Source organism: Agarivorans sp. 2_MG-2023 (assembly GCF_030548085.1).
Classification (GTDB): Bacteria; Pseudomonadota; Gammaproteobacteria; order Enterobacterales; family Celerinatantimonadaceae; genus Agarivorans.
In genome coordinates this window covers 1-56806 of the sequence record NZ_JAUORQ010000014.1, presented here as the reverse complement: position 1 = coordinate 56806, position 56806 = coordinate 1, and the positions used below count along the sequence as shown (strand labels likewise).

Genomic DNA, 56806 nt, shown 5'->3' with positions numbered 1-56806 from the left:
CGGCGCTTCGCCTTTATTTTCCTGCATATTTATTCTCTATCTAAGCCTAAATCTTCACAATGTAAGCCGAGTTAAATAGTCTAATCTTGGGCATTTTTTACAATAAACTTTATTATTATGCTGAAAAACCTAATTTAACATTATCAAAATTTAGTTATTCAGCAGTGTAGTAGCATATTTAGAAAAAATAAGATGAAAATGCTTAATTTTGATCCAATTATGGGTGTATTGCTCGCCTGTGTCGATTTTTATGCTGGTTAAGTGAGGCTGGTTACATTTATTGCAGTTAAATAGTTTGTTAAAACTAACTGTGCTTGGGCCTGTTCAGCTAGGTCGACTTGTTAAACACAGTGGACTTAAGGTAAAACATCAGCCAATGAGGTGATAACTGCATTATGGATTAATGCGCACTTCTGCAAACACACACAAACTATAACAAAAAGCTAACATGGAGTTTTCAATGACTAAATGGACAAAATCAGCTTCAGGGGTAGCGGTATCGCTAGCACTATTTGGCGCAGTATCTGTGGCGCACGCTGCAGACACAATTAAAGTTGCTATTGCAGGACCGGTAACCGGACCAGTAGCCCAGTATGGCGACATGCAATTTGCCGGTGGCGGTATTGCGGTTGAGATGCTTAATCAAGCCGGTGGAATTGACGGTAAATTGATTGAAGCAGTGGTTTACGATGATGCTTGTGAGCCGAAACAAGCGGTGGCTGTAGCCAACAAAATCATCAACGATGGGGTGAAATACGTCATCGGTCACTTATGTTCAGGTGCTACTCAGCCTGCGTCAGACGTATATGAAGATGAAGGTGTATTAATGATTACACCGGCATCAACCAATCCAGATATTACTACCCGTGATTACCAGTTAATTTTCCGTACTATTGGTCTTGATAGTGACCAAGGCCCAACGGCTGCGCGTTATGTTATTAACTCAGTTAAGCCGAAGCGTGTTGCTGTTATTCACGATAAGCAGCAGTACGGTGAAGGTATTGCGACCTCTGTAAAAACTGAATTAGAAGCCGCTGGTACTGAAGTAGTGGCTTTTGAAGGTGTGACTGCGGGTGATAAAGACTTCTCAGCACTGATTGCTAAACTGAAAAAAGAGAATGTAGATTTTGTTTACTACGGTGGTTACCACCCAGAGCTAGGCTTAATCCTTCGTCAGTCAGCAGAAAAAGGCCTTAAAGCCACCTTTATGGGTCCAGAGGGCGTAGGTAATAAAGACATTTCAGCAATTGCTGGTGAAGCCTCTGAAGGCTTATTAGTAACGCTTCCTAAGAAATACGATTTAGATCCTGCCAACAAGCCAGTGGTTGATGCGCTAGTTAAAAATGGCGATGACCCAACCGGCCCATTTGTTTGGACTGCGTTTGCTGCAATGCAATCTATTGTTGCTGGTGTAACTGCTGCAGGTGATGATCCTGAAGCTGTCGCTGAATACCTGCGTAGCAACCAAGTTGATACGGTAATGGGCCCGCTACAGTGGGATACCAAAGGCGATCTTAAAGGCTTCGACTTTGGTGTATTCACTTGGCACGCTGACGGTTCTTCATCGGCCGCTAAGTAATTCCGCAATAACACACCGGCTAACACCTTGTTAGTCGGTGTTTTCCGTTTTAAAAGACACTAATTAGTGGCCAAGAGCCGCTAGATTGGGGCAGCTATGTCTGAGCAATTTTTCTATTTCTTTCAGCAGTTAGTCAATGGATTAACCATTGGTAGTACTTATGCGCTGATCGCCATTGGTTACACCATGGTATACGGCATTATCGGCATGATTAACTTCGCTCATGGCGAAGTGTATATGATTGGTAGTTACGTCGCGTTTATTGTGCTCGCTGCACTATCCCTAATGGGATTAGACTCTTTACCTATTTTATTGTTTGGTGCGTTTTCCATAAGCATCATTATTACCAGTACCTATGGCTGGACCATCGAAAAGATCGCCTATCGGCCGGTTCGCGGTGGTAACCGACTTATCGCGCTGATCTCGGCGATTGGTATGTCGATTTTCTTGCAAAATTTAGTGCGCCTTTCACAAGGTAGCCGAGATATTGCGATGCCAAGCTTAATCACTGGCGGTTGGACTTTTGGCCCCGAAGATGGTTTTAATCTCACCATCTCTTACATGCAAGTAGTGATATTTGTGGTGACCTTTGTTGCCATGATTGTATTAACGACTTTTATCACTAAATCTAGAATGGGACGCGCCTGTAGAGCATGTTCTGAAGATATAGGCATGGCTAATTTGTTAGGTATTGATACCAATAAAGTTATCTCATTAACCTTTGTTATTGGTGCTGCGCTAGCCGCTGTAGCCGGTGTTTTACTCGGTATTTATTACGGCGTTATTAACCCTTACATTGGCTTTATGGCCGGACTAAAAGCCTTTACCGCAGCAGTATTAGGTGGCATTGGTTCTATTCCTGGTGCAGTAGTGGGTGGTTTGCTACTGGGTATTACTGAGGCGATAACCGCTGGTTACTTTAGTACTGAGTACAAAGATGTGGTGTCATTTGGTTTGTTATGTTTTGTATTGCTATTTATGCCAACCGGCTTACTGGGTAAACCGGAGGTAGAAAAAGTATGAAAAAACTTAATCTATCAGGTGCGCTAATATCAACCATTACCTTTATGTTATTGGCTGGTTGGTTGCTCGGTATTCGCATGGAACCAAGCAGCAGCGGCTTGAAATTAGCCTTGGCTGATGAGCAGCATTTAAAGTGGTTATTTATCGGAATGGCTGCGGTGTTTTTAAGCCAGCTTTTACACCCGATTATTTTTGGAAACAGAAAAGCAAAAGCATCAAGTAAAAAGTTTAGTTTTAAATTACCAAGCCCAGAGCAAAACCCTAAGGCCTACCGGTTGGTAGTGTCGTTTGCGCTTGCTGCCGCCATTGTGTGGCCATTTATGGTGAGCCGCGGCTCAGTTGATTTAGCCACGCTAACCCTTATTTACGTTATGTTGGGTTTAGGCCTAAACGTAGTGGTGGGTTTGGCCGGTTTACTCGATTTGGGTTATGTAGGCTTTTACGCGGTAGGTGCCTATACCTATGCATTATTAAGTGCCGATGGGTTTGGCTTTTGGATGTGTTTGCCTATCGCTGGCGCTATGGCAGCCTTGTTTGGTTTTTTACTTGGGTTTCCGGTATTGCGCTTGCGCGGTGACTATCTAGCGATTGTAACTTTAGGTTTTGGTGAGATTATTCGCCTATTGCTAAATAATTTAACCCACCTTACTGGCGGCCCTAACGGGATTAGTAGTATTCCAAAACCGACGTTGTTTGGCTTAGAGTTTAACCGCCGGCTAAAAGGGGAGGGTTTTGATACCTTTCATAACTTTTTTGGCATTAGCTACAACTCGCAATACAAGGTTATCTTCTTATATCTAATGGCGCTGTTGCTGGTGGTTCTCACCGTGATTGTGATTAATCGTTTGTTAAGAATGCCAATTGGGCGCGCTTGGGAAGCCTTGCGAGAAGATGAAATTGCTTGTCGCTCATTAGGGTTAAATCCAACCGTGGTTAAGCTAACAGCCTTTACCATTGGTGCCGGTTTTGCTGGCTTTGCCGGAAGCTTTTTTGCCGCCCGCCAAGGCTTTATTAGCCCCGAATCATTCACCTTTATTGAATCGGCGATTATTTTGGCGATTGTGGTATTGGGCGGAATGGGCTCGCAGGTTGGAGTGATACTCGCAGCAATTATCATGACTGTATTGCCAGAAATGGCGCGCGAGTTTAACGAATATCGCATGTTAATGTTTGGTCTAATGATGGTGTTTATGATGGTTTGGCGACCACAAGGTTTACTGCCTATGTCTCGTCCTCATATTGAGTTAAAAGAGGAGGCCAAAGCATGAATCCATTATTAGAAGTGAACGGCCTTACTATGCGCTTTGGTGGCTTGTTAGCGGTAAATAACGTTGCCTTAAGCCTCAACGAAAAAGAAGTGGTATCGGTGATTGGCCCCAATGGTGCTGGTAAAACAACAGTGTTTAACTGCTTAACGGGTTTCTATAAACCTACAGCAGGGCAAATTCTTTACCGTGGCGAAGCGCTGCAAGGTTTAGCAGGTCACCAAATTGCGCGTAAAGGCATCGTGCGTACTTTTCAGCATGTGCGTTTGTTCAAAGACATGAGCGTGATTGAGAACCTGTTAGTGGCTCAGCACCGCCATCTCAATACTAACTTTTTGGCGGGTTTGTTAAAAACACCTGCTTTTAAGAAAAGTGAGTCTGACGCTTTGGCGTTTGCTGAGTATTGGTTAGACAAAGTGGATCTTAAAGAGTTTGCTAACCGTAAAGCGGGGAACTTGGCTTATGGCCAACAGCGCCGTTTAGAAATTGCTCGCTGTATGGTGACTCGTCCAGAAATTTTAATGTTAGACGAACCCGCCGCCGGTCTTAATCCTAAAGAAACTGACGATTTAGACAAATTAATCATTGATTTGCGTGATAACGAGTCGGTATCAGTATTGTTGATTGAGCATGACATGAAGCTGGTAATGGGTATTTCTGACCGCATTTATGTGGTGAATCAAGGTTGTCCGTTAGCCAATGGTAAACCGGAAGACATTCGAAATAACCCTGAAGTGATTAAAGCCTACTTGGGCGAGTTTTAGGGCGAGGGAAGAGATAGCAATGTTAGAGTTAAAAAATGTTTCGACCCACTATGGCCCAATCCAAGCCTTACATGATGTAAGTGTTACGGTTAACCAAGGTGAAATTGTTAGTTTAATTGGTGCCAACGGTGCGGGTAAAACAACTTTGTTGATGACCTTGTGTGGTGACCCTCGTGCCAGCAGTGGCCAAGTGTTGTTTGACGGAAAAGACATTACCCATAGCCAAACTCACGATATCATGCGCGGTGATATTGCGGTTGTACCAGAAGGGCGACGAATATTCTCCCGGCTAACGGTAGAAGAGAATCTGCGGATGGGCGCTTTTTTTGCGACCAAGCAAGAAACCGAAGAGCGGATCCAAGAAATGTACAGCTTGTTTCCACGTTTGCTAGAGCGAGTAAGCCAGCGAGCTGGCACTATGTCGGGCGGCGAGCAGCAAATGCTAGCCATTGGTCGAGCGCTAATGAGCAATCCACGTTTGTTATTACTAGATGAACCATCGCTAGGTTTGGCGCCGATTATCATTCAACAGATCTTTGATATTGTTGAACAATTACGCCAGCGCGGTATGACGGTATTTTTGGTTGAGCAAAATGCTAACCAAGCTTTGCGCTTAGCTGACCGCGGTTACGTATTGGAAAATGGCCGAATTGTTCTGGAAGATACCGGCGATAATTTATTGGTAAACGAAGAAGTACGTAAGGCCTATTTGGGCGCATAGTCTTATTACCCTTAATCCAAAAGCAAGCTTAGGCTTGCTTTTTTTATGCGTGAGCTAAGGCGCTCCCTACAAAGTGTGTGACTTTTTCTTTAGGGCTAAACCAGTTAAAGTGGGTCAAAAATAGCGATAGTGAAAACCATGGAACAGTTTGAACAAATTGATGTGAGCGGCGCTCAGCAAAAAATTGCCGAAAGTGGCGCTGTATTACTCGATATGCGTGATCAGCAGTCATTTTCTCAAGCCCACCCAGTGAATGCGTTTCACTTAAGTGATGGCAGCCTTAACCAGCTAATGTCTGATACCGAATTTGATACCCCGCTGATTGTGATGTGTTACCACGGCATCTCTAGCCAAGGTGCGGCGCAATACCTAATTCATCAAGGTTTTGAAGAAGTGTATAGCTTGCAAGGTGGTTTTGAAGCTTGGCGAACAGTAGCGCCGATTGAGTCGGGTGACGCTGAGTGAAACAATTAATCGTGATGGGTAACCCACGGGTGGCGCAAGCCTACGTGGATTACATGGCCGTGTTAAAAATTGAATGCCAGTTAGCGGCAGCGGATCAAGGTGTAGCGGTATTTCTTAAAGATGAACAGCACCTTGAAAAAGCTGAATATGAGCTTAAACAGTTTTTAGAAAACCCCAATGATGAAAAGTATTTGGCAGCGTCGTGGACGGTAGCCGACAGCCGTAAAGCCTCTTTTTCTTACGGTGGCAAAGGTATCGTAAAAAGTGCCTTCTTTGCCCATGCGGGGCCTGTGACCTTAATTGTATTGCTGATTGCAGGGCTGGTGTATTTGCTGATGAATATCGGCTTTGACCGTTACATGATGCAGCACCTTACCATTACGCCGCAGCTCAGTATGTTGGCTTCTGAGCAGTTCTGGCGAGTAATTACACCAATTTTTCTACACTTCTCGGTGATTCACATTGTGTTTAATGGTTTGTGGTGGTGGCAACTAGGCGGCGAAATTGAGCGCCAGTTGGGCAGCTCCAAACTGCTGCTGATTACTCTTGTGGCGGCGGTGATCCCCAACGTGGCACAACTTCTAGCCACCGGCCCTTATTTTGGCGGCTTATCGGGAGTGGTTTACGCCTTGTTAGGCTATTGCTGGTTTACCGGTTGGTTACGGCCACAAGCTGGTTTACAGCTAAGCCCTGCCATTGTTGGGTTTATGTTGGTGTGGTTAGTGATTGGCTTTATGGATGTAATCGGCCCGTCGACCGCTAACTTAGCCCATTTATTTGGTTTGTTTGTTGGCTGCGCTCAAGCTGTGCTCGATAGGTTTGTTGGTAAACAAAAGCAGGCTTAATCTAAAAAGCCCATTTAAAATGGGCTTTTTTATTGTGCAGAGTAAGTGTCGCTTACTGGTAAAGGTATTTAGTAAACAGCAATTTACTCACCAATTTTTTACCCGTTTCTTGTACCAGCAAATCATTTACCGCTTCTTGGCACATCATGCGTATTTCTTCGCGGCCTTTTAAAGACTTAATATCTTCTTCACGTTGGTGGCCTAGAATCTCGATAATGGCATCGCGAATAAGCGGCGCGTGATGCTCAATGCTGCTTAGCGCGCTTTGGTTTTCTACCATTACTTCGGCAGTAATGCGCACATAGCCGAGCTTTTTACCGGTGCTAATGTAATTGGTAATAATGTCTGGCTCAAAACCAAAGTAGGCATAATTAGTCCCGCCTGCTTCCTGACTAGAGGCAAAAGATGAAAAAAATAAACTTACGCAAAACAGCAGCGTGGGTGCGAATTTCATGTGGCTTTATAGTTCCTTGGTAGTCCTAGCTTTATTGTTTCTGTTAGTTGCCATTAGGTCAAGCAACCATCGTCAAATATTCCAAGTGTTTGGTGTTAGAATAGCCAGTGACTTAAGTGAGCGAAATAGTACTTTGAGTGTAGCATGAGCACAAATAAGCTTGGTCGAGTTTACTTTAATTAGCCAATTGCCGGATAATGAGAACCTAACTTTGAAGTATGTGAACGCGTGAATTTGAATCAAGCCCAACCGTGTGGAGCCAATGGACATTGGCAGCTGCCTGAAGCCTTACCTGTTTATTCCGCCACCCTACAGGATTGGTTAGTTTATCCCGGATCGCTTACAGCTCGTTTACGCCAGCATTGCCAACAGTTTTCTATTCAGGTGTTGTTTGAAGGGTATGCAGAGATTGCTGAACATGAAGCCAAGGCTGTTGCTTGCCAAGGGCCTTATTGGGTGCGAGAAGTATTGTTGTGCTGTGATGGACAAGCGTGGGTTTTTGCTCGGAGTGTGATTCCTAAAAGCTCATTAGAAGGGGACGCTGCTGCGATAAGTCGGCTAGCAAATAAACCCTTAGGCGAGTTGTTGTTTACCGATAAAGGGCAGCGACAAACCCTGGAACTGTGCCAAATTGAGCAGAACTCATCGATTTACCAACATGCACAAACTCAGCAAGCGTTGTGGGGGCGTCGTTCACGCTTCCTTCTTGCTAGCGCGCCGTTATTAGTCGCCGAAATCTTTTTGCCCAACAGTTTGGCTTATCAAGGAGAAGATGGTGTTGCAGCTAGCTAGTATTCGCCCTTATTGGCAACTTATGCGCGCAGATAAACCTATTGGTACCTTGTTGTTGTTGTGGCCAGCGCTGTGGGCACTTTGGTTGGCGGCTGAAGGTTTACCTAGTTTGTCGGTGTTTGTGGTGTTTGTTTTGGGCGTGTTTTTTATGCGCTCAGCAGGTTGTGTGATTAATGACTATGCCGACCGAAAAGTAGATGCGCATGTTAAACGAACTGCACAGCGCCCCTTGGCAACGGGTGAGGTTAGTGAGCGAAACGCCTTAAGTTTGTTTGCTGGCTTGGTAGCGGCATCATTTTTATTGGTGTTGACGCAAAACACGCTGACCATATTGTTGTCTTTTGCGGCCTTAGTTCTTGCCGCTATTTACCCCTTTATGAAACGTTATACCCACTTGCCTCAGTTGTTTCTTGGCTTGGCTTTTAGTTGGTGTATTCCCATGGCTTATGCGGCTCAAACTGGCAGCGTGCCTAGCGAGGCCTGGCTGTTGCTCATGGCTAATGTGTGCTGGACAATAGCTTACGATACCAAGTATGCAATGGTGGATCGTGATGATGACTTGCTGGTGGGTATTAAATCTACTGCCATTTTGTTTGGTCGCTTCGACAAGCTAATCATTGCCTTGTTGCAGTTAAGCAGTTTATTGTGTTTTGCAGCATTGGCTTACCTAAAAGATTTAAGTTGGGCTTTTGATTTTGCGTTGTTAGCTGCTGCTGTGCTATTTGTTCATCAGCAAAAGCTGATTCGATATCGTGATCGTGATGCTTGTTTTCAAGCTTTTTTGAATAATAACTATGTAGGTTTGGCTATCTTTTTAGGTATCGCCAGCCACTATGCGTGGCTGGCGTGGTTTGCGGGTTAAGCGTCTAGTTCAAGTAACTCACTGATCGAGTCATACACTCCGTCTGCTAACAATGGTGATAGCTGAGCGAATAGCTCGCCGGCCGCTTGTGTCTGTGTGTATCCCTTTTCTCGCATTAGCGCCAACAGATTAGTAGTAATGCGTTTGTCGTAATACTCTGGTGCGTCAATGTTATGCAGTTTGGCTAAGCGCTGGGCTCCTGCTAATGCTTGCTGTTCTAGCTCTGCACGTTCTAAATGCGGATATTTTGCTAATAAGGCAGCTACAATTGCATAGCGATGCAAGCTCTCTTGAGCTATTTGAGAAAGCAGCAATAAACGACCTCGGCGGTGATTATCAATAATAAAACAGTCGCCATTTACGCTAATCAGTTTTAATGCTACAAACTCTTGTAAGTACTGCTCGGCGAGATCGCTCATATCACTCACTTGATAGCGCAAGAACAGTTCGCCTTTTAATAGCGGGTATAGTTGTTCAAGTAAGCTAACCAACTGGTTACGACAAAGGCTGCGATGCTGCAGTAAAGCAGTAGCAACAAATGCCGGAATAATCATTAAGTGAATAATGTTATTGCGGTAAAAGTTAAGCAGCACTTGTTGTTTCTCATCAAGGCCGATTATTTCGCCTAAATAATCACTTCTTATTTCAAACTTATCTAAGCTGATGGTTTGGTCTAGTAAGGCCTCTGCGTCCAGCTCTGGTAAGGTAACGTGGTCACTATAAGGCACGTTTTTAATCAATGAGGTACATAAGGTTATTTGCTTAACCAACTGCTTGCGCGGCAATGCACGATTTTCTGCAGCGAGCAAAATAATGGCACTTAAGCACAAGCCATTCACTGCGGCGGCACTGTTGATGTTTTCCATCAATTGGTTAGAAATATCATTAACCGCAGGCACCAACCAAGTCGGCTTTAATCCATCTTCTGGATGCTCTCGCCACTCGGGTGCGAGTTTGTTTAAGCTTTGGTTTACGTTGATAGGCTCGCCAAAGTTTACGTAGCCATGGCCAAAATTACGCAGTTTACGCAGCATGCCAAACAGAGAAAATAGTGATTCTTTGTCTTTGGATTTGCCCTTTAACTCTTTGTAGTAAGTGCCTACTTCCATTACGTGTTCGTAACCAAAGTAAATGGGCACAATAGTGACGGGTCGCTCTAATCCTCGCAGCATCGCCTGTACTGTCATGGCTAACATGCCGGTCTTGGGTGGAAGCAGGCGACCGGTGCGGCTACGCCCACCTTCAGTAAAGTATTCAACTGAATAACCGCGACTAAACAATTGGCCGAGGTACTCGCGAAAAACGGTTGAGTAGAGTTTGTTGCCCTTAAAACTGCGGCGAATAAAAAATGCACCGGCGCGGCGAAAAAACGGTCCCGCTGGCCAAAAGTTAAGGTTTACGCCTGCTGCAATGTGCGGTGGAACCATGCCCTGATGATAGAGCACATAAGACAACAGTAAGTAATCCATATGGCTGCGGTGGCAGGGGGCGAATACAATTTCGTGGCCCTCTTGAGCTAGCTGACGCACCTTTTCTGCGTGGTTAACTTCTATGCCTGAGTAGATTTTATTCCACACCCAACTTAACACCGACTCACCGATGCGAAGGTTGCGATACGAAAAGTCAGCAGCAATTTCCTCTAGGTATTTTAAGGCTGCTTGGCGCGCTTCAGAATGGCTAATTTTTTTGGCTTTGGCTTCTTCAGCTATCGCTTCACGAATAATGGTTGAGGCGAGCAGTTGCTCAAACATATGACGACGATTTGGCAGCTTAGGCCCGGTAGCGATCATTTGCATACGGCTAAAGTGGATTCGCGCTACGCGCGCTAACTTATGGCCAATACGCTTATCAGAGCCTTGGCGCTGCGCCATATCTTTCAGTGATACCGGACGACTGAAGCGTATTAGGTTTTCGCGTCCTTTAAAAATCACTTGCCAAGTTTTCTTCAGAATGCCAGCTGGGCGTTCAGGCTTGCCGCCCATTAAGTCGTTAACACTCTCTCTGCCAGGGTAGCGATCCCAAAACAATTTAACAGGCACTAATTGTGCGTTATGGCTTTCATCGCTGCGGTGAATACTGAGAGCCGCGGTAAATTGGTCGATGGTAGCTTCTAGGGTTTCACCTTTACCATCCACTAAAAAGGCTACCCCTTGGTGGGCTTCACCGGCAAACATCACTGGCTCGAAGGGATCGGGCAGGCCAAGCTGTTTACAGGCAAGTTGTAAAGTAAGCACGTCAGCTAATGAGTTACTAGGAATGACGTAAATGATCGGTTGGCTTAGATCTAGATCGAACTCAGCAATCGGGTTTTGAGGGACAAACTTGCCGCGAGTAAAAAAGCCAATGATAGAGCGCAATATGGCCAATATTGGAGAGGGTAAATGTAACATCTCAAAGAGCTTATAGTGGTGAATGAATACAGGGCATAGAGTAGCAGACTTATCAAAATTTGGCTTTGATTTGATGCAAAATCTGCGTAAACAGTGGCTTGGAATATACTGCTGCTCCAAGCGAGAAAACTTACTCAAAGTAAGCTAGTTTTGCTGTGAATCTTTGCCTAATTAGAATTGGCTGCTATCGTTAAAATTGGTCACTCATGGTTTAGATTAGGCTTACCCGGCTAAGGAACCCATCATGAAATTGTTTACACGTGCGGCTATTTTTGGCATTTCACTACTTACCACTCCCTTTGTTCATGCCGCTTTTATTACTACTCAAGAAGCTGCTCTTGATAGCATTTATTCTCAAGCGACTTTTGGCCAAAACATCATTGATATCCGCATTGGTACCGCCACCGAATTGGTCTTTCCCGAGCTATTGGATATCACTACCCGCGCGGAGGTGAGCCAACTTTTTAGTCAGCATGTTGGCCCCTCTAATGTGGTCAATTTTTATTTTATCGACACAATTAGCGCCTGCGGCTCGCAAATCAATCGAGGGATAGTGGGTTGTGGGGAGTATTTTGGAAACGATTTTGTGGTTGAATCTAGTTACGCCGCCGGCAGTTTAGGCGGAGAGTTGCTTGCTCACGAGTTAGGCCACAATTTAGGCCTACCGCATTTGTCTGGCGCTTACCTAATGAATCCAAGTCTCAACAATCGCACATTGATTACCGAGCCAGAAGTTGAGCGCATCTTCCGTAGTCCTCTCGTTCAAAATGATAACGATTATTTCTGGATAGACATTAACCCTGTGCTGATTGTTGCAGAGGCGACAAGAGTAAGTGAGCCAGCTTCGGTATTTTTATTTGCGGGGATGCTGGGAATGCTAGTTTGGCGTAAGCGAGAAAGGCGAACCCTAAGTTCGATTGGTTTTAGTCGATAATACTGCTCTTTGTTGCAGTACCATTTTGCGCTCAAAGTTGCTTTAGCATCCAAACATCGCAGCCATTATGGGCTGTACCTTGTAAAGGTGCAGATAAGTGTTCAAAACCGAGGCCTTCGTAGAGTTTAATTGCTGCCGACATATTACTAAGCGTATCTAGGTAACAGCGAGAAAATCCCTGCTCTAAGGCAAATGCTAAACAGGCTAACGAGAGCTTTTTACCGAGACCTAGGCCTCTACCTTCTTCCAGTAAAAATAGCTTTTTTAGCTCACTGGTATCTTCACTATCGGCAAAAGGCGCAGCGCCACAGCCGCCAACGACCTTGCCATCTAACAAAGCGACCACATATCTACTACGATTTTGCAGTGTATAGTGCTGACTCATATTATCGACTTCAGCATCTGAGGGGCCAAAGCCTTCACCTACCGCGCCATATTCTTGGCCAACCTGTTTTATTATTCGCTGTAGATCTTGGTCATATTGGGCTGATATTTCGACTATCTCAATGGCCATTATTGCCTCCTATCACTTTGAATCAACAGTAACAAAATCAGAATTAATATAAAACCTTGCGTCAAAATGTATGCTGTATATACTAACAGTGTGCTGTATAAACTTACAGGTAGACTATGAAGCCCTTAACGCCCCGCCAAACAGAAGTGTTTGAACTTATTCGCCGCCATATTAACGATACTGGTATGCCTCCAACGCGTGCCGAAATTGCTAAAGAGCTAGGATTCCGCTCGGCTAATGCAGCAGAAGAACACCTTAGAGCTTTAGCTAAAAAAGGTGCGATTGAAATGATTCCTGGTGCGTCGCGAGGGATCCGTATTAGCGAAGCATACTTGCCGGCTAGTGCAAATGAAGCCACTGTAGAGCCTGAACCAGGCTTGCCGTTAATCGGTCAAGTTGCTGCAGGTGAGCCTATTTTGGCGCAGGAGCACGTTGAATCTCATTATGCCGTAGATGCTAACTTATTTAATCCGCATGCCGATTATTTACTGCGAGTACAGGGCATGAGCATGAAAGATATCGGCATTATGGATGGTGATCTATTAGCCGTGCATAAAACTACCCAGGTACACAATGGACAGGTGGTTGTGGCTCGTTTAGATGAAGATGTTACGGTTAAACGTTTTGAGCGTGACGGTAAGATGGTGTACTTACACCCTGAAAATGAAGAGTTATCAACCATTGAAGTTGATCTTGAATATCAGAACATCGAAATAGAAGGTTTAGCGGTAGGTATTATTCGCACTGCTGATTGGATGTAAGCCTTATTCAACAATAAGTTCCCTATTTTGAAGCCCAAATCACTCTGATTTGGGCTTTTGTCGTTAACATCACATCTTTTGTCTTTATCCATAAAAATCTCAACAATGTATTTACATTTCTTTAACTTAGGGGTTAATTTATAAACAGTAGGTTGTATTTAGCTGTAATAGCCTATGCTTTTGGGGTGGGGATTTTCCCTTTATTCGCAGCTACTTTCCTAGCATGGAAAGTTGTTGTCGTTGGCTACTGCAAAGGAGAGCGCTGTGGGCCGATGGATTCAGCTATTAGTGCTGACATTTTTTTCGCCGCATTTGTTTGCGCAAGAGATGTCTTTCAATTTACGTCCTGGTGTTACTGCCATCAGTGAGCAAGTTTATGGCTTGCACATGACAATTTTTTATATTTGTTGTGCCATTGGTGTCTTGGTATTTGGCGCTATGTTTTGGTCGATTTACCATCACCGTAAATCCAAAGGAGCGGTTCCTGCTCAATTCCACGAAAGCACTAAAGTGGAAATTATTTGGACCATCATTCCCTTTATTATTTTAATAGGTATGGCGATTCCAGCCACTAAAACCTTACTGGCAATGGAAGATCCTTCCGATGCCGACATTACTATTCAAGTGACGGGTTCCCAGTGGAAGTGGCACTACAAGTACTTTGACCAAGATTTAGAGTTTTACAGTGTAATGGCGTCTGATTGGGATGAAGTCAACGGCAAACTGGAAAAACGTAAAAACTATTTGCTTGAAGTTGACCACCCCTTGGTATTGCCGATCGGGAAAAAAGTCCGCTTCCTCATGACTTCAGAAGACGTTATTCACTCTTGGTGGGTGCCTGACTTTGCAGTTAAAAAAGATGCAAATCCCGGTTTTATTAACGAAGCATGGACCATCATTGATAAACCCGGCATTTACCGCGGCCAATGTGCTGAGCTATGTGGAAAAGACCATGGCTTTATGCCCATTGTTGTTATCGCCAAACCTCAAGCCGAATATGATGCTTGGTTGGCAGAGAAAGAAGCTGCTTATTTAGCCAAGCAAGCCCAAGAGCTTGAACTGGTGGCCATGACTATGCAGCAAGATGAGCTGATGTCATTAGGCGAAAAAGTGTATGAGAAAAGCTGTGCTGCTTGTCACCAAGTTAACGGCCTAGGTTTACCTGGCGTGTTCCCCGCTTTAAAAGACAGTCCAATCGCGTTAGGTGATGTGACTAAACATATTGAAGTAGTGGTAAATGGCGAGCCTGGCACAGCCATGCAAGCCTTTGGTAAACAGCTTGGTTTGAAAGAGCTAGCTGCGGTGATTACTTATGAGCGAAATGCTTGGGGTAATGATACGGGTGACTTAGTGCAGGCCAAGGATGTTGTGGCCGTTCAAAACGCAGCGCAGTAGGGAGACAGACAATGAGCACGATTAGTGACGTTCACTCAGACCATGAAGAACACCACCATGCCCCTCGCGGATTAATGCGTTGGGTACTAACCACTAACCATAAAGACATTGGTTCAATGTACTTATGGTTCAGCTTTGCCATGTTTATTGTTGGTGGAGCCATGGCGATGATTATTCGCGCCGAGCTGTTCCAACCAGGCTTGCAACTGGTTGAGCCTAATTTCTTTAATCAAATGACTACGGTGCATGGCCTTATCATGGTATTTGGTGCGGTGATGCCAGCCTTTACGGGCTTAGCTAACTGGTTAGTTCCAATGATGATTGGCGCGCCAGATATGGCATTGCCACGCATGAATAACTGGAGCTTTTGGATTTTACCCTTTGCTTTCAGCATTTTGTTGGCATCGCTGTTTATGGAAGGCGGCGGCCCCAACTTTGGTTGGACTTTTTACGCTCCGTTATCAACTAAATACAGCCCAGACAGTACCGCCCTATTTGTGTTTGCGATACACATTATGGGGATAAGTTCGATCATGGGAGCGATTAACGTGATTGTTACCATTATGAACTTACGTGCTCCAGGTATGACCTACATGAAGCTGCCGTTGTTTGTATGGACTTGGTTTATTACGGCCTTTTTGCTGATTGCGGTGATGCCCGTATTGGCGGGGGCGGTGACGATGGTGTTAACCGATAAATACTTTGGTACCTCCTTCTTTGACGCCGCGGGAGGGGGAGACCCAGTGTTGTTCCAGCATATTTTCTGGTTCTTCGGCCATCCTGAAGTTTACATTATGATTCTGCCCTCCTTTGGCATTATCTCAGCAATTGTTCCGGCGTTTTCTCGCAAACCGTTGTTTGGTTATTCTTCGATGGTTTACGCCACTGCGTCTATCGCAGGACTAAGCTTTGTGGTGTGGGCGCACCATATGTTTACCACTGGGATGCCGGTAGAAGCAGAACTGTTTTTCATGTTCTGTACCATGTTGATCTCGGTTCCCACAGGGGTGAAGGTATTTAACTGGGTCGCCACTATGTGGAAAGGCTCTTTAACCTTTGAAACCCCCATGTTATTCGCGATTGCCTTTATCGTACTGTTCACTATTGGTGGTTTTTCAGGTTTGATGCTGGCGATTACTCCGGTGGATTTTCAGTACCACGATACCTACTTTGTGGTGGCGCACTTCCACTATGTATTAGTGACAGGAGCCATCTTCTCGATTATGGCGGCGGCTTATTATTGGCTACCCAAATGGTCGGGCAGAATGTATGACGAAGGCTTAGGAAGATTGCACTTCTGGTGCTCGCTGGTATCGGTAAATGTGCTGTTTTTCCCTATGCACTTTTTAGGATTGGGAGGAATGCCTCGCAGGATCCCTGATTACGCTCTGCAGTTTGCCGATGTGAACGCAATAGTGAGTATTGGTGGTTTTGCCTTTGGTTTATCGCAGTTCATCTTCTTGTACTTGGTGATTAAGTGTATTCGCAGTGGAGAACCTGCCCCAGCTAAACCGTGGGAAGGTGCAGAAGGCTTAGAGTGGGATAACCTGCCTTCGCCAGCGCCTTATCACAGCTTCACTACTCCACCGGAGATTAAATAAGATGCTTGGCCATCGCCGCTTAGTTGTGCGACTGCTGTTGGTAGTGGTGGCTATGTTTGGCTTTGGTTATGCCTTAGTGCCTTTGTACGACGTATTCTGCAAAGTCACCGGCATTAACGGAAAAACCGCCAAAACAGCCAGCGAAGTAAGTATGGCTACCGACGAGCAGCGTATTGTTACGGTGGAGTTTATAAGTTATGTACCGCAGGGACTTAACTGGAAATTTGGCCCCAAGGTTAACCGGGTGAAAGTTCATCCAGGTGAAACCTTACAAGTCAATTTTAGCGCCAGTAACTTCACCGCTCGCCGAGGAACAGTGCAAGCAGTACCTTCGGTAAGCCCTGGTCTCGCGGCCAATCATCTTAAAAAAGTGAGTTGTTTCTGTTTTGAACAACAAACCCTCGCACCGGGTGAACAACAAGACATGCCGTTATTTTTTTATGTCGCCCCTGAATTACCTGAAGATATAAACACATTAACCTTGGCTTACACCTTATTTGCGGTAGAGGGTGCTGAGCTAAATGAATCTGAAACTGCACAAACACGTGCTGATGGAGAGGTGAGCAATGACGCAGCCTTATGATAAGTATTACGTACCTGCCCAAAGTATTTGGCCAATTGTTGGCGCGGTAGGTTTATTCCTCATCGCTATGGGCGCGGGTTTTAGCGTTCAACAAATGGGTAGCGAGCAAAGTTACGGCCTATGGGTATTAACCTGTGGTTTTGTGGTGATTATTACCATGCTATTTGGTTGGTTTGGTAATGTTATTCAAGAAAGTATGGATGGTTTATACAGCGCCCAAATGGACCGTTCATTTCGTCAAGGCATGAGCTGGTTTATTTTCTCTGAAATTATGTTCTTTGGTGCATTTTTTGGTGCACTATTTTACGCCCGAATGATCGCGGTGCCATGGTTAGGTGGCGCAGGCAATAATGAAATGACCGGGGCTGTGTTATGGCCTGAATTTGAAGCCATTTGGCCACTTATTCAAACCCCCGGCGGTACTACAACCGAGGCAATGGGCTGGTACGGCTTGCCACTACTTAACACCGTTATATTGGTGATCTCTTCATTCACCTTACATTTTGCTCACGTGAGTTTGGAAAAAGATAAGCGCGGCCCGCTCAAATTATGGCTAGCTATTACCTTGGTACTGGGCTTTGCATTCTTATTTTTCCAAGTGGAAGAGTATGTGCACGCTTACCAAGAAATGGGGCTACGGCTTGATTCAGGTATTTACGGAAATACCTTCTTCTTATTGACGGGTTTTCATGGTTTACACGTAACGCTGGGCGCAATCATGCTAACAGTGATGTTTTTACGAGTATTAAAAGGTCATTTTACCGGGAAGAGCCATTTCGCCTTTATGGCTTCTAGTTGGTATTGGCACTTTGTAGACGTGGTGTGGTTATGTCTATTCTTGTTTGTATATGTGCTTTAACTAATAAGGGCGGGGGTTGGGTTGAATGTATCCCAACGACATGGCGAGTAACACAACGATGAGAACGAATGCGCTTATCATTAAGCGCCTAGCTAAATAATGGGTCATTGGTTTCTCGCCGCCTTTAAGCATAACGCGAAGTGCTAACACCATATTTACCACAACAAACAGAACGAGTGCGGTAATTAGTATTTTAATGAACATAAGCAAGCTCTCTCAACAGGCTGATAAAAAAACAGTTTCCTACCGCTTGATACTGTTTGTGTTGCTTATGGTTGCGTTGATAGCGCTGATGGTCAAGCTTTCATTGTGGCAATGGCAACGTAGTGAACAAAAACAGCAATTATTGGATCAGTATCAACAGCAGTCGCTAGTAGAAACAAGTCTAGATAAGGTTCAAATGAATGGAGCAGTGCCTTTTCAGATAGTGAAAGTTGCAACAATTAACGCAGTGGGCACCAATCTTTGGTTAGACAACCAAGTAGAGCATGGAAAAGTGGGTTACGACGCCTATACCTTGGCCATCACTCCGCAAGGCAATGTATTAGTGCGCTTGGCTTGGCAACCTGCTTCTTATCATCGCGCTGAACTGCCACAAGCGTTAAATACCGATGCTTTGCCAAATCGATATCGCTTACGCGAGGTGAGTTTACCGGTGGTGTTGGACAAGCAACATTGGTTAGAAGCGCTTCCGCAAGGTTTACGGGTTCAGCAAGTCAATATCGATGCCTTAGCTGAGTACTGGAGTATTGATTTATTACCTTTTGTATTGGATAGCCAATTAGAGCATTCACCAGAGCAATTGGTGTCTATATCTCCTGAAAAACATAAGGGCTACGCTTTACAGTGGTTGTTAATGGCGTTAGTGGCTAGTGGGCTGACGGGCTATTTTTGTTGGCAAAATAGAAACAAGGAAGGTTTATGAGAAGTCACCAAAAAACCATGTTGTTACTTGCTTCGGTATTTTTAGTGCCATTAATTCTGGCCTGGGTAGTACTTAAAATGGGCTGGTTTGAACGAGGGGCTTTAAGCCATGGCCAATGGTTAGAGCCGCCAATGCAATTAGAAAATTATCAAGTCGGTAAGTGGTCGATTGCTCAAGTCATAAAAGATGATTGTTTGGATGTGTGCAGCGACAACTTAGTGCGTTTGAATACCGCTTGGTTAGCACTGGGCATTGCCAAGCAAAAAACACAGCGTTTAGCGTTAATCAGCGAGGCTAAAGAGGCCAACATTGATGCAGGTTATGCTCGTTTGGCAATAACCCAAAGTAATCAAGGTTTAGCGGGATACGACCAACAATGGTTAGTGGTTGATCCCACGGGCTGGGTCATTTTAAGTTATCAGCCGGCTCAAGGAGATGAGCAAGTGAAAGGCTTAATCACAGACGTAAAACGTTTAATTAAAAACTCGCGGTTTCAATAAAGGCTAAGGGAAGCATATGCAAAAAGGATTAATTGCTGCCATGTTACTTGCCGTTGTCGTGATCGGTTTAGGCGCGTTCACGCGATTAACTGATGCTGGTTTAGGGTGCCCAGATTGGCCAGGTTGTTATGGCCAGCTCGCAGTGCCTCAAACTGAAGAACATATTCAGCATGCCGCGACTGCTTTTCCTGAACGCCCGCTTGAAGCGCATAAAGCCTGGAATGAAATGATTCACCGTTACTTTGCCGGCAGTTTAGGTTTGCTGGTGGTGGCGCTAGCCAGCGTAGCGGTTTGGCGCAAACAACATCGATTTATTGCTATTGCTTCAGTGGTGCTGATCATATTTCAAGCCGCCCTTGGTATGCTCACGGTGACTCTAGGGTTAATGCCTATTGTGGTGATGGGGCATTTATTGGGCGGTTTTTCAATGCTAGCATTGTTGTTTACTTGGTTTATGTTGCGGCAACGGCCCATTACCAAACCGCAACGCAGTGGTCGCTGGTTGTGGGTTGGTTTGTTAGTGCTAAGTATTCAAATTGCCTTAGGCGGTTGGACCTCTGCTAATTATTCGGCCATATCCTGCCAAGGTTTGCCCTTATGCCATGAAGCGTGGAGCGATGATTATCAAATAGATGCTTTTCATCCCTTACCAGAACGAACAGGCAGCAATTACGAGTTTGGTGTATTGAGCCATGAGCAGCGTAAAACGGTGCATGTAACTCATCGCATTTGGGCCGGAGTGACAGCCCTATACTTATTCATTTTAGCCTTGAGTTATATACAGCGACGCCATAGCGACATTGAGCGCGGGCGAGCTTCTCGGCTTATTTTTGTATTGTTTACCCAAGTAGGGCTAGGCGTGGCGAATGTACTTTGGCAGGTGCCTTTGGCTGTTGCGGTGGCCCACAACTTAATAGCGGCCATGCTGCTGCTATGTTTAATTAGCTTGATTTTGGCCCACTACCAAAGTGCCACCAAGTTAAAACCACTTGTGCAAAAGGAGACGCATTATGGCGAAGTTGAACACGCTTAACCCGCCTAGTTCATTGAACAAGGGAATAAATTGGCGAGCGCTATACAAATTAACCAAACCTAAGGTGGTTGCCTTAATAGTACTTACCGCAGTGGTGGGGGCTTGTTTGGCAACGTCTGGCCTTCCACCTTGGCAAGCCTTGCTCATAGGTAATTTGGGTATCGGATTAATGGCGGGTGGGGCAGCTGCATTTAACCATTATATTGACAGCGAAGCGGATGCAGCCATGGCGCGCACCCATAATCGCCCGTTACCCACAGGGGCAATTGCCAGTTGGCAGGCATTATTGTGGGCGTCGCTGTTGTCGCTGGCTGGATTTGCCATGTTGTACTGGTGGGTGAACCCACTGACTGCTTGGCTTACTGCTGCGAGCCTAGTGGGGTACGCGGTGGTTTATACGCTATGGCTAAAACGCGCTACGCCACAGAACATTGTCATTGGTGGCTTAGCGGGTGCAATGCCGCCATTGCTAGGATGGACAGCCGTAAACAATGCGGTATCGGCTGAACCTTTGCTGCTGGTTATGTTGATATTCACTTGGACACCACCGCACTTTTGGGCGCTGGCGATTGCTCGTAGAGATGATTACGCAAAAGTGAATATTCCTATGTTGCCAGTGACACATGGCATTAGCTTCACCAAAAAGCTGGTGGTGCTGTACTCGTTGTTACTGTTTGCGGTTTGTTGGTTACCGTTTTTAGTTGGCATGAGTGGATTGGTTTACTTGGCCGCTAGTTGTGTACTTAACTTGCGCTTTATTCAATTGGCATGGCGTTTATACAATGGTGATAACCACAAAGATGCCATGAAGTTGTTTGCTTATTCGATAATGTATTTGATGCTGTTGTTTGTGGCTTTGTTGGCTGACCATTGGTTGTTTGCTTTGCTATAGGTGAGTTACTTTTTTTCAGCTTGTTGTTTCTGTTTATGATCGGTGGCTGGCAGACTATTAGCTGATAGCCTTGTTGTAAGCTAGTCATTGCTATTGCCGGGAGTGTATTGAACTCTTACACTCTCGGTATCAACCTCTAACTCTCTCCCACATGTCTCATTCGCGTTTCTCCGCTATTGCTGCCATTGCCATCCCGATGATTCTGTCGAATATCACTATTCCTTTATTGGGTTTGGTGGATACCGCTGTCATTGGCCATTTAGACCACTCTTATTACCTCGCAGGTGTGGCCTTAGGGTCAATGATGATTACCTTGGTATTTTGGTTGTGTGGTTTTTTGCGTATGTCTACCACCGGCTTAAGTGCGCAAGCATCGGGCGCAAACGACCGGTCAGAGTTACAACGTATAGGGTTTAACTCAGCCTTACTCGCCTTAATATTAGGTTTTATTTTACTTGCCTTGCAGGCACCTATTTTACGTTTAGGTCTGAGCTTGGCGGGTGGCAGCGAGCTTGTTCAATTTTATGCCGCTGAGTACTTTTCTACGCGAATTTGGGGGGCTCCCGCAGCTTTGTTAAATTTCGTATTGTTAGGCTGGTTACTGGGCATGCAAAATGCTCGAGCACCTATGTTATTACTTATTTTAACCAACAGCTGCAACATCGGCCTAGATGTTTTGTTTGTAGTGGGCTTTGATTGGAAGGTACAAGGTGCAGCCTTAGCCACGGTGATTGCTGATTATCTGGGATTATTGTTAGGTTTGTATTTGTGCCGACAGCAGTTTCTGAATCGTTTTAAACAACTTCCTAGTTTCTCTGAGTGTTGGCAGGGATTTAGCCGCAAGCACTTAAGCGGATTGTTTTCCCTGAACAGAGATATCTTTTTACGCTCATTATCTCTGCAGTTGTGTTTTGCTTTTATCACTTTTCAAGGCTCGCGACTGGGCGATAACATAGTTGCAGCTAACGCGGTATTGCTAAACTTTTTGATGTTTGTTTCTTTTGCCCTCGATGGCCTCGCATACGCAGTAGAGGCATTGGCGGGTAAAGCCAAAGGAAAACAAGATCGTGGTTTGTTTGTGGACGTTATAAAGCAATGTTTGTGGTTAGCGCTGATGGCTGGGGTAATGTTTAGTCTTATGTTTGGGGTATTTGGAGAGCATTTAGTTGCTCTACTTACCGATATTCCTGAGATCCGAGTAACCGCAGCCTTGTATTTACATTGGATGATCGTGCTACCGCTAGTGGCGGTGTGGTGTTTCATTTTAGATGGGGTGTTTATTGCGACCTCGGAAGGGCGGATTATGCGTAACTCTATGCTACTGGCCAGTTTTGGTGGCTTTTTTCCTTTGTGGTGGTTGTTTCAGGGCTGGGGGAACCATGCTTTGTGGCTAGCTTTGTGTGGCTTTATGGCCCTAAGAGGATTGAGTTTGGCATGGGTATATAAGCGCGCCTTAAGTCAACAGCGTTGGTTTAAGGCGGCTTAAGGGCTTTGCGTTATACCGCGTCAATATAACCGAGTTGGCGCCAAGCTTCGTAAGCAAATACCGATACTGCGTTTGATAGGTTCATGCTGCGGCTATCGGCTAACATAGGAATGCGTAAACGGAACTTACTGTCGATTGCAGACAACACATCATCGGGCAAACCACGAGTTTCCGGGCCAAACATTAAGTAGTCACCAGCTTCAAAGCTAAAATCGCTATGAAAACCGCTGCCTTTGGTGGTGCAAGCCAACAATCGGGCGGGCTGTTCGGTGTCTAAAAATGCTTGGTAGTTGGCATGGCGCTTTACCTCAGCAAATTCATGGTAGTCCAAGCCTGCACGTTTAACTTTTTTATCATCCCAAGCAAAACCCAATGGTTCGATGAGGTGTAAGTTACAACCACTATTCGCCGCTAAACGGATTATTGCGCCGGTATTTTGTGGTATTTCTGGTTGATAAAGCACAATGTTAATCATGATAAGTCCAAGTCGCTGCGAAAAGCGCTATTGTAGTGGCAAGCGCAGGCTAACTTCTAGCCCTTTAGCCGAATGATTGCTCGCGCGAATGCTTCCACCGTGTTGGCGAACCGCTGATTCGGCAATGGCCAAGCCTAAACCCACTCCGCCGCTATCGCGATCTCGCGCTTCTCCGCTGCGATAAAATGGCCGGAAAATGCTTTCTAATTCGCCCTCATTTAAGCCTGGCCCATCATCACGAATAATCAGCACTAGCTCATTGTCTTGCTGAGTTATTTGTAGGCTGACATGCTGTTCAGCGTATTTTAAAGCATTACGGCAAACGTTCTCTAAGGCCGAGGCTAAAAGCTGTGGGTAACATACCAGGCTAACGTTTGGTGGGTAGCTTGCCGTAAAGGTTTTGTTTAACTGCTCTGCCTCAAACTCACAATCGTTAACGATGTCGTCGATCAGGTCGGGTAAATCAAGCTGTTGTTGCTTGGCATTTACCTGCATACGCGAGAGTGATAACAGTGCGTTTATCATCTCTGCTAAACGTTGTGACTCTCGTTCAATGCGTTCTATTTCTGGGCTCGGTTCTTGGCGTTTTTTATGAATAGCCAGCGCCATATTCATTCGTGTAAGTGGCGAGCGTAGCTCATGGGAAATGTCACTCAGTAAGCGCTGCTGGTTGCTAATAGCCTGGTTGAGGGTATCTACCATGCGTTGCAAGCTATCAGACAGCTGACCAACCTCGTCGCCGCGATGGATCTCGGGCAGTTGAGTGTCTAAGTGACCAAGTGATACTTTGTTAGCCGCCGATTGCAGTTTTTTGAGTGGCCTTACAATGTGGCGAGTAAGCAAGAAACACAGGGCTAAGCTAAGACCAATAGCCACCAGACTTAAAAAAACCGGTGATACACCAAAGTTACGAATGGCATGCATTTGCTCAGGTTTAGCGCGTCGCTCTACATAGAGTAGGTAGCTTTGGTTATCGAGCGTGACTTGCTGAGGGCCGATAAGAATGTGCTTTTTATCGAGAGTGATTCTTGGATCTTCAAGGTTGTCGTGGTTCGCGATTAAGCGGCGCATATCGCGACTCACATCGGTTTGGTTAATCACTTCGCCATTTGCATTCACAATAAAAGGTTTACCAAATCGCCCCTTAAAGCGTGGTTCTAGTTTGGGATGGAGCATTTTCTGGGGATTATTCTCAATCCGCTTCGCAAATTCTTGCAAGCTTTTTAGTGCCCAAGAGGGCGCTCTAAAATTATCCTCGCTGACCATTTTCGATAAGTTGATTGAGACAAAAGCCGTGACCAACAAGATCATCCAAAATGAGATGAAGATTTTTACAAATAAGTTGTTAATTAGACGCTTCATTACTACCACTCTAGCCACATATAGCCTTTACCACGTACTGTTTTAATCCGAGAAAGTTGATCTTTACGTGCAGGGATTTTTTTACGTAAGTTACTAATATGCATATCTAAGCTGCGGTCAAAGGCTTGTAGGCGCTTGCCTAATACTTTTTGATTTAGAGCGTCTTTTTCCAATAACTTGCCAGGTTGTTCTAGTAAATGCTGCAGAAGCAGTAACTCAGTGCTGGTGAGTTCTAGCTCTTGGCCGTCACAATGCACTTGCTGTTTGGCTACCGATAGCTTCAAGTCTTGATGGCAAATCAGTTCTTGATTTGCCTCTGTTGGGCTCGCACTTTGAGTGCGGCGTAAAATTGCCCGGATCCGCGCCAGTAATTCACGCTCACTAAAAGGTTTGGCTAAGTAATCGTCGGCGCCTAGCTCTAAGCCTAATACACGGTCTATTTCATCGCCTTTTGCGGTAAGCATTAGCACTGGCTGTTGGTTGTCTTTGCGTAATTCTTTTAATACTTCAAAGCCATTTTTACCCGGCATCATTACGTCTAGTAGCACTAAATCATAGCGCTGCAGCTTTAGTTTTTCTAAGCCACTTAAACCGTCGTTGCATACCTCACAACTAAATCCTTCTAGTTCTAAGAGTTCGCCTAACAATTCGGTCAGCTCTTTGTCATCATCAATTAATAATAGCTTCACTGGCGTTTCTCTTTTCAACATTTATAAGCAAATTGTACAAAACTAGGGCGGCTTTGCGGGGTTTAATTTGTGGCTTTTACATAGCTTTACACTTTGCTGCGGTTACTTTGCATTCACTTTTGTAGACTTAAATGGACTTAACAGACCTCAGGAAAATATGATGAAAAAGCTACTTGTTACTACCCTCGTTGGTGCTTTAGTTATTGCACCGGTAGCCTTCGCTGCTAAAGGCAACATGCAAGATGGCATGAAGCGTGGTGGTCATCCTGCAATGAAAATGATGAAAAAACTGGATTTAACTGATGAACAAAAAGTTCAAGTTAAAGACATTATGCAGCAATATAAGCCTCAAGGTGGCGATAAAGAACAGCGCCAAGCGATGCATGAACAGCGTATGGCAATAATTACGTCGGCCACTTTTGATGAAAGTGCAGCCCAAGCCTTGATTGATATCCAACAAGCTAAGCACCAAACGCGTATGTTAAACATGCTGCAAGCCCAGCAAGAGATCTACCAAGTATTAACGCCGGAACAACAGCAAAAATACACCGAGATGAGCAGCAAAAAAATGGAAAAGCAGCAAAAGCGTATGGATAAAGCCAGCAAAAAAGCTCAGTCAGAGAGTTAACTAGCCGTTATACTTTACAAAACTTGAGAAAGAATTTGTGAAGTGGAAAAACAACGCTATCAACGTTTGGTCACTTTGGCTACATGGGTCGCAACCTGTGTAGCGGTGGCCTTGCTTGTCATTAAAGGCGCGGCATTTTTATATACTGGCGCGGTGAGCATTCTTGCCTCTTTGATTGACTCACTAATGGACATTGCCATGTCGTTAGTGAACCTCCTCGCGGTGCGTTATGCACTGCAACCTCCCGATAAAGAACATCGCTTTGGCCACGGCAAAGCGGAACACTTAGCTGGTGTTGCACAAGCTGCATTTATTACTGGCTCAGCTATTATGCTGTTGTTTGGCGGATTTACTGAATTATTAAGCCCTAAAGCTATTGAGCACAGCCGCTTAGGTATTACGGTAATGATTATCTCCACACTAATTACCATTGGTTTAGTAATATTCCAACGTTATGTCATAGCCAAAACCAATAACAGCGTTATTAAAGCTGATTCGATGCACTACGCCATGGACATTTACATGAATGCCGCAGTGCTGGTTGCGCTGTTGCTAAGCCAGTATGGCTGGTATTGGGCCGATGGTTTGTTCGCGGTGCTAATCGCGGTTTACATTTGTTATGGCGCTTATGGCATTGGCAAAGAGTCGGTTCAAAACTTATTAGATAGAGAGTTGCCTGAATCTTTTCAATTACAGGTGTATAATTGCGCGCTGGCTATTCCAGGGGTACTGGGCGCGCATGATATTCGCACCCGCCAGTCTGGGCATACAAAATTTATTCAGCTTCATTTAGAGCTAGATGATAAGCTTATCCTCTACGAGGCACATAGAATTGCCGATGAAGTTGAAGACGCTATGTTAGCGCAATGGCCTGAGGCCGATGTATTGATCCACCAAGATCCTCAATCGGTGGTTCCTCAAGAGAAAAAATTAGAGCTCGAATAAGGTGAAGGTGTGGCAAAGGTAAAGGACTATCAGATCAAACAAACGTTAGCTGAAACGGTATGGTTACAGATCCGTGATGAAGCCCACCGTATGGCTGAAGACGAACCGATGCTATCGAGTTTTTTTTACTCGACTATTTTGAATCACCATACCTTGGCTTCAGCGTTGAGTTTTCAATTAGCCAGTAAACTGGATAGCTCTACCGTACAAGCGATTCTGTTGCGTGAATTTATTGAAGAGGCCTTGAAGGCCGATCCGTGCATACTTGAAGCGGCTGCCGCTGACATTGTCGCGGTAAAAGACCGCGACCCTGCGGTTAAGTACTACGCTATTCCATTGTTATATCTAAAAGGCTTCCATGCCCTGCAAGGACATCGCGTAGCCAATTGGTTATGGCAGCAAGGGCGTTTGGCATTAGCCCGTTATATGCAAAATCAAATCTCGGCGGTATTTGCGGTAGATATTCACCCTGCGGCTACCATTGGTAAAGGCATTATGCTGGACCACGCTACGGGTATTGTGGTGGGCGAAACCGCGGTAATCGAAGACGAAGTATCGATTTTACAATCGGTTACCTTAGGTGGTACGGGTAAAGATCGCGGTGATCGTCACCCTAAAGTTCGCCAAGGCGTATTGATAGGCGCTGGTGCCAAAATTTTAGGCAATATTGAGGTAGGTCGCGGCGCCAAAGTGGGCGCTGGTAGTGTGGTTCTAGAAGATGTTCCACCACACACCACCGTAGCAGGCGTGCCTGCTAAAGTAGTTGGTACGCCTAGCTGCGCCACTCCTGCAACAGATATGGGACAAAATATTTAGTCCTAGCCTGTTAGGCTTAATCTTCAAGTGCTTCGATAAAAGCAAATCGCGGCACTTGCTCACCACCTTGCTCTACTTTCTCAAAAAACATCTCATAAGGTCTCACCCATAGTTTTCCTTCGCCATATAGCGGGCGGTAAAGGACTAAGTGTTCGTCGGTTTCAGAATGTTGTACGATATCGATAACTTGATATTCTGGGCCTTTATAGTGGCGGTAGCGGCCTTTTTTTAGATTCATGACTATTTATTCAACAACTAGTTAGGGAAATACTGTTCTACGCTTGTTGGCTATAGATGACAAGAGTATGCTGCTTTAAAAGCAGTCATCATCAATATGTGAACGCTGAGCTGGGTTCATTTATCCATGATGACTGATTCAACTCAAATAAGAAGAGTTGGCTTAGAAACAGAATTAACGGGAGAAATATCGATGTCTTTTGACGTATTAGAAAAATTGGAAGCAAAAGTTCAGGTTGCAGTTGATAGCATTGAATTGTTGCGTATGGAAATTGATGAGCTGAAAGAGCAAAACAGCCAATTGAATGACGAAAATGGCCGTTTATTGCAAGAACAGCAAGCTTGGCAAGAACGCCTTAAAGCCTTGTTGGGCCGAATTGAAGACGTTCACGCCGAATAAGCTGCTAGCTTGAGCGCTTATTCTATATCAAGTGGCTCAGGCGATAAGATTACCCCAGTGGTATCTGCATAGATGTGATCTTCTGGAAGGAAGGTCACGCCGCCAAAGTTTACCGGAATATTTACATCCCCTGTTTCATCCTCGGCATCTGCACCAACGGGAATAGACGCTAAGGCTTGAATGCCTATATCCAAATCTTCAATGGCATCTACATCGCGTACACAACCATAAACAATAATGCCATCCCACTCGTTTTCGGCAGCGGTTTCGGCAATGCTTACATCAACCAATGCGCGGCGTAACGAGCCACCACCATCAATAAGCAATACTCGACCCGTTCCAGACTCTTGTACAACTTGGGCGATTAGGCCTGAGTTTTCGAAGCACTTAATGGTAGTGATTTCGCCCCCAAAAGCATTTCTGCCACCGTAGCTGGCAAACATGGGTTCAACAACGTCAACCGTATCTGCGTAAAGGTCACAAAGTTCAGAGGTATTATATTCCATGGTCTGGATCCTAAAATTGGCCCGAGTGTTCGCTACCAGTATAAACCCTAAGTTGCCGTTTTCAATTAAGAAATATCAAGTAATTAAGAATTGCATCTAGCCTATGTATAGTGGGCTTTGCATTCCGCGCAGATACAAAAAAGCCGCCAAAGTGGCGGCTTGAGAGCAGACCAACAGCGCTTATAAAATAAAGCGGCTTAAGTCTTCGTCGGCTACTAGGTCGTCTAAAGACTCGTTAACATACTTAGCGTCAATCACAACGGTTTGGCCAGCGTTGTCAGAAGCGACAAAGCTTAGCTCTTCCATCAGCTTTTCCATTACTGTGTGTAAACGGCGAGCACCAATGTTTTCGGTACGCTCGTTTACTTGCCATGCTGCATCGGCGATACGGCGAATACCATCTTCGGTAAACTCTATATCTAAGCCCTCGGTAGCCATTAGAGCTTTGTACTGCTCGGTTAGTGATGCGTTGGGCTCGGTAAGAATACGTACAAAGTCGTCGGCACTTAAGGCGCTTAAACTAACGCGAATTGGTAAGCGACCTTGTAATTCCGGAATAAGATCGGAAGGTTTTGCTACCTGGAAAGCGCCCGATGCAATAAACAAGATATGGTCGGTTTTAACCATGCCATGCTTGGTGCTAACGGTTGAGCCTTCTACTAATGGCAGCAGATCTCGCTGAACGCCTTCGCGGCTTACATCTGGACCTGAAGAGTCTCCACGCTTACAAATTTTGTCGATTTCATCTAAGAATACAATGCCATTGTTTTCAACTGCATGAAGGGCTTTTTCTTTTAGCTCTTCAGGGTTTACCATTTTAGCGGCTTCTTCTTCAATAAGTAGCTTAAGGGCTTCTTTAATCTTAACTTTTCGTTTCTTGGTATCTTTGTTTCCAGACAAGTTTTGGAACATGCCTTGTAGCTGATTAGTCATCTCTTCCATACCAGGAGGAGCCATAATCTCTACACCCACTTGTGGCTGGGCGATATCAATTTCAATTTCTTTATCGTCTAGCTTGCCTTCGCGTAGTTTCTTGCGAAAAGTTTGGCGGGTAGAGCTTTCTTCGCCTTTTTCCTCATGGCCAAAGGTATCTTTAGCGGGTGGGAGTAGCGCGTCTAGAATGCGGTCTTCAGCTTGGTCTTCTGCACGAAAACGGAATTTTTCGGTTTCTTGTTCGCGAGTAATTTTGAATGCTACATCGGCCAAATCACGAATAATAGTTTCAACTTCTTTACCCACATAACCTACTTCAGTGAATTTTGTTGCTTCTACTTTAATAAATGGTGCGTGAGCAAGCTTAGCTAAGCGGCGGGCAATTTCTGTTTTACCCACACCGGTTGGGCCAATCATTAGAATATTTTTTGGAGTGACTTCTTGACGCAACTCGGCATCAAGTTGCATACGACGCCAGCGGTTACGCAGTGCTATCGCTACTGCACGTTTTGCGTCTGCTTGGCCAATAATGTGGTTGTCTAACTCTGAGACGATTTCTCTTGGGGTCATTTCCGACATGATGTTTTCCTGCAAAGCCTTAGGCTTTAGCGTCTAATTCTTCGATGGTGTGATTTAAGTTAGTAAATACACAAATGTTACCGGCAATGGTCAGGCTTTTTTCTGCGATTTCGCGCGCGCCTAGCTCGGTATTTTCTAATAGGGCTAATGCCGCCGATTGGGCGAAGGGACCACCCGAGCCAATGGCAATTAAGTCGTGTTCTGGCTGAACCACATCACCATTACCAGTAATGATTAGCGAGGCCTCGCCATCAGCTACTGCAAGAAGTGCTTCTAGTTTGCGTAACATGCGGTCGGTTCGCCAATCTTTGGCGAGCTCTACAGCGGCTTTAGTAAGATGGCCCTGGTGCATTTCAAGCTTGGCTTCAAAGCGTTCGAATAGGGTAAAAGCATCGGCTGTGCCGCCAGCAAAGCCGGCAAGAACTTTACCGTGGTATAGGCGACGCACTTTTTTGGCGTTGCCTTTCATCACAGTATTGCCAAGGGAGACTTGGCCATCGCCAGCAATGATCACTTTGCCGTTGCGGCGTACGGAGACGATAGTAGTCACGTTATTTCCTCAATTGGTTGAGCTAACTGTATACATTAGCTTAGCTATACTTTTGAAATGGGGGAGGCTAAGGTCTTTTTCAAGGTATTTACCGAAAAACAGCGGCTAATCGCAGTTTAACTCGCCGTATTTTAGGCCGTGGTTTGGTTTTCTTAGAAGAATGTCGCGTCTAATTGGTGGGTGAGACCTTAAGAAACTCTTTAATGATCGCGTCAAGCTCTTTAGCTGCTTGGCTATTGGGTTCTATTTCATTAACTGAACGGCCAGTTTCTTCGGCTTCATCATAGGCGGAGTGATGGTGGCTTACCGTTTCTAATACATGCAAACCAAGAGCTTGGCACTGCTGCCTTGCATCGTTAATTCGTTGTGTCTGTTCAGCTGAGGTTGTGCATTGACTTAGCACGATGCTCGCTGTCATGTTCGGATTCACTAATTGGCAAGTGCTTATTGCGTCATCTAAGAAACTGAGGTTTTTTAAATCGCGCTGTTTAGGACGGACAGGTAGCAGCACTTTCTGAGAAACCGACATGGCAGCGCCTAAGGCCAAATTGTCTAAGCCTCCGCAGTCAATCACTACATAGTCATGACGGCTTTTTAGGTTCAGCAAATCATTACGAATTTTGCCAAATAAACGAATGCCATCAATATGGCTAAGTGCGGTGTTTGTAGCGCGGGTATTAATCCAGTCAAGGCTCGACTGATGGTCATCGCAGTCAACGATTAAGACTTTGGGGTGTTCAGTAGTGGTGAGGTGAACCGCAATGTTCTGTGCAAAGCTGCTCTTGCCGTTGCCACCTTTTTCTCCGCCAACCAGTATTAACATGGCTGCTCCTTCTTATTATCACTTGTGGCCAAATGTGCTTTTGGCCGCTAATCAAGTCCTAATAAGTATAAGACACTCCACGGATATTGCTTGGAGCGTGATTTTTTTTACAACAATAACAAAAACATATGGTAACTGGTGAAGTTCTTACGATGGCAACGAGCCACCTTGGCTTTCATTTCTGTGGCGTCAGCATGTTCAGTGGCAAATTTTATTATAAGTTTGGTGCCAATCTGTAGATCATCACTGTGCATAATTAACAAGCCGCGACGTGATATGTCTATGCAAGTTGCTTCTATGCTTTCAGCTTCTCCATCGCTGTTTTTCCACATAAGTTTTACTGGCTCATTTTCTAGATCCAGTCGCATTGAGCGCCGACGATCTAGCTGCTCTAGTTCGGTGTTTTCCATTTCATCGCGTTCCTATTACGAGTCGCGGATTTAAAGCTTATAAATATTCCGCATTTTAACTGTTATTAACAATATAGCGTAGCTACATTTTTATAACATAGTTGAGAACCAGTTCAAATAACTAATATTTTTAATTGCTTAGCGTTGTTTTTTTAACAAAGCTTAACTAATGACTAAGAATATTTAGCTACAAACTTAACGATACTCAGCATTAATTCTGGTCATAAATAATACAAGATTTAAATAGAATGAAAAGTCTAAGTGGTTAAAATATAAGCCGAATTGCATTTATTCGGCTTAAAGAGGATTTTTGACGTGTTAAAAGTTCCAGTGCCAGATTTGGCAGCCATTTATCTTGGCACGTTGTAGCACGTGTCGAGCACGTTCTGCATCGCGTTTAGTAGGAAATGGGCCTAAAACAACGCGATACCAAGCGCCATTTTTACCTTCGGTACGTCTTATTTGGCTTTCTAAGCCTGCAAAAGCGATTAAGGCTTTGCTCTCTTCTGCTTTATCGCGGCTGCGGAAAGAAGCACATTGCATTTGATAAGGTTTAGCCGGTTCAGCTGATTTTTCAGCTAACTCTACTTCTACCTTTTTCTCTTCCAATTCTTTTACGTAGGTGCGCTCTTTAGGCGGCTCGGGTAAGCGAGTTTTGGGCTTAGTTTTGGTAGCCTGAGGTTTTACTATCTCGCTGAGCTCTGGCGCAGGAGTTGGTGCAGTGCCTTTAATATTAAACAGCAAAACAGAAAAGCCAACAATTGCTGCCACTACGCCAAGGGCGAGCGGCAGCGGAAAGCGCTTTTTGTTACTTACCGCGCGGCTAGGTTTAGCCGCGCGTTTCTTGGGCTTACTGCGCCCAACGTAGTCCTTAGCCATGCTTACATACGTTCCAGGGTGTCAATTCCTAGTAGTGATAAGCCTTGGTCTAGTACTTTGGCAGTGAGTGCAGCTAAACGTAAACGGCTGCACTTAGTGTCGTTTTCAACTTCGTCTTTAAGGATTGGACAGGCTTCGTAGAAAGTCATGAACGCGCCAGCCAATTCGTATAGGTAGTTACACATCATGTGTGGCATACCTTTGTTGGCTACGTTATGCACGGCATCGCTAAACTGAATGAGCTTTTGCGCCAAGGCGATTTCGGCTTCTTGCTCTAGCTTAATAGCTTGTTGCAAGTTAGCTACGTCAATCTCTGAGCGGCGAATAATTGACTGAATACGGGTGTAGGCGTACTGCAAGTAAGGAGCCGTGTTGCCGTTAAAGGCCAGCATGTTCTCCCAATCAAAAATGTAATCGGTAGTACGGTTCTTTGACAGGTCGGCGTATTTTACTGCGCCCATGGCAATTGCTTTAGCAGCCACAACTTGTTGCTCGGCATCTAAATCGCGTGATTTTTCGGCCACAATAGTTTGCGCGCGTTGCTCAGCTTCTTCCAGTAAATCTACGAGTTTAACGGTGCCACCACTACGGGTTTTGAATGGGCGACCATCTTTGCCAAGCATCATGCCAAACGCATGGTGCTCTAAAGGCACTTCTTCTGGCACGTAACCCGCTTTACGAACAATGTTCCACGCTTGCATAAGATGCTGATGCTGACGTGAATCGATGAAGTACAATACGCGATCGGCATTTAGGTTTTGGTAACGGTATTTGGCACAGGCGATGTCGGTGGTGGTATACAAGAAACCGCCATCTTTCTTCTGAATAATAACGCCCATAGGGTCGCCATCTTTGTTCTTGTACTCGTCTAAGAACACCACGGTTGCGCCGTTATCTTCTACTGCTAATCCCTGTTGTTTAAGGTCACTAACAACTTCGTTCAACATAGGGTTGTACATGCTTTCGCCCATCACATCGTTTTTAGTTAACGATACGTTTAAGCGATCGTATACCGCTTGGTTATGGCTAAGGGTTACATCGACTAACTTGCGCCACATGGTATTGCAGTATTCATCGCCACTTTGCAGTTTAACCACATAGTTACGGGCGCGTTCGGCAAACACTTCGTCGCTGTCGTAACGTGCTTTTGACTCCCGATAGAAGACTTCTAAATCGGCTAGCTCAATGTCGCCAGCGTCGGTGCCACGCGCTTCAACTTCTTCAAGATTAGCGATAAGCATGCCAAATTGTGTACCCCAATCACCAATGTGATTAGCGCGTACTACTTTATGGCCTAAAAACTCTAGAGTGCGAACAACCGCGTCGCCAATAATGGTTGAACGTAGGTGGCCTACGTGCATTTCTTTGGCTACGTTTGGTGCTGAGTAATCCACCACAATCGTTTGGGTTTGCTCGGCTGGCTTAACGTTGGCAGTTGCAGAGGTGGCCATGGCTTCAACTTGCGAAGCTAACCAATCGTTATTTAGGTAAAAGTTAATGAAACCAGGGCCAGCGATATTGGTTTTTTCTACCAATGTAGATGCTGGCAGGTTGTCTACGATTAGCTGAGCCAGTTCACGCGGGTTTTTACCTGCAGGTTTGGCAGCCATTAGCGCAAGGTTGGTGGCTAAATCCCCATGAGCTTTATCTTTGGTTCGGTCTACTTGGATCTTTGGTTCGAATCCTTCAGGAAGCACCTGTTGTTGTTTCAGGGCTGTGACCGTTTGTTCCAGAAGTTGTTGAATAAGCTCTTTCATGTAGGTTGACACCAATCTCGCGTAAATAGAATGTACAAAGCGGGCATTTTACCGACAATTTGTGATGAAAACTATCTCTTATCTTGGCTAATTAAGCTTGGTTTTCAACATCAAGGGAAATAGTCGCTAATCCTAGGTGTTACAGGCTGCGAGATAGATCCTTACTGCTTGGTGAAACACCCGCTTATTTATTGCATGTCGTAGGGGTCAATATCTAGCGACCAACGCACTTTTCGGCTCAACTTTAAGCGTTCTAGTTGTGGTAATAAGCGATACACCAACTGATGCAAATTGGGCCGCTGTTCGGCTTGAACCAAAAGTTGCATGCGGTATTTACCGGCTCGGCGAGCTTGTGGTGCAGGAGAGGGCGGAAATACCCATGTATCGCCTTGCTGCAATGGCTGAGCTAGCTGATAAAGCTGCTGGCTTAGTTCATTCACTGCATTACCGTCTGCCGCTTCAAAGCGGAATAAGGCTTGAAAGCTAAAGGGAGGAAGCTCGGTATCTTTGCGTTCGTTTAAAGCAAAGCGAGCAAAGTGTTGGTAACCGTTGTTGATAAGATCTTGCAGTAATTCATGTTCTGGATGATGCGATTGCAGCATCACCTTACCTAACAGGTTCGCTCGACCAGCTCGACCGGCAACTTGCACATAAAGCTGGGCTAAGCGCTCAGGCGCGCGAAAATCAGAGCAGAACAAGGCGTGGTCAATATCGAGCAAGGCCACCAAGGTCACGTTGGGAAAATGGTGACCTTTGGCTAGCATTTGGGTGCCAATAAGAATTTGATACTGGTTGCTATGAATATCGTCGAGCAGCTGCTCTAGGCTACCTTTACGGCGAGTGCTGTCTCGGTCGATACGTGCCACTTTGTATTCAGGGAATATTTCCAGCAGCGCTTCTTGTAGCTGCTCGGTACCTAAACCTGTCGTCACTAAATTGGTGGAGCCACATTGGGTACATTGGTGAGGTACCGCTTTTTGGCTACCGCAATGGTGACAGGCTAAATGGCGAGGTTGCTGATGGTAAGTAAAGTAGGCTTCGCAGCGCTCACATTCACATACATGGCCACATTCATGGCACAACAACGCCGGGGCATAGCCGCGACGATTAAGAAACAGCATCACTTGGCGACCAGCTTTTAATTCTATACGCATCGCTTTGATCAACGCTGGCGATAAACCTGACGAGAGTGGCTGCTGGCGAATGTCTAACAATTGCTGCTCGGCTAGAGCGGCGTTACCGGCTCGCTGTTTTAACTCTAAATGTGAATAGCGGCCACTAAGCGCGTTATGCAAACTCTCTAATGAAGGCGTAGCTGAGCCAAGCACAATAGGCGTTTTTTCCAAGCGGGCGCGCACAATGGCTAAGTCGCGAGCGTGATAGCGAAAACTGTCTTGTTGTTTAAATGAGCTGTCGTGCTCCTCATCAATGATTATCACACCGGGGTTAGCCATAGGGGTGAATACCGCAGAGCGAGTGCCAATAATGATACCGGCTTCGCCGCTTTTTGCTTTAAGCCAGGCACTTAAACGTTCGGTATCATTTAATCCAGAGTGAATAGCAAAAACCGGCACTGTAAAACGCTCAGCAAAGCGGGCTAATGTTTGTGGGGTTAGGCCAATTTCTGGCACCAGTACTAAGGCTTGTTTACCTTGTGCAAGTACCTCGGCAATCACGTTTAAGTAAACTTCGGTTTTACCAGAGCCGGTAATCCCTTCAATCAGAAAAGCCTGAAAGCTGCCGATGCTTTGATTGATGGCCGCCACTGCTATGGCTTGCTCTGAGTTCAGCTGTAAAGATGCGCTTTTATTGGTGTCGTGTTTTGACCACGTTTTTGCTTCAGGGCTAATGTCGATTTTCTTAAGCAGGTCTTTATCCAGCAAAGCTTTTAAGGCAGTGCGAGAAAGCTCTTGCTGCTTGCATTGCTCGTCGCTTAGCTGACCATTAGTTTGTTGTTGTAAATGGCCTAACACTACACCTTGTTTTGGCGCGCGGCTAAAGCTACTTAAATCGGCCTGTTTACCTTGGTCTGTAAGCTGCCAAGCAATCACGCTTTTGGGTTTGGCGGGGTCACCCTTACGCAGCAGTGCTGGAAGCGCTTGGCTAATCACGTCGCCTAAGCTGTGATGATAATAAGAGCTGGCCCAGTTCAGTAATTTAAATAAACTTTCTGGCAATAATGCTTGTTGGTCGAGCGATTCAGTAAAAGCCTTGAGCTTGTCTTCTGCGATGTCGCTGTCGCTTGGGTGTTCAATCACTAAACCCACTTTCTCGCCCTTACCAAAGGGTACCTTTACGCGACTACCAATTACTGGCAAAGGAGTACCATCAGGTACGCTGTAATCAAATAGGCGACGCAGCGGAATGGCTAAGGCAACACGAACTATGGACACTAATGAATGAACTCTAGGAAAAAACCTGTCTCATTCTACTGGCAGAGTGTGCAAAGGGGCAAATGGCACGTGAGGTGATTTTTTAAACGCTTATTGTTATATGTTGCTTGCTAAGCGTGTTGGCTTCTTATATGATCCGCCACCTAAAAATTTATAGGCTCTGATAGAGTTGCTTTCGTATGGTGTTTGGTGTCAATTGTGACGACCAGATGGCGATACGGCCCAAGTATTGAGGTAATCCATGAAAACTGATATCCATCCAACTTACGAAGTACTTACTGCTACTTGTTCTTGCGGTAACGTAATCGAAACTAAATCTACTCGCACTGGTACTATGTTCCTAGACGTATGTGACAAGTGTCACCCGTTCTACACTGGTAAGCAACGTAACGTTGATACTGGTGGTCGTGTTGATCGTTTCAACAAGAAATTCGCTGTATTGGGCAAAAAATAAGCCACTCTTATTTACGCTCTACAGTAATAAAAAAGCGCCTAAGGGCGCTTTTTTTGTGTCTAAATACTTGGATAGGTTTAATGGGCTATGAAACACTAAAGAGGACAAAGCCTCCGGTCTAGAATGTTGCCCCAAATCAGCTGTTCTCATTCATCTTACACTTCAATTGCCTGCAGGCTTTCGATCAAAAAGGTTTCCACCGGCCCGCGTTGGCTTGCGGGGGCGGCAAGTAAGTCGATTAAAATACTTTGTTCAGTGTGGCTAAATTCAGGCTTGAAGATCTTCAAGGTGCCCATTGCTGCGCGTTCTTCTGCAAGTACTTTTGGCACACCAGCCCAACCTATGCCTTGTTCTACCAACTTCAGCATATCTTCTTGGTTGGTTACCTGCCAGGTATCTGGTGACACACTGCCATAGTTTCTCAATGAAGGATTATTTAGCATGCTGGTGCACATGAGCTGTCGAGAGGACAGTAGTGTTTCATTGTCTACTATTGGCAAGTCGGCTAAAGGTGAATCAGGCGAACATATAAAGGCGAGTGGCAATTCGGCGATAGAAAAGAAGTCAACGGATCGTGTAGTACCTTGAGAGCAACCAGCTACCACTAAATCTAGCTCTTTGTTTTCTAGCATGTCGACTAAGGTAGCATGCTCGTTACGTACCACGCTTAAGCGAGTATGGGGAAACTTGCTTGCGGTTTTCTCTAGCACGGTTTCAACCATAGCAAAGGGCACTAGCTCACCTAGACCAATTCGAATCAATTGTTCAACTTGATCCATTGAGCTTTGCGCTGCAGCTTGCATGCGTTCAACTTGGCGTAAAAGTAGCTGAGATTGATTATAAAAGCGCAAACCGTCTTCGGTTAGGGTGGGAAACTTAGTGCTACGATCGAATAACTGAACCCCCAAGTCATCTTCTAAATTGTTAATGGCAATGCTCACCGCACTATGGCTTTTCCCCATGCTACGTGCGGCTGCCGAGAATGAGCCCAAATCGGCGGAAGCCACTAATACTGTTACTTGTTCAATGGAAAACACGCTCAAACCCTACCGATATCGACTAAGTGTAAAATTAATATACATTAAATCCTTCATTCTTACTCAAAAACAGAAAGGTAATACGTAATACAAAGGTTTAGCTGCTTGAACCTAAGATTGGTTTACTCAACTCCTCACTGCGTTCTTATAGCTTCGCGCGGTATTTCCCATTAAATCCACTTTAGTGTTAACCCGCCAAGTTAAGGGAATAGTTAGATTTTCAATGTGTAAAAAAAACTGTCAGGTACTGATTTAATCTATTAATAAAATTTTGGTTTAATACACCCATCAACGCAACAGACCAAGCAGAAATAGAGTCACTTTGCGTTAAAGGGAAATGTCTACAACAGGAAAATAAACCACTGGCAAATGCCATGAAATAACCAAAATTTAATGACAGGAAAAATGATTATGAGTAACGTAACTTTAGCTAAAACCACCAACAACTCAGATGCTATTACTAACAATGCGACTAGCAATAAAGTAGAAGTGAATCACGAGTGGGGGGCTTTAAAAGAAGTCATTGTTGGTCGCCCTTACATGTACATGCCTAAAGAGCTACCTAAGTATCTAACTGATTTTTTAAGTGATGATGCGCTAAAGGTATACGCAAAAATGGACGGCAAAACACTGGAAGAGGTTTATCCAGAATTGTTTCAAAAGCAGGTAGAGCAAACCAACAACGTTATTCAAATCTTGCAAGAACGAGGCGTAAAAGTGCACGTAGTAGAGAGCCTACTTGAACACGAAAAAGCCTTTATTACCAACCAGGTAGACTCATACCAATCGCTTAACTATATGCGTGACAGCATGATAGTCATTGGTAACCACTTTATTGAAACCAATATGTTTGACCCAGGCCGACGCCGTGACCGCTTTGCCGTGCGCCGTACCATTGGTGAGCGCATTAAAAACAGCAATGCAAAGATTGTGGCCATGCCAGAACCTGCAGTAATGATGGATGAAAGCGGCTTTGGCCCCGGAGCATTTCTTGAAGGTGGCGATACTTTTGTATTGGGTAAAACCATTCTTGTGGGTAATACTGGAAACGCTAGCAACAAAGAAGGCATAGAGTGGCTACAGCGCTACTTAGGTGAAGAGTACGATGTTATTGAAGTAAGACTAGATAGTAACTTTGTTCACCTAGACTGTGTATTGTGTACTCTGCGCCCTGGTCTAGCGATGATTGTTGAAGAAGCATTCTTAGATGGCATACCAGAAGTACTAAAAGGTTGGCAGTTTGTACATGTGAGCGCCGAAGATGCAGAGGTACATTTAGCCGCTAACGCTTTGGTTATTGAAGATAAAACCGTAATGATGCCGGATACTCTGCAACATATTACGTCTGAGATTAGAGCGACTGGCCACGAAGTGATTGAAGTACCTTTTGACGCAATTAACTGGCAGGGCGGTTCTTTCAGATGTTGGCATCACCCAATTGTTCGTGAAAGCTAAGCCTTAACACGTGATTATAAAGCCTGCTCTTAGCAGGCTTTTTTGTTTATGAAGATGCACCATAAGGTTGGCTGAACACTTTCTATTGGTGCCTGGATTTATCCGTTGCTGGCATCAACTCAAGCTGGGTTACTTAAGTTGTGATTGTTGGCTTTAGCTAATGTCCAAGTATCATAATCACGCAACAAATAAAGTGCTAGACAGGCAGCGAGCATTGGCCATGCAGCGAAAAATAGTAGATTGTTGAATGGGTCTAAATACTTGGCGAAAGAAGAAAATGTAGAGGCGGCATGCAGTACTAATATGGCTAAATAGGTAACGTTTCTCCATAAACCCAATACAAAGGCAGCAATGAACGCCAATTGCGCAAGCCCTAAACCAATAAGTACGTTACTGGATAAATTCAAACCGTAGAAACCAGAGAATACTTTTATCGCGTGTTCTGGAACCAATACTTTATCAAGTGCCCACATGGTGAACACCAAGCCAATACTTAACCTTAAGCAGAATAAGCCAATAGAAAGGCTTTTTGCTAATTGAGTTTGAGATGAAGAGGTCATTCTTTTTCCTTAAATAAAGATAAGTGCTTGAGTACAGACCGATAAGGAGCCAGTTTGATTGCAGTGTTATTTAAGCAAGTGACTTAGATTAAGGCGGTGGTTTGTTATCGCAGTTTGTTAGTTGATACCGATAGTTAAGCTGGGCCAAAGTACGATGAATTTAGGACATATTAGGGAGATGGGGGAATATTAATGTGCGAGGGGCTATAAAATTTTGTACTGATAAAGCCTGCTGAAAGGAGGCTTTATCGTGCCTGAATAGGGTTATTAAGTTAGAAAACTATACATTTAGATAATTATTGAAAGCTTAGTGTAAGTTAAACTTTTTTTCAGAAAGTAGTTCTTCTCCATGAAACACTGAAAAGTACCATTCTCCTTTCACTGCTTCCCACTCTTCCTCAATCATATAAAAGTGGCAGTTACTGGCTTTCCCTTTTTTGAGTTTTAGGGTTTTAGTATATGACATGGAGGTATAACTATTGCCGTCTTCATCTATCATTTCCGGGCTGGTAATGGCTTTGGTTAGCTCAATTTTTCTCTGATCGACTTCAACCTCAAAACAGTACCCAAAGGTTGTGCCGACTTGTGCGGAAATTTCAGCTGTTTGCTCAGTAACTTTTCCACTCTTTCCGGTAAGTACTGAGTCATTTGGTGTGTCATTATTTGAATACTCGCCAGTAAGTGCTGATTGTCCGTATATTCCGTAGTCAAGAATGGTAGAAGTTACTTCGGTATTGGATTCTGTACTGGCACATCCAGCTAAAAGAATTAGCGCAGCTGCGTATAGTGTTTTCATGGTCATCCTTGACGTTATCAACTGATTTAAAATAGAAATTTATAAGTGGGATGATAACCAACTAAGTATTGATGTCTATAGCATCAACATAAACGGGATTTTTTTATCAAGTCAAAACTCTATGGGTGGGTAAGTACTTGTGTCCAAAAGCTCGTGATTTAGTGGGAAGAGGTTTTTATTTATTATGTGGTCAATTGTTTCCTTTAATCGTAAGTAGTTAAGAGGAATTCGCTTGCCATTTTCAAGTAAGCAAAACAGCTGGGACTCAGGGGAAATGCTATGTGCTTCTTCTAAATTGGATACGTATTCAGTTATTAAAGGCGTATACAAACTCCGGTTGAATTTGTGTATTTCTCCAACTCCATTCATAAATTGATCTAATATTCTTTGAATATCAAAGCCCTTGTCTTTGTAGCAGTTTGCTTCGACAACAGACAATAGTCTTTCTTTTGTTGCTTTGGCAGGCTTCCTGTCTTTTATAAAATCAATTAGTTTAGTTTTATTCATACAGGAATAGAGCACTATTGTTTTTTTGTGGAAGCCATAGGTGAAGCTTTCTATTAACTTTGAATGGTGCTGTGCGTAGTTTCTTAAGTCATCGCCAATGGCATAACCGTCGTTGCGCTGAAAAAGAGAATTCCTGAACTTAGCAACCTTGCTTTGGTCGCTTTGTTCTCCAGTTAGCTTAAATACAAATGAAGTTTCTTGGCTGTAACTTTTGTCGAGATAAAATTTACAAAGATTCAGAGTAGTAGAGAGAATCCGGTTTAGTTTCAGTTTATATTCATAACCTTGGTTTTTTGACAAGTCGGCTTGACTCGAAAATTGGATGCAAGATTGATAGTTATAGGTTTTGTAGTCAACATATGACTGAACTATTTGGTCATACATTTCTTCGAACAGATAAATTTTATTTAGGTTCGATATACTTGTTTTGTATTTGGTAAATTTAGCAAAACTTAAGGGGAAGGTTGACTCTTCAGAGATTGGGTACTCTGAAACAAACAGGTATTCTGACACTTTGGCCTCCATCTACAAGTCCTCAATGACGCTGATCGCAAACTCTATACTTATCTGGATTGGAGTTAAGTCACGCTGTTTTAGTACTCGTTAGCACGTAGTTTATACAAAATAAATAGCCTACTTGAATTAAAAAACCGCTCAATGAGCGGCTTCCTAAAAATCTTAATCTTCTTTATCTATCTCGGCTTGCGCCGCTTTTTCTAAGGCCGGGTCCGGCTTATCTTTTTGTAAGTCGGCGTCATCAGGCAACGGTTGACCCGTATAGGCATGAAGGAAAGCCTCACAAAGCAGTTCGCTATTGGTGGCGTGGCGCAGGTTATTAATTTGTCTGCGGGTACGCTCGTCAGTGAGTATCTTTAATACCTTAAGCGGAATTGATACTGTGATTTTTTTAACTTGTTCGCTTTTTTTACCGTGTTCAGCGTAAGGGCTGATCCACTCACCGTTCCATTCTGTCGACATACTACAATACACACCAAACCAAAGAGACCCTATTGTAACGGGGGAAATGCGACTTAGCAATCCAACAGCAAAGACATTTAGACGTCTAGAAGTGTTGACGTCTTTTTTGCTGGTGGTAAAGTGGCAGGATGAATTGAGGGAGTAGATCAGCAAATGTCTTTAAAAGATCTTCAAGCTGCCACTATAGCAGTGCGCAGCGGTATAGAAAGTGACAGCCAACACGGCGCAGTAGTGCCGCCTATTTATTTGTCTAGCAATTATAGCTTTGCTGATTTTAATCAGAAGCGTCAGTTTGATTACAGTCGCTCTGGTAATCCAACCCGTCATATTTTGGCTGAGGCTATCGCCAACTTAGAGCATGGAGCGGGTGCGGTGATTACTAACACCGGAATGTCGGCAGTCAATTTGGTTACCGCTTTGCTTGAGCCCGGCGATTTGTTGGTAGCACCTCATGATTGTTACGGCGGCAGTTACCGTTTATTCGACAGTCTTGCTAAGAAAAATGCCTTTGATGTGGCTTTTGTTGATCAAAATGACCAAACACTATTGGCCGAGTTATTGGCTAAAAAGCCTAAAGTAGTGTGGTTAGAAACTCCCAGTAATCCACTATTACGCATTGTTGATATTAAAACTATTGCCGAACAAGCACATGCCGCAGGTGCTTTAGTGGTAGTGGATAACACTTTCCTTTCACCGGCTTTGCAAACGCCGATTTTATTAGGTGCCGACATTGTGGTGCATTCGGCCACTAAATATATAAACGGCCATTCTGATGTAGTGGCAGGCATGGTGGTTGCGGCAACAGAGGAACTTGCTGAGCAACTGGCATGGTGGGCTAATTGTTTAGGGTTAACTGGTTCGGCCTTTGATTCTTACCTTACTTTGCGTGGTTTGCGCACCCTAAAAGCCAGAATGAATGTGCATCAAGAAAATGCTCAAGCCATTGTGGCTTGTTTGCAGCAGCAAGGGGTTGTGGGCAACATCTATTATCCTGGATTACCAGAGCACCCAGGGCATGCGCTGGCGCAAAGTCAGCAACGCGGTTTTGGTGCTATGTTGAGTTTTGAGCTGGAACTTGAAGAAAGCCAAATGGTTAAGTTTCTTAAAAACCTACAATTGTTCTCTTTGGCGGAATCTTTAGGTGGGGTAGAGAGTCTAATTGCTCACCCTGCTACCATGACTCACGCCGCGATGTCGGCTGAAGCCTTAGCGGAAGCGGGAATTTCTAACCAGCTATTACGGGTATCGGTGGGTTTAGAAGACGCCCAAGATTTAGTTAATGACTTACAACAGGCCTTTGCCTCGCTTTAAGCGGGCTAAAAGTTGTAGAGAGGTATTCGGTGTCGGTAAATAGACATGTTCACAAATTTGGTGGTAGCAGCTTGGCTGACGCAGGATGTTTTAAACGCGTAGCCAATATTGTTGCCCAGCATTCGCAAGCCCAAGATTTGATTGTGGTCTCTGCCGCAGGTAAAACCACCAATCGCTTAATCAACATTATTGAATTGGCTCAGCAAGCTGACGACGCCACTGCTGAAGCGCTACAAGCGTTGATTGAGTTTCAGGGTAAGTTAGCCAATGAGTTGCTTAGCAAGCTTACCGCTCAATCGCTCGTTCAAGCCTTAGACACTGAGCACCGTTACATTGCCAGTATTTTAGAGGGAGAGTTAGACACCTTTAATACCAATGAGGTTTTGTCGTTTGGTGAGCGCTGGTCTGCTCGCCTATTAGCGGCTTTACTTAGCGAAAGTGATTGCCAAGCCGAATGGTTAGACTCTCGCGAGTTTTTCAAGGCCGAGCTATCGGCGCAGCCGCAAGTGGACGTTAGCCAAAGTGCACCATTGTTAGCTAAATGCTTGGCGGCGAAACCTGCATGCCGAGTGGTGGTTACCGGCTTTATCTGTAGTGATAGCCAAGGACGAACCGTCACTTTAGGGCGTAATGGCAGTGATTATTCTGCCACTGAATTGGCCGCTTTAGCCGACGCAATATCAACCACAATTTGGAGCGACGTTGCTGGCATTTACAGCGCGGATCCTCGCTTGGTGAAAGATGCTCACTTGCTCGAAAACTTGGCCCTAAAAGAGGCGGCTGAGTTATCGCGTATTGGTAGCTCAGTATTACACGCACGCACCCTAGAGCCACTTGCGCGATCTAAGCAAAAAGTTAATTTGCGTTGCAGTTATGCGCCGAATGATGGGCAAACTCTGATTCATCGCAAAGGCATTAAGAACAATACTGCGAAAATTGTCACTTCTGTAGATGACATCATATTGCTTGAGCTTACTTTCAGCCAAGATTTTTCAAACAATGCCACTGCGCTACTGGAAGCCTTAGCAAAAAGCCATTTAGCGCCGGCGACTCGCCACAAACATAGTGAAACGGGTTCTTTGCGAATGGCATATACCCGTGAGCTGGTTAATGAAGCCTTGAGCAGAATTGACCAATTAGCCGAGCAGTTTCAACTTAAACAAGTTGAGCGCAGCGAAGGGTTCTGTTTGGTTGCGTTGGTTGGAGCTGGAGTATGTGATAACCCGCAACAGTGCTATCAGTTTTTCCAACAGTTAGCTGAGCAACCACTTGAGTTTATTCATTCAAGTGCCGACAAGCTCAGCCTATGTGCCGTGGTAAGAAAAATCACTTTAGAGCCTTTGCTTAAAGAGTTGCACACTAATCTATTTAAACAAAAAACCAAGCTAGGCCTGGTTGTGTTTGGTAAGGGCAATATTGGTAGCCAATGGCTGAGTTTATTTGCCAAACAACAATCACAGTTGCAACAACAATACGGATTGGAATTGAGCTTAGCGGGAGTATTTTCTAGCCAAGCTGGCCACTTAGATTTTGCAGGTTTACATGCCGACGAGGTTTTAAGTATTGAAGCCGATGTGCCGCTAATTTGGCCTGAACTGTTCGATAAGCTGAGTCGTCATCCCTATGATGAGCTAGTGGTGGTAGATATTACCGCCAGTGAAGCACTTAGTGCATATTATCAAGAATTTGCCCGTCGGGGCTTCCATCTTATCACTGCGAATAAACATGCTGGCGCTAGCGAGCAAGCAAACTATGGGGCTCTGACAAAGACCTTTGCCGATCACTCTTGCCATTGGCTAAGCAATGCCACCGTTGGTGCGGGTTTGCCGGTGCAATCTAGCATTCAACAGTTACGCCAAGCCGGTGACAACATTGAGTCTATATCGGGGATCTTTTCTGGCACCTTAAGCTGGCTCTTCCAACAGTACGATGGTTCTTTAGCATTTTCAGAATTGCTAGCGGATGCGCTTAATCAAGGCTTAACAGAGCCTGATCCTAGAGAGGATTTATCGGGTAAAGACGTACAGCGAAAGCTTCTGATATTGGCTCGAGAAGCCGGTTTGGAATTGGAGTTGAACGATATTAGCCTAGAGTCTTTGGTGCCCGAGGATTTGGCTTGCTTAGACCTAGACGCCTTTCTAGATGCCATGTCTGAGTTAGATGAGCCAATGTTGCAAGCGTTTAACGATGCTAAGCGCCAAGGCAAAGTGATTCGCTTTTTAGCGAAAGTAGATGCTAAAGGCCAAGCAGAGGTTGGCTTAGCGGCAATAGACGCTCAGCACCCTTTCGCAAATTTAAAACCCTGCGACAATGTATTTGCCATTGAAAGCCAGTGGTACAAGCAAAATCAACTCGTTATCCAAGGCCCTGGTGCGGGTCGAGAAGTGACGGCTGGTGCAATACAAGCCGACCTTGTGAACCTGTGTCAGTTAATAAGCTGAGAACAAAAAAAGGCCTCTTAAAACTTAAGAGGCCAAACAGGATATTAAGGGTGTTTACAAACGTTTGAAGGCAAACCTTCAGTCTAGTTTTAAGGGTTGCTAGAAAACCTTTCTTACAGTAAGAAATGGCCCTAAGGGCCACTTCCCTATCTTTTACTCACATTTACTGATCATCATGTTGCCACCGGTTAAGGCGCTGTTGATTTCAAAGCTGTAAACGTAGTTACCCGCTTCAGGGATAACAACACTTGACTCAGTACCCGAACCAATCGCAGGCGTCATAGATTGCTCGCTTGCAATTACTGCCACACCGGTTGCAGTTGCAAACTCAGAGCTCCAATCAGAAGCTGCGAACTTGAAGCCAAAAGAAGTAGCTTGGGATTCGTTCACTACCACTTGGTAAATGTTGTTTCCTTTATAGCTAAATTTGTGGCTATCAGGTGTAGCACCAAAACCGTCCCCCCCAGCATAACTACCGCGGATCCACATTTCTTTATCAAGTGGTCCATTGCCTGCTACATCTGCAGCGTTACAATCGGCTAGTGGGCCTGTACCAACAAGGCCACCGCCATTTCCTTGCTGAGGACCATCTGCCGTGGCAGAAACTACTTCAAGGAATAGCGATTCAAAACCGTCTATTTGGATGCTATAGCCACCTGATGCAATATCAATGGTTTCGTTGGTTAGCATGTTACGTAACTGACCATCACTACCAACTTCATCGCCAGTAACGTCGATAGTAAAGCTGTTGGTGCTGGTATTGTTCAGGAACAAGATAGTGTTATCTTCGAATTGTTTGTGATCGAAGAAAACGCTGGCAGCATCATCATGATTAATGGCGGTGCGCTCACCTTTATAAAGAGCTGGATTAGCTGCGCGTAAGGTCATTAGCGAACTAATGTAATCTCGTAAGTCAGCTTGGTTAGCGTCGGCATTAAATACTACTCCGCCTTGTTCGCTAGCCAAGCCTTCAACCTTACCGCTGTTTCGAGCTACGTGGTCATCACAAAGGCCTTGGTCTGCACAAACTGTATTATCTACTTGGTCAGCAAAGTTAGGAACTTCATCTCCAATCTCTTCGCCGTAATACAAGGTGATCGGGCCAGAGTATGCACTTAAAAATGCGTACGCTGCTTTGTGACGATTCCAATACTCTGCTTGATTAGGTTGTGCAATGTCACCGCGTTGCAATAAGTCCCCAAAACGGACTAAGTCATGGTTACCAATAAAGCCATTCGGAACAGCGTGACTTGGGTTAGCTATTTGCCCATTGTAAGCTGCGTTTAGGTTAGTGGCATCACGCCCACCGCTGCCATTTTCTTCCACTGCGTACGTTTGAGTTATGCTATAGCGCATTGGGAAGTCAAATGCTGAGCAAACACCTGGAGTAGCTTCAGGTCCGTAACCATCTTCACGGATCTGGTTACCACCGCCATCCCAAATTTCGGCGACCATATATGCCAGAGGGTTCACGGTTTCACTATTCATGGTGTAAGTTGTTGCTTTAGAGGCGTCTTCTACCGCTTTACGAATCTCACCCCAAGCACCAATTGGTACTTGGTAAGCTTGGTCTAAACGCCAGCCATCAATACCTAGTTCTGTCACCCAGTAGCTAGCGACCTCTTTATAAAACTCTAAAGTATCGTTATCTGTTCCAGGGTAACTTACAGGGTTATCAGAACCTGAAGGCGTTAAACCGTTCGGAGAAGGTGTAACGTTGCCTTTGTGATGACCAAATACGCCATCAAATATCACGTACATGCCACGAGCGTGAGCTTCATCAACTAAAGTGCGCGCTTGTTCCATGGTGCCAAAATTTGGATCGATGGCGAAGTAGTTGCGGGTGAAGTAGCCGGTAGCATCTAGTTTCGAATCACCTTGAGAATCAAAGATAGGTGTCATCCAAACGGCGTTCATGCCAAGGCCTTGAATGTAATCTAGAGAATCAATAATACCTTGTAAGTCACCTTTGTGGTGGCTCGTGCCGTAACCGTCATTATAGTCGTGGCTAGAATCACCATCGATAAATGCTTCGGTCATTACTTGGTATATACGTAGTTCTTTGGCTTTTTCATAAATAGCAGCATCACAGGCGTATGCTTGGTATTCATAATCTGGAACAGAAGGTGTGCCACCGCCGTCACTACCACCGCCGCCACAAGCGCTTAAACCGAATACTACTGCCATTGAGATGGCGCTTTTCGACCAATTCATTATTCATCCTTGCTAGGTACGTCTTATATAGATTGAGTTAATCACAGCGCAGCAAGGCTGGATACTTGGTATCGTTTTCAGGTTGATGGAATATTGACCTAGCTCGCATCTTTGGTTTTATTGAGATTATTGTTTTTTTATGAAATGCTTTTCAGTGAAAAATTCCTGAGTTGTATCATTTTGGGGTTAAAAGCTTGGTTTTAAGTTAAAGCTAATCTTCGATTTGGGTTTTATTCAGCTCGCGGTATGATGGTGCGGTAAAAATAAAGGGAAAACTATGAGTGGCGTTAGAGCGCAGCAAAAAGAAAAAACCCGTAGATCAATTATTGATGCTGCGTTTAGCCAACTAAGTGCTGAGCGCAGTTTATCGAGTCTGAGCTTACGCGAGGTGGCAAGAGAGGCAGGAATTGCACCAACGTCTTTTTATCGCCATTTTTCCGATATGGAAGAATTAGGCCTAACCTTAGTTGATGAAGGGGGCTTAACTCTGCGACAACTTATGCGTCAAGCACGGCAGCGCATTATTGCCACTGGGGGAAGCGTTATTGGTACCTCGGTAGATACCTTTATGGAGTTTGTTTATAACAATCCCAATATTTTTCGATTGTTGCTGCGAGAGCGATCTGGAACTTCACCAGCGTTTAGAGCTGCAGTAGCACGAGAGATTGCCCATTTTATCGCGGAACTGACCGACTATTTAGAGCACCAATATAAGTGCCCGCGAGATGATGCCCAGATGCAAGCCGAAGCGATGGTGATTTTAGTCTTCAATGCCGGAGCATCGGCTTTAGATCTGGCCGAGTTCGATAGGCAAGTGTTGGCAGACAAAACGGTAAAGCAGTTGCGTATAGTGGCTAAAGGTGCCGCGTTATATAATCGTACTCAAGCATTAAGCTAAGAGGTATATATGAAGGTAAAAAAGTGGCTATTGTTATTAGCGTTTATCGCAGGTTTGTGTGGTAACGCTAGTCTGGCTTTACTCACAGTACCGGAATTGACGTTTTCAGTATTTCCGATTATTGCCTTTGTGCTGTCAATAATGCAGCTGTATCAGCTTTATATGGAAAAAGATCTTAGCGAAGACTCTCCGCTGATGGGAGTCGCGGCCTTTTTGTTAGGTGCATTAGGCTATTCGGCTATGCTACGGGCGCAGTTTCCAGACATAGGTAGTAACTTAGTGTTGTTGCTGATTTGCCTGTTTATTGGCTTATGGTTAATGTTCAAACTCGGCGGTTTTAAGCGTTAGTTTAGGTTTGGTTGCTTGGCTTTATTGGTTTGTTGCAGGTAGGTCTACCAGTCGCTTTGTAACCAGTATCGCCTGCCTTTTGAGCATAGGATAAACCCGTTCACAACCCAAAATCTCCGGTACTTTGCCGTTGGTGGCTACCAAGCCTTCACCTATTGATAAGGCAGTGGAGCAGCAACCGTTTTAATGCGCTTGCATAGCTGCTGGCTGTTTAGCGAATTTATCGGCGCTTTGTTGGTTACCAATGTACTAATCGGCATTATTCCCGCGAACCAAGTATTTTTTCCTTGAAAGAGCCCTCGCTGGTCTTGTTGTGCATCACTCATACTACCCAATCTACCCTCTGCTTTGTCACTCCAATATAGGGTGTACCCGCAGGTTCTGTCGCTAAGCAAAAAAAGCTGAATATAGTGAGTAGATTAGCAAAAGGGCAAGGGTGCATAAGCAGAGGGAGTTATATAAAGCAACAGCGATTAAGATGCATTAATCGCTGCTGTTGGCTGGGTTTAACGGCGTTGTAAGTAAACGCCAACCTCTATGTGGTCGGTATAAGGGAACTGATCGAACAAAGCCCAATGGCTAATCTGGTGAGTTTTACTGAGTTCGCCAAGGTTGTTGTACAAGGTATTAGGGTTACAAGAAATGTACACAATGTTGTCGTAAGCTTGCACCATGCCTAACGTAGCGTCGTCTAGTCCGGCACGTGGTGGGTCAACCAAAATGGTATCGCATTGATAACTACTTAAATCCACATCGGCTTCTTGTAAGCGGCGAAACTCTCGCTCACCCAACATCGCTTGGGTAAATTCTTCTGCAGACAAACGTAAAATTTTCACGTTATCTATTTGATTCACTTTTATATTGTATTGCGCAGCCTGCACCGAGGGTTTGGCGATTTCGGTGGCCAGTACTCGATTAAAGTTTTTAGCCAGCGCCAGTGAGAAGTTACCATTGCCGCAATACAGCTCCAGCAAGTCACCTTGGCTAGCGCGAGTGGTGTTTTGCGCCCAATCTAGCATGTGCTGATTCACTACTGCATTAGGTTGGGTGAAGCTATTTTCTATTTGTTGATAAACAATCTCTTCGCCATTTACCGTTAACACTTCATCGACGCGATCATCGCTTAAGCACATTTTTTGTTTGCGAGAGCGACCAATTAATTGAATTGAGAACTGCTGGCTCAGTTCGGCTTTAAGCTGTTCTGCTGCTGTGCGCCAGCTTTCATCTATCGGCTTATGATAGAGGAGGCTAACTATCACTTCGCCACTTAAGGTTGACAGAAAATCTACCTGGAACAACTTGTGGCGCAATAGCGTGTTGCTTTTTAGCTTTTCAACCAATAACGGCATCAGCTGATTGATGATCTCACTCGCTGGTGGAAAAGTGTCTACCCTAAACTTCTGCTTGGTCTTTTGATCAAACATAATGTAATAGAGGTCGTCGCCCTCGTGCCATACGCGAAACTCGGCGCGCATACGGTAGTGTTTCGTCGGAGATGCGAACACACTTGGCTCGGGTGGAGAAAACTCGGCAAATTGTTCGCGACGTTTAGCGACTTTCTCGGCCAAGAGTTCTTGGTACTGTTCTGGGTAGTATGCGATAGCGCTCATGGCCGCTCCTGTGTTCTAGCAAGGAGCGCAATTTAAAGGCGCATGGCTTGCTTGTCCAGTTTATCTACAATAATAGTGATAAAATTTCTAAAGTTTTAAATTTGGTCGCCGATAAGCTGTGACTAGGGTAAATCCATGGAGGCTTTATGAACGAACTTAATGGCTTGGGTAAAACACCCGTGCAGCAATATGCCGAGCGCTTATTGCAACAGTCTGCGCCGGCGATCGAGAAAAGGAATAATCTCGCCGACGACAAGGCAAGCCTAAATCAACAAGGCGCTGTAGCCAGCCATGTATTGTTGAGTTCAATAGAAAAACACACTTTGTCGATGGCCACTGGCGGCGTTAGCTTACCTAAGCCGCAGCAAGTGAGTGTGTTTGATGCCGAAGAAGTGGCGAGAAATGTACTTAACTTTGTTGCTAGCTCTTTATATAGCGCAAAGCAATCTGGGATGTCGGAAGATAAATTGGCCGAGATGATGGCTCAAGCCCGTAAAGGTGTAGATATTGGCTTTGAAGGCGCTCGAGAAGAGCTAAGTGATGCGGGGATCCTTAACGAAGAGCTCGAGAAAGGCATCGATAAAAGTTACGACTTGATTCAAGACGGCCTAGAGAAAATAGAAGAGGGTGATTACGAGATTCAATCAGCACCTATTGCCAGCCAATTAGCCATGTCTAGTTCGCAATCTGCCAGCATGCAGTTAGAAACAGCGGAAGGCGATAAGGTCACTATTAGTTACGGCTCGCAATTAGCGGCAAGTTATAGCGAAAGTGGTTCGTCCTATCAGGCATCATTTGCGTCTCAGCAGCAATTTAGCTTCTCTGTTGAAGGTGATTTAAATGAAGATGAACTGGCAGCGATAGCCGATCTAATTAAGCAAGTCGACGAAGTGGGTCAGCAGTTCTTCTCTGGCGACTTAGATAAAGCCTTTGATCAAGCGCTAACGATTGGCTTTGATGAGCAGCAGCTAGTGGGCTTTGCGGTCAATTTTCAGCAGCAACAAAGTGTCGCGGTGAGCCAAGCTTATCAGCAGGCCGATGACAAAGCGGCTGGTGGATCCGATTTAGTGCCCGATCTCAGCCAGTTCTTAAGTTCTTGGCAAGATATTCAAGCTAAAGTGAGCGCGTTGTTTGCTCAGCCTGAGTCTACAACAGAAACCTTACTTGCTGGTATTTTACCGGTGTCTAGCCCAAGTGAAGAGAATGACAAGCAAGCTGATATAGAACGCTTTAAAGGTTTCGCCGACAGAATGGCTGAGGCCTTGGCTATGTTTAATAACACTTCGCCTAATCAAGCGAACGAAAACGCCAATATTAGTTAATTTCATGTAGAGAAAAAGCCAGCCATTTTGTGCTATTAATCACATTAATGCTGGCTTATAATCTCGCCCGCTGTGGTGCTTAAGTAAGCGAAACTTAGGCTTAATAGGGAATCTGGTGAAACTCCAGAACTGACGCGCAGCGGTAAAGAGGAACGAAAGCTCAAGGATTGGCCCTTTCCAAGGATCACCAGACACTGCTTGTTTAGCCAAGCGGGAAGTCGTAGCCGTAGTACATGTAACCTGCCTCTAAGTCCGAATACCTGCCACATCGCACATGCTTACAATAGCAAAGTACTACGCGACGATTAGGATACATCGATGAAGAAGTTGATATTACTGGCTGCTGTTACGCCAGCTTTTGGTTATGCCCAAGAAACCCCTCAAGAGCCTGCTCAAGAACAACAAGCCACCATGGTAGTTACCGCTAACCGTATGGAGCAAACTGCGGCTAGCGTTATTGCCCCCCTCACAGTGGTAACTCGCAGTGAAATAGAAAGCAGTGGCGCCCAAGACATTGTGGATGTACTCAGCCAGCAAGTAGGTATTAGTGTTAGCCGTAATGGTGGTAAAGGCCATAGTGAAAGCGTATTTATTCGTGGTTCGGGTTCTTCGCAATCGTTGTACCTTATTGATGGCGTGCGAATTAACACCGCAACTTTAGGTGGTGCTCAGTTAGGCTTGCTGCCTCTTGAGTTTGTCGAACGAATTGAAATTTTGCGCGGAGCACGCGCGTCTGTTTATGGTGCTGACGCAGTAGGTGGTGTTATTAATATTATTACGCGTCCAGAGTTTGGCAGCGAGTACCATGGGCTTAAAGTTGCGGTTGGAACAGAGGCCACCGCTAAAATTGCTGGCCGCGCGAGTGGTTTGATTGGCAGCTCAACCCAATATAATGTGGTGCTGAGCGCTGATAAAAGTGACGGCTACGATATTCGCCCGCAAGACACATTAGACGAAGACTATGGTTATAGTACTTTTGGTGGATTGTTTAGCATTGACCATCAATTTAACCAAGCTTGGCGTGGTCGTGTTTATGCCATCCATAACGACGGTGAGTCTGAATTTATTCAAGGTGTAAAGTACCTCAACAAGCATCAGCAAAGTGTATATGGAGTTAGCGCTAATTACGCTGCTAACCAATGGTCTAGCGAACTGGGCTTAAGTTACCATCAAGATAAGTCTGACAGCGCTGAAGCAAGCAATTTCGTTAACCCTAACCGCTATGCAACCGAGCGTAAAGCCGCTAACTGGCTGTTAGGTTATAAACTAGATGAACAGTGGTTATTGCAAGGTGGTCTTGATTACCAAAATGATGACATTTCTGGTTCTAAGAGTGCTTATAAGCAAGAAAGCCGCGACAACAAAGCCGCGCATATTGGTGCTCGAGCAGACTACTTAGTGCATATCTTAGAAGCTAGCGTTCGTTATGATGACAATGAGCACTATGGTGACCATACCACCTATAACTTAGGATGGGCATGGCAGCTTCAATCTGATCTGCGTTTTAACGCCTTACATGGCACTGCGTTTAGAGCGCCTACTTTTAACGACCTTTATTACCCAGGCAGCGAAAATCCGAATATTAAAGCCGAAACCTCTACTAATACTGAGTTTGGTTTTGCTTTAGATTTATTGCGTAGCCAGTGGCAATTTAATGTGTTCCGTAACGATGTAGAAAATCTCATTGCTTGGGGCTGTGTAGCTCGTTGTGATAATGACTACAGTGGCCCATCAGATACTTGGCCCTTATGGACACCTGACAATGTTAGTGATGCGCGTATTCAAGGTATCGAAATTCAAGGTGACTTTTCTACTGCTTGGGTAAACCATAGAGTGATTGTTGAATACCTTGATCCAAAAGACCGCAGTACCAATAAAAACCTTATTCGTCGCTCTGAAGAGCAAGTGAAGTATAAAGCAGATGTTTATTGGTCTGACTTACAAGTGGTTGTCGACTTCCTATGGAGTGGTGAGTCTTATGAAGATGCGGCTAACACCAAAACCTTAGGTAGCTACTCGGTATGGGACCTTAGCGCTAACTACCAATTCCAAAATGGGCTGCGTTTAGATGCCAAACTACGTAACTTATTCGACCAAATGTATTCTACAGCACAAAACTATCAAGCCCCTGGCCGAACGGTAGAAGTGGGTGCGAGTTACAAATTTTAAGCTAAACGCTTAACAATGGCCGTCAGCCCTAGCATTGGTTACACTAGGGCTGATTTCTATTGAGGCTTATTGGTACAACAATGCATGTTCTTGTTTTTGATTCTGGTGTCGGCGGGCTGTCTATTCTCGAAGAGCTTCAGCAACTTAATCCTGAACTGCAATATAGCTATCTATTCGATAATCTCTATTTCCCCTATGGTGAGTTAGCCGACAATCAACTCGTGGAGCGAGTCTTGAGCTTGCTAAAGTTAGCTGTTCATCAACTTAAACCCGATATCATCGTCGTTGCCTGTAATTCCGCTAGTACTTTATCTCTTCCTTATTTACGAGAAACATTAACTATTCCGGTGGTGGGTGTTGTGCCTGCGATTAAGTCAGCGGCTAAGCTAAGCCAAACTAAGCACTTTGGCTTATTGGCCACGCCGGGAACGGTAGAGCGGAGCTATACCGCGCAATTGATTAATGACTTTGCCGCAGATTGCCAAGTCGAATTAGTAGGGTCTACATCATTGGTGCAGTTAGCTGAGCAAAAACTGGCAGGCGAACAAATTACACTAGAGGCTGTTAAAGCCGTTGTAGAGCCGTGGCTATCGTTCAAGACATTAGATTGCGTTGTGCTGGGTTGTACTCATTTCCCGCTACTAAAAGAAGAGCTACAACAGGTATTAGGAGAGAAAGTTAAACTTGTCGATTCTGGCCCAGCTATAGCCAAGCGAGTACAAAGCCTACTTATAGATGCTAGTAAACCGAATTTAATGCAAAAAAAAGCGGAAACCCGTGCATATTGCACTGAGCATTCCGCTAATTCTGATTTACTTAAGCAACTACAGCACTATGGTCTACATAGCTTGCAGCTATTAACTTAAGCCTCTTTACGTTCGTTTGCTTCACGTACCTTCAAGGTGCGTTGCTGAAACTCTTGCTCGTTTAATGCTTCTACAGCTTTGGGTGCGTCTTCAGCTGCCATTTCAACAAAACCAAACCCACGGCGTTTGCCGGTTTGCTTGTCTTTTAATAAGCGAACGGAAACAACTTGCCCGTAGTCAGAAAACAACTTACGAATCGCCGACTCGTTAGCACGGTACGGCAAGTTACCTACGTATAGTGTTTGGGTATCAATAGCGTCAGCTGAATCGCTAGCAGATGAATCTGAATTCGACTCTTCGCTAGAGGCTGAACCCGAGCTTAATAATACGATGGCGCCACCTACTATTACTGCAACAGACAGATAGATAGGCTCAAGAGATGCTACAGCGCCAGCGACAAAGTATGCAGCTATAGCTACTGCTACTAAAATGACAATGGATAAACTGGAATTTTTCATAATAAATTCAATGCTCAATGTATTCGGAATAATGGAAAGCAACTTTTTTAACAAAATTGCGACATCATGTTAGCCAGCTTTTTATCGATAAGCTAGAAAATGTACAATTTCTCTTTCAGAAATTTGCTAAAAGACACAATTACTTTTAATTCATAGGTTTGATGGGGCTCAAAACGTCATTTTTGTGGATAAGTTTGTGGGTAAGGTGTGGCTTAGTTGGGGGCTGTTTAGGAACCTCAATTTTATTACGATTTTCTTCAAAAAACGCTTGCGCCGCCAGCGCGGATCCCTATAATGCGACTCCACTGACACGGCAAGCGGCGCTGCAAAGCGATGTAGAAACGAGGTCAGGGTTGG

General features: G+C 44.8%; 58 protein-coding genes and 1 riboswitch. Of the genes, 33 read left to right on the top strand and 25 right to left on the bottom strand.

Features of this window, described 5'->3' with window-relative positions; all coding sequences use genetic code 11:
* The first annotated feature begins 460 nt into the window (after window positions 1-460).
* From Q4549_RS18510 to glpG, 7 genes are all read left to right on the top strand, one after another.
* Window positions 461-1579: a branched-chain amino acid ABC transporter substrate-binding protein gene (locus Q4549_RS18510; protein WP_303516272.1), complete on the top strand. Its 1119-nt coding sequence runs from the start codon at window positions 461-463 to the stop codon at window positions 1577-1579.
* A 96-nt stretch (window positions 1580-1675) separates the two neighbouring features.
* The gene (gene livH / locus Q4549_RS18505; protein ID WP_137674820.1) at window positions 1676-2602 is read left to right on the top strand and encodes a high-affinity branched-chain amino acid ABC transporter permease LivH; all 927 of its coding nucleotides are present in this window, start codon (window positions 1676-1678) and stop codon (window positions 2600-2602) included.
* Window positions 2599-3870, top strand: coding sequence for a high-affinity branched-chain amino acid ABC transporter permease LivM (locus Q4549_RS18500; RefSeq protein WP_303553890.1), 1272 nt, complete (start codon window positions 2599-2601; stop codon window positions 3868-3870). Before livH ends, Q4549_RS18500 begins: the two co-directional genes overlap by 4 nt.
* The gene (livG, locus tag Q4549_RS18495; protein WP_137674818.1) at window positions 3867-4631 is read left to right on the top strand and encodes a high-affinity branched-chain amino acid ABC transporter ATP-binding protein LivG; all 765 of its coding nucleotides are present in this window, start codon (window positions 3867-3869) and stop codon (window positions 4629-4631) included. The genes Q4549_RS18500 and livG overlap by 4 nt, the downstream gene beginning before the upstream one ends.
* A 19-nt stretch (window positions 4632-4650) precedes the next feature.
* The gene (locus tag Q4549_RS18490; protein ID WP_137674817.1) at window positions 4651-5352 is read left to right on the top strand and encodes an ATP-binding cassette domain-containing protein; all 702 of its coding nucleotides are present in this window, start codon (window positions 4651-4653) and stop codon (window positions 5350-5352) included.
* A gap of 138 nt (window positions 5353-5490) precedes the next feature.
* A complete protein-coding gene (gene glpE / locus Q4549_RS18485) occupies window positions 5491-5817 on the top strand; it encodes a thiosulfate sulfurtransferase GlpE (protein WP_137674816.1) in 327 nt (108 codons plus the stop codon).
* Entirely contained in the window at window positions 5814-6662 is an 849-nt protein-coding gene (gene glpG, locus Q4549_RS18480) for a rhomboid family intramembrane serine protease GlpG (protein WP_303553891.1), read from the top strand. Before glpE ends, glpG begins: the two co-directional genes overlap by 4 nt.
* Before the next feature lie 52 nt (window positions 6663-6714).
* Here glpG and Q4549_RS18475 read toward each other — a convergent pair whose 3' ends face one another.
* On the bottom strand, window positions 6715-7116 hold the full coding sequence (locus Q4549_RS18475; protein ID WP_137674814.1) for a flagellar basal body-associated protein FliL: 402 nt from the start codon (window positions 7114-7116) through the stop codon (window positions 6715-6717).
* Window positions 7117-7344: 228 nt separating this feature from the next.
* Between Q4549_RS18475 and Q4549_RS18470 the strand changes: the two genes are divergently transcribed.
* Window positions 7345-7908: a chorismate lyase gene (locus tag Q4549_RS18470; protein WP_303557245.1), complete on the top strand. Its 564-nt coding sequence runs from the start codon at window positions 7345-7347 to the stop codon at window positions 7906-7908.
* On the top strand, window positions 7889-8770 hold the full coding sequence (ubiA, locus tag Q4549_RS18465; RefSeq protein ID WP_303553893.1) for a 4-hydroxybenzoate octaprenyltransferase: 882 nt from the start codon (window positions 7889-7891) through the stop codon (window positions 8768-8770). The genes Q4549_RS18470 and ubiA overlap by 20 nt, the downstream gene beginning before the upstream one ends.
* Here ubiA and plsB read toward each other — a convergent pair.
* Window positions 8767-11160 (bottom strand): glycerol-3-phosphate 1-O-acyltransferase PlsB, encoded by a 2394-nt coding sequence (gene plsB, locus Q4549_RS18460; protein WP_303553894.1) that lies wholly within the window; start codon window positions 11158-11160, stop codon window positions 8767-8769. The two genes, ubiA and plsB, sit on opposite strands and share 4 nt — an antisense overlap.
* A gap of 244 nt (window positions 11161-11404) precedes the next feature.
* Between plsB and Q4549_RS18455 the strand changes: the two genes are divergently transcribed.
* Entirely contained in the window at window positions 11405-12094 is a 690-nt protein-coding gene (locus Q4549_RS18455; RefSeq protein ID WP_303553895.1) for a PEP-CTERM sorting domain-containing protein, read from the top strand.
* A 31-nt stretch (window positions 12095-12125) separates the two neighbouring features.
* Here Q4549_RS18455 and Q4549_RS18450 read toward each other — a convergent pair whose 3' ends face one another.
* Window positions 12126-12608: a GNAT family N-acetyltransferase gene (locus Q4549_RS18450; RefSeq protein WP_303553896.1), complete on the bottom strand. Its 483-nt coding sequence runs from the start codon at window positions 12606-12608 to the stop codon at window positions 12126-12128.
* Between the two features lie 116 nt (window positions 12609-12724).
* Between Q4549_RS18450 and lexA the strand changes: the two genes are divergently transcribed.
* From lexA to Q4549_RS18425, 5 genes are all read left to right on the top strand, one after another.
* Entirely contained in the window at window positions 12725-13369 is a 645-nt protein-coding gene (lexA, locus tag Q4549_RS18445) for a transcriptional repressor LexA (RefSeq protein WP_303516255.1), read from the top strand.
* Between the two features lie 327 nt (window positions 13370-13696).
* Window positions 13697-14764, top strand: a complete 1068-nt coding sequence (coxB, locus tag Q4549_RS18440) for a cytochrome c oxidase subunit II (RefSeq protein ID WP_201798771.1) — start codon at window positions 13697-13699, stop codon at window positions 14762-14764.
* Window positions 14765-14775: 11 nt separating this feature from the next.
* Window positions 14776-16365: a cytochrome c oxidase subunit I gene (gene ctaD / locus Q4549_RS18435; protein WP_137674805.1), complete on the top strand. Its 1590-nt coding sequence runs from the start codon at window positions 14776-14778 to the stop codon at window positions 16363-16365.
* A 1-nt stretch (window position 16366) separates the two neighbouring features.
* Entirely contained in the window at window positions 16367-16948 is a 582-nt protein-coding gene (locus Q4549_RS18430; RefSeq protein ID WP_303553897.1) for a cytochrome c oxidase assembly protein, read from the top strand.
* Complete coding sequence (locus tag Q4549_RS18425) at window positions 16932-17807, top strand: cytochrome c oxidase subunit 3 (RefSeq protein ID WP_137674803.1); 876 nt, start codon at window positions 16932-16934, stop codon at window positions 17805-17807. Before Q4549_RS18430 ends, Q4549_RS18425 begins: the two co-directional genes overlap by 17 nt.
* Here the strand turns inward: Q4549_RS18425 and Q4549_RS18420 are convergent, their stop codons facing one another.
* Window positions 17808-18011, bottom strand: a complete 204-nt coding sequence (locus Q4549_RS18420; RefSeq protein WP_303553898.1) for a DUF2909 domain-containing protein — start codon at window positions 18009-18011, stop codon at window positions 17808-17810. It abuts the gene before it with no gap.
* Here Q4549_RS18420 and Q4549_RS18415 point away from each other — a divergent pair.
* The 5 genes from Q4549_RS18415 to dinF all read left to right on the top strand — a co-directional run bounded on the left by Q4549_RS18415 (window position 18004) and on the right by dinF (window position 22643).
* On the top strand, window positions 18004-18732 hold the full coding sequence (locus tag Q4549_RS18415) for an SURF1 family protein (protein ID WP_303557242.1): 729 nt from the start codon (window positions 18004-18006) through the stop codon (window positions 18730-18732). The two genes, Q4549_RS18420 and Q4549_RS18415, sit on opposite strands and share 8 nt — an antisense overlap.
* Window positions 18729-19232, top strand: coding sequence for a hypothetical protein (locus tag Q4549_RS18410; RefSeq protein WP_303553899.1), 504 nt, complete (start codon window positions 18729-18731; stop codon window positions 19230-19232). The genes Q4549_RS18415 and Q4549_RS18410 overlap by 4 nt, the downstream gene beginning before the upstream one ends.
* Window positions 19233-19248: 16 nt before the next feature.
* The gene (locus Q4549_RS18405; protein WP_303553900.1) at window positions 19249-20265 is read left to right on the top strand and encodes a heme A synthase; all 1017 of its coding nucleotides are present in this window, start codon (window positions 19249-19251) and stop codon (window positions 20263-20265) included.
* Complete coding sequence (gene cyoE / locus Q4549_RS18400; protein ID WP_303516244.1) at window positions 20243-21157, top strand: heme o synthase; 915 nt, start codon at window positions 20243-20245, stop codon at window positions 21155-21157. The genes Q4549_RS18405 and cyoE overlap by 23 nt, the downstream gene beginning before the upstream one ends.
* A gap of 151 nt (window positions 21158-21308) precedes the next feature.
* Complete coding sequence (gene dinF, locus Q4549_RS18395) at window positions 21309-22643, top strand: MATE family efflux transporter DinF (protein WP_303553901.1); 1335 nt, start codon at window positions 21309-21311, stop codon at window positions 22641-22643.
* Window positions 22644-22653: 10 nt separating this feature from the next.
* Here dinF and trmL read toward each other — a convergent pair whose 3' ends face one another.
* From trmL to Q4549_RS18380, 3 genes are read right to left on the bottom strand one after another with little or no spacing between them, the layout of a single operon-like run.
* Window positions 22654-23118, bottom strand: a complete 465-nt coding sequence (gene trmL / locus Q4549_RS18390; protein ID WP_303553902.1) for a tRNA (uridine(34)/cytosine(34)/5-carboxymethylaminomethyluridine(34)-2'-O)-methyltransferase TrmL — start codon at window positions 23116-23118, stop codon at window positions 22654-22656.
* 27 nt (window positions 23119-23145) lie between these two features.
* A complete protein-coding gene (locus Q4549_RS18385) occupies window positions 23146-24480 on the bottom strand; it encodes an ATP-binding protein (RefSeq protein ID WP_303553903.1) in 1335 nt (444 codons plus the stop codon).
* Between the two features lie 2 nt (window positions 24481-24482).
* The gene (locus Q4549_RS18380; RefSeq protein ID WP_303557239.1) at window positions 24483-25190 is read right to left on the bottom strand and encodes a response regulator; all 708 of its coding nucleotides are present in this window, start codon (window positions 25188-25190) and stop codon (window positions 24483-24485) included.
* Window positions 25191-25329: 139 nt separating this feature from the next.
* Between Q4549_RS18380 and Q4549_RS18375 the strand changes: the two genes are divergently transcribed.
* Genes Q4549_RS18375 through cysE form a run of 3 tightly spaced genes read left to right on the top strand, consistent with a single transcriptional unit; the run spans window position 25330 to window position 27558 of the window.
* A complete protein-coding gene (locus Q4549_RS18375; protein WP_303516234.1) occupies window positions 25330-25797 on the top strand; it encodes a Spy/CpxP family protein refolding chaperone in 468 nt (155 codons plus the stop codon).
* A gap of 42 nt (window positions 25798-25839) precedes the next feature.
* The gene (locus tag Q4549_RS18370; protein WP_303553906.1) at window positions 25840-26742 is read left to right on the top strand and encodes a cation diffusion facilitator family transporter; all 903 of its coding nucleotides are present in this window, start codon (window positions 25840-25842) and stop codon (window positions 26740-26742) included.
* A gap of 9 nt (window positions 26743-26751) precedes the next feature.
* Window positions 26752-27558: a serine O-acetyltransferase gene (gene cysE, locus Q4549_RS18365; protein WP_303553907.1), complete on the top strand. Its 807-nt coding sequence runs from the start codon at window positions 26752-26754 to the stop codon at window positions 27556-27558.
* Window positions 27559-27574: 16 nt separating this feature from the next.
* Here the strand turns inward: cysE and Q4549_RS18360 are convergent, their stop codons facing one another.
* Window positions 27575-27796 (bottom strand): DUF1653 domain-containing protein, encoded by a 222-nt coding sequence (locus Q4549_RS18360; RefSeq protein WP_303553908.1) that lies wholly within the window; start codon window positions 27794-27796, stop codon window positions 27575-27577.
* Between the two features lie 126 nt (window positions 27797-27922).
* On the opposite strand from Q4549_RS18360, the gene Q4549_RS18355 reads away from it, so the two are divergent.
* Complete coding sequence (locus Q4549_RS18355) at window positions 27923-28195, top strand: cell division protein ZapB (protein ID WP_336622631.1); 273 nt, start codon at window positions 27923-27925, stop codon at window positions 28193-28195.
* A 17-nt stretch (window positions 28196-28212) separates the two neighbouring features.
* Here the strand turns inward: Q4549_RS18355 and rraA are convergent, their stop codons facing one another.
* From rraA to priA, 8 genes are all read right to left on the bottom strand, one after another.
* Window positions 28213-28701, bottom strand: coding sequence for a ribonuclease E activity regulator RraA (rraA, locus tag Q4549_RS18350; RefSeq protein ID WP_137674790.1), 489 nt, complete (start codon window positions 28699-28701; stop codon window positions 28213-28215).
* Window positions 28702-28881: 180 nt separating this feature from the next.
* Window positions 28882-30213 (bottom strand): HslU--HslV peptidase ATPase subunit, encoded by a 1332-nt coding sequence (gene hslU, locus Q4549_RS18345; RefSeq protein WP_303516227.1) that lies wholly within the window; start codon window positions 30211-30213, stop codon window positions 28882-28884.
* Window positions 30214-30232: 19 nt separating this feature from the next.
* Window positions 30233-30763, bottom strand: coding sequence for an ATP-dependent protease subunit HslV (hslV, locus tag Q4549_RS18340; protein ID WP_137674788.1), 531 nt, complete (start codon window positions 30761-30763; stop codon window positions 30233-30235).
* A 169-nt stretch (window positions 30764-30932) separates the two neighbouring features.
* On the bottom strand, window positions 30933-31586 hold the full coding sequence (locus Q4549_RS18335) for a division plane positioning ATPase MipZ (RefSeq protein ID WP_303553909.1): 654 nt from the start codon (window positions 31584-31586) through the stop codon (window positions 30933-30935).
* A gap of 107 nt (window positions 31587-31693) precedes the next feature.
* Complete coding sequence (locus Q4549_RS18330; protein ID WP_137674786.1) at window positions 31694-31996, bottom strand: PilZ domain-containing protein; 303 nt, start codon at window positions 31994-31996, stop codon at window positions 31694-31696.
* Window positions 31997-32314: 318 nt separating this feature from the next.
* Window positions 32315-32875: an SPOR domain-containing protein gene (locus Q4549_RS18325; RefSeq protein WP_303553910.1), complete on the bottom strand. Its 561-nt coding sequence runs from the start codon at window positions 32873-32875 to the stop codon at window positions 32315-32317.
* A 2-nt stretch (window positions 32876-32877) separates the two neighbouring features.
* Window positions 32878-34632: an arginine--tRNA ligase gene (gene argS, locus Q4549_RS18320; RefSeq protein ID WP_303553911.1), complete on the bottom strand. Its 1755-nt coding sequence runs from the start codon at window positions 34630-34632 to the stop codon at window positions 32878-32880.
* 188 nt (window positions 34633-34820) lie between these two features.
* Window positions 34821-37025 carry a primosomal protein N' gene (priA, locus tag Q4549_RS18315; RefSeq protein ID WP_303553912.1) on the bottom strand — a complete coding sequence of 735 codons (2205 nt, stop codon included), beginning with the start codon at window positions 37023-37025 and terminating at the stop codon, window positions 34821-34823.
* Between the two features lie 241 nt (window positions 37026-37266).
* Between priA and rpmE the strand changes: the two genes are divergently transcribed.
* On the top strand, window positions 37267-37479 hold the full coding sequence (gene rpmE / locus Q4549_RS18310; RefSeq protein ID WP_248713801.1) for a 50S ribosomal protein L31: 213 nt from the start codon (window positions 37267-37269) through the stop codon (window positions 37477-37479).
* 155 nt (window positions 37480-37634) lie between these two features.
* On the opposite strand, the gene Q4549_RS18305 is transcribed toward rpmE, so the two are convergent.
* Entirely contained in the window at window positions 37635-38516 is an 882-nt protein-coding gene (locus Q4549_RS18305) for a LysR family transcriptional regulator (RefSeq protein ID WP_303553913.1), read from the bottom strand.
* A 411-nt stretch (window positions 38517-38927) separates the two neighbouring features.
* Here Q4549_RS18305 and Q4549_RS18300 point away from each other — a divergent pair, with 411 nt between their 5' ends.
* Entirely contained in the window at window positions 38928-39971 is a 1044-nt protein-coding gene (locus Q4549_RS18300) for an arginine deiminase family protein (RefSeq protein ID WP_303553914.1), read from the top strand.
* Window positions 39972-40090: 119 nt separating this feature from the next.
* Here the strand turns inward: Q4549_RS18300 and Q4549_RS18295 are convergent, their stop codons facing one another.
* The 4 genes from Q4549_RS18295 to metJ form a co-directional block, all read right to left on the bottom strand.
* Window positions 40091-40531, bottom strand: coding sequence for a hypothetical protein (locus tag Q4549_RS18295; RefSeq protein ID WP_303553915.1), 441 nt, complete (start codon window positions 40529-40531; stop codon window positions 40091-40093).
* A 307-nt stretch (window positions 40532-40838) separates the two neighbouring features.
* The gene (locus tag Q4549_RS18290; protein WP_303553916.1) at window positions 40839-41327 is read right to left on the bottom strand and encodes a DUF3859 domain-containing protein; all 489 of its coding nucleotides are present in this window, start codon (window positions 41325-41327) and stop codon (window positions 40839-40841) included.
* A gap of 111 nt (window positions 41328-41438) precedes the next feature.
* Window positions 41439-42347: a hypothetical protein gene (locus Q4549_RS18285; protein WP_303553917.1), complete on the bottom strand. Its 909-nt coding sequence runs from the start codon at window positions 42345-42347 to the stop codon at window positions 41439-41441.
* A gap of 165 nt (window positions 42348-42512) precedes the next feature.
* Window positions 42513-42812 (bottom strand): met regulon transcriptional regulator MetJ, encoded by a 300-nt coding sequence (metJ, locus tag Q4549_RS18280; RefSeq protein WP_303516212.1) that lies wholly within the window; start codon window positions 42810-42812, stop codon window positions 42513-42515.
* 153 nt (window positions 42813-42965) lie between these two features.
* Between metJ and metB the strand changes: the two genes are divergently transcribed.
* Window positions 42966-44123: a cystathionine gamma-synthase gene (gene metB / locus Q4549_RS18275; RefSeq protein ID WP_303553918.1), complete on the top strand. Its 1158-nt coding sequence runs from the start codon at window positions 42966-42968 to the stop codon at window positions 44121-44123.
* A gap of 29 nt (window positions 44124-44152) precedes the next feature.
* A complete protein-coding gene (metL, locus tag Q4549_RS18270; RefSeq protein WP_303553919.1) occupies window positions 44153-46564 on the top strand; it encodes a bifunctional aspartate kinase/homoserine dehydrogenase II in 2412 nt (803 codons plus the stop codon).
* A 153-nt stretch (window positions 46565-46717) separates the two neighbouring features.
* On the opposite strand, the gene Q4549_RS18265 is transcribed toward metL, so the two are convergent.
* Window positions 46718-48778: an alpha-amylase family glycosyl hydrolase gene (locus tag Q4549_RS18265; RefSeq protein WP_303553920.1), complete on the bottom strand. Its 2061-nt coding sequence runs from the start codon at window positions 48776-48778 to the stop codon at window positions 46718-46720.
* A 277-nt stretch (window positions 48779-49055) separates the two neighbouring features.
* Here Q4549_RS18265 and fabR point away from each other — a divergent pair, with 277 nt between their 5' ends.
* On the top strand, window positions 49056-49676 hold the full coding sequence (gene fabR / locus Q4549_RS18260; protein ID WP_137674776.1) for an HTH-type transcriptional repressor FabR: 621 nt from the start codon (window positions 49056-49058) through the stop codon (window positions 49674-49676).
* 9 nt (window positions 49677-49685) lie between these two features.
* Window positions 49686-50024, top strand: coding sequence for a DUF1422 family protein (locus tag Q4549_RS18255; RefSeq protein WP_137674775.1), 339 nt, complete (start codon window positions 49686-49688; stop codon window positions 50022-50024).
* 152 nt (window positions 50025-50176) lie between these two features.
* On the opposite strand, the gene Q4549_RS18250 is transcribed toward Q4549_RS18255, so the two are convergent.
* Both Q4549_RS18250 and trmA read right to left on the bottom strand, forming a co-directional pair.
* Entirely contained in the window at window positions 50177-50350 is a 174-nt protein-coding gene (locus Q4549_RS18250; RefSeq protein WP_303553921.1) for a hypothetical protein, read from the bottom strand.
* A gap of 180 nt (window positions 50351-50530) precedes the next feature.
* Complete coding sequence (gene trmA / locus Q4549_RS18245) at window positions 50531-51634, bottom strand: tRNA (uridine(54)-C5)-methyltransferase TrmA (protein WP_303553922.1); 1104 nt, start codon at window positions 51632-51634, stop codon at window positions 50531-50533.
* A gap of 146 nt (window positions 51635-51780) precedes the next feature.
* Here trmA and Q4549_RS18240 point away from each other — a divergent pair, with 146 nt between their 5' ends.
* The 3 genes from Q4549_RS18240 (at window position 51781) to murI (ending at window position 55991) form a co-directional block, all read left to right on the top strand.
* Window positions 51781-52956 carry a DUF5610 domain-containing protein gene (locus Q4549_RS18240; protein WP_303553923.1) on the top strand — a complete coding sequence of 392 codons (1176 nt, stop codon included), beginning with the start codon at window positions 51781-51783 and terminating at the stop codon, window positions 52954-52956.
* A 56-nt stretch (window positions 52957-53012) separates the two neighbouring features.
* Window positions 53013-53239, top strand: a riboswitch (cobalamin riboswitch).
* 35 nt (window positions 53240-53274) lie between these two features.
* Window positions 53275-55125, top strand: coding sequence for a TonB-dependent receptor (locus tag Q4549_RS18235; protein ID WP_303553924.1), 1851 nt, complete (start codon window positions 53275-53277; stop codon window positions 55123-55125).
* Between the two features lie 80 nt (window positions 55126-55205).
* Window positions 55206-55991, top strand: coding sequence for a glutamate racemase (murI, locus tag Q4549_RS18230; protein ID WP_303553925.1), 786 nt, complete (start codon window positions 55206-55208; stop codon window positions 55989-55991).
* Here the strand turns inward: murI and Q4549_RS18225 are convergent.
* Window positions 55988-56449 (bottom strand): RNA-binding protein, encoded by a 462-nt coding sequence (locus Q4549_RS18225; RefSeq protein ID WP_303553926.1) that lies wholly within the window; start codon window positions 56447-56449, stop codon window positions 55988-55990. The genes murI and Q4549_RS18225 overlap by 4 nt on opposite strands.
* Window positions 56450-56806: the final 357 nt, after the last annotated feature.

Bases quoted from the DNA above. Each gene is read 5' to 3' on its own strand.
- Q4549_RS18425 (WP_137674803.1), top strand. From the start codon at position 16,932: ATGACGCAGCCTTATGATAAGTATTACGTACCTGCCCAAAGTATTTGG.
- Q4549_RS18380 (WP_303557239.1), bottom strand. From the start codon at position 25,190: ATGTTGAAAAGAGAAACGCCAGTGAAGCTATTATTAATTGATGATGAC.
- Q4549_RS18335 (WP_303553909.1), bottom strand. From the start codon at position 31,586: ATGTTAATACTGGTTGGCGGAGAAAAAGGTGGCAACGGCAAGAGCAGC.
- metJ (WP_303516212.1), bottom strand. From the start codon at position 42,812: ATGTCGACAGAATGGAACGGTGAGTGGATCAGCCCTTACGCTGAACAC.
- Q4549_RS18420 (WP_303553898.1), bottom strand. From the start codon at position 18,011: ATGTTCATTAAAATACTAATTACCGCACTCGTTCTGTTTGTTGTGGTA.
- Q4549_RS18290 (WP_303553916.1), bottom strand. From the start codon at position 41,327: ATGAAAACACTATACGCAGCTGCGCTAATTCTTTTAGCTGGATGTGCC.
- cyoE (WP_303516244.1), top strand. From the start codon at position 20,243: ATGGCGAAGTTGAACACGCTTAACCCGCCTAGTTCATTGAACAAGGGA.
- Q4549_RS18410 (WP_303553899.1), top strand. From the start codon at position 18,729: ATGAGAAGTCACCAAAAAACCATGTTGTTACTTGCTTCGGTATTTTTA.
- Q4549_RS18360 (WP_303553908.1), bottom strand. From the start codon at position 27,796: ATGAATCTAAAAAAAGGCCGCTACCGCCACTATAAAGGCCCAGAATAT.
- Q4549_RS18415 (WP_303557242.1), top strand. From the start codon at position 18,004: ATGAACATAAGCAAGCTCTCTCAACAGGCTGATAAAAAAACAGTTTCC.
- Q4549_RS18295 (WP_303553915.1), bottom strand. From the start codon at position 40,531: ATGACCTCTTCATCTCAAACTCAATTAGCAAAAAGCCTTTCTATTGGC.
- murI (WP_303553925.1), top strand. From the start codon at position 55,206: ATGCATGTTCTTGTTTTTGATTCTGGTGTCGGCGGGCTGTCTATTCTC.
- dinF (WP_303553901.1), top strand. From the start codon at position 21,309: ATGTCTCATTCGCGTTTCTCCGCTATTGCTGCCATTGCCATCCCGATG.
- Q4549_RS18405 (WP_303553900.1), top strand. From the start codon at position 19,249: ATGCAAAAAGGATTAATTGCTGCCATGTTACTTGCCGTTGTCGTGATC.
- ubiA (WP_303553893.1), top strand. From the start codon at position 7,889: ATGGTGTTGCAGCTAGCTAGTATTCGCCCTTATTGGCAACTTATGCGC.
- livG (WP_137674818.1), top strand. From the start codon at position 3,867: ATGAATCCATTATTAGAAGTGAACGGCCTTACTATGCGCTTTGGTGGC.
- Q4549_RS18455 (WP_303553895.1), top strand. From the start codon at position 11,405: ATGAAATTGTTTACACGTGCGGCTATTTTTGGCATTTCACTACTTACC.
- coxB (WP_201798771.1), top strand. From the start codon at position 13,697: ATGTCTTTCAATTTACGTCCTGGTGTTACTGCCATCAGTGAGCAAGTT.
- ctaD (WP_137674805.1), top strand. From the start codon at position 14,776: ATGAGCACGATTAGTGACGTTCACTCAGACCATGAAGAACACCACCAT.
- Q4549_RS18255 (WP_137674775.1), top strand. From the start codon at position 49,686: ATGAAGGTAAAAAAGTGGCTATTGTTATTAGCGTTTATCGCAGGTTTG.
- fabR (WP_137674776.1), top strand. From the start codon at position 49,056: ATGAGTGGCGTTAGAGCGCAGCAAAAAGAAAAAACCCGTAGATCAATT.
- hslU (WP_303516227.1), bottom strand. From the start codon at position 30,213: ATGTCGGAAATGACCCCAAGAGAAATCGTCTCAGAGTTAGACAACCAC.
- Q4549_RS18325 (WP_303553910.1), bottom strand. From the start codon at position 32,875: ATGGCTAAGGACTACGTTGGGCGCAGTAAGCCCAAGAAACGCGCGGCT.
- rpmE (WP_248713801.1), top strand. From the start codon at position 37,267: ATGAAAACTGATATCCATCCAACTTACGAAGTACTTACTGCTACTTGT.
- glpE (WP_137674816.1), top strand. From the start codon at position 5,491: ATGGAACAGTTTGAACAAATTGATGTGAGCGGCGCTCAGCAAAAAATT.
- Q4549_RS18250 (WP_303553921.1), bottom strand. From the start codon at position 50,350: ATGAGTGATGCACAACAAGACCAGCGAGGGCTCTTTCAAGGAAAAAAT.
- Q4549_RS18430 (WP_303553897.1), top strand. From the start codon at position 16,367: ATGCTTGGCCATCGCCGCTTAGTTGTGCGACTGCTGTTGGTAGTGGTG.
- Q4549_RS18375 (WP_303516234.1), top strand. From the start codon at position 25,330: ATGAAAAAGCTACTTGTTACTACCCTCGTTGGTGCTTTAGTTATTGCA.
- Q4549_RS18490 (WP_137674817.1), top strand. From the start codon at position 4,651: ATGTTAGAGTTAAAAAATGTTTCGACCCACTATGGCCCAATCCAAGCC.
- Q4549_RS18240 (WP_303553923.1), top strand. From the start codon at position 51,781: ATGAACGAACTTAATGGCTTGGGTAAAACACCCGTGCAGCAATATGCC.
- Q4549_RS18500 (WP_303553890.1), top strand. From the start codon at position 2,599: ATGAAAAAACTTAATCTATCAGGTGCGCTAATATCAACCATTACCTTT.
- metB (WP_303553918.1), top strand. From the start codon at position 42,966: ATGTCTTTAAAAGATCTTCAAGCTGCCACTATAGCAGTGCGCAGCGGT.
- Q4549_RS18385 (WP_303553903.1), bottom strand. From the start codon at position 24,480: ATGAAGCGTCTAATTAACAACTTATTTGTAAAAATCTTCATCTCATTT.
- lexA (WP_303516255.1), top strand. From the start codon at position 12,725: ATGAAGCCCTTAACGCCCCGCCAAACAGAAGTGTTTGAACTTATTCGC.
- plsB (WP_303553894.1), bottom strand. From the start codon at position 11,160: ATGTTACATTTACCCTCTCCAATATTGGCCATATTGCGCTCTATCATT.
- Q4549_RS18265 (WP_303553920.1), bottom strand. From the start codon at position 48,778: ATGAATTGGTCGAAAAGCGCCATCTCAATGGCAGTAGTATTCGGTTTA.
- Q4549_RS18300 (WP_303553914.1), top strand. From the start codon at position 38,928: ATGAGTAACGTAACTTTAGCTAAAACCACCAACAACTCAGATGCTATT.
- Q4549_RS18510 (WP_303516272.1), top strand. From the start codon at position 461: ATGACTAAATGGACAAAATCAGCTTCAGGGGTAGCGGTATCGCTAGCA.
- rraA (WP_137674790.1), bottom strand. From the start codon at position 28,701: ATGGAATATAATACCTCTGAACTTTGTGACCTTTACGCAGATACGGTT.
- Q4549_RS18330 (WP_137674786.1), bottom strand. From the start codon at position 31,996: ATGGAAAACACCGAACTAGAGCAGCTAGATCGTCGGCGCTCAATGCGA.
- trmA (WP_303553922.1), bottom strand. From the start codon at position 51,634: ATGAGCGCTATCGCATACTACCCAGAACAGTACCAAGAACTCTTGGCC.
- trmL (WP_303553902.1), bottom strand. From the start codon at position 23,118: ATGATTAACATTGTGCTTTATCAACCAGAAATACCACAAAATACCGGC.
- livH (WP_137674820.1), top strand. From the start codon at position 1,676: ATGTCTGAGCAATTTTTCTATTTCTTTCAGCAGTTAGTCAATGGATTA.
- argS (WP_303553911.1), bottom strand. From the start codon at position 34,632: ATGAAAGAGCTTATTCAACAACTTCTGGAACAAACGGTCACAGCCCTG.
- Q4549_RS18235 (WP_303553924.1), top strand. From the start codon at position 53,275: ATGAAGAAGTTGATATTACTGGCTGCTGTTACGCCAGCTTTTGGTTAT.
- Q4549_RS18225 (WP_303553926.1), bottom strand. From the start codon at position 56,449: ATGAAAAATTCCAGTTTATCCATTGTCATTTTAGTAGCAGTAGCTATA.
- Q4549_RS18450 (WP_303553896.1), bottom strand. From the start codon at position 12,608: ATGGCCATTGAGATAGTCGAAATATCAGCCCAATATGACCAAGATCTA.
- Q4549_RS18355 (WP_336622631.1), top strand. From the start codon at position 27,923: ATGATGACTGATTCAACTCAAATAAGAAGAGTTGGCTTAGAAACAGAA.
- Q4549_RS18475 (WP_137674814.1), bottom strand. From the start codon at position 7,116: ATGAAATTCGCACCCACGCTGCTGTTTTGCGTAAGTTTATTTTTTTCA.